A 57,181-nucleotide genomic window follows, 5' to 3' on the forward strand; every position below is an offset into this window, starting at 1 on the left:
TCAAACTTTTCCTTAGCCATGATGGCCTCCTTTAATCAAAAGGCGAAGCGCACGGAACTGCGCGCTTCGCTAATTTGTTGAAAACTTAGGCGAACTTCGCCTGAATTTCTTCCGAGATGTTGCTTGGAACTGGCTCGTAGTGACCGAACTGCATGGTGAAGTTCGCACGACCCGACGACATCGAACGCAGTGTGTTGATGTAGCCGAACATATTTGCCAGAGGCACAAACGCGTCAATAGCGATCGCGTTACCGCGAGGCTCTTGGCCCGATACCTGACCGCGACGTGATGTCAGATCGCCGATGATGCCGCCTGTATACTCTTCAGGTGTGATCACTTCGACTTTCATCACTGGCTCGAGCAGTTTCGCGCCAGCCATTCTCATGCCTTCACGCATACACATACGTGATGCGATTTCAAACGCGAGAACCGATGAGTCAACATCATGGTATTTGCCTTCGATCAAAGCAACTTTGAAGTCGATGACAGGGAAGCCAGCAAGTGGGCCGCTGTCCATAACTGACTTGATGCCTTTTTCAACGCCCGGGATGTATTCCTTCGGAACCGAACCACCCACAACGCGGCTCTCGAATGAGTAGCCTTCGCCTGGTTCTGTTGGCGAGATGATGAGTTTTACCTCACCAAACTGACCAGAACCACCCGACTGTTTCTTGTGGGTGTATGTGTGCTCGACTTCGTGGCCGATTGTCTCACGGTAAGCCACCTGTGGCGCACCGATGTTCGCTTCGACTTTGAACTCGCGCTTCATACGATCAACAAGAATATCGAGGTGAAGTTCGCCCATGCCTTTCATGATGGTCTGGCCTGATTCCAGGTCAGTTTCCACGCGGAAGGATGGATCTTCAGCTGACAAGCGTTGAAGGGCGATGCCCATCTTTTCTTGGTCGCCTTTGGTTTTTGGCTCAACCGCGATCTCGATCACAGGTTCCGGGAAGGTCATTGTTTCGAGAACGACTGGTTCGTTCACGGCGCAAAGCGTATCACCGGTTGTCGTGTCCTTCAGGCCGCCAAGCGCGATGATGTCACCCGAGAATGCCTCGGAGATTTCATCACGGTCGTTGGAGTGCATGATCATCATGCGGCCAACGCGCTCTTTTTTGCCTTTGGTCGAGTTCAGGAAGGTGTCGCCCTTTTCAAGCTTACCTGAATAGATCCGCGTGAATGTCAGCGAGCCAACAAACGGGTCATTCCAGATTTTGAACGCCAGAGCAGAGAATGCCATGTCGTCGTCAGCGCGGCGCGCAATGTTACGCGTCTCTGTTTCGTCGCCAGGCTTAAAGCCCATGTAATCAACAACGTCGAGCGGGCTCGGCAGGTAGTCGACAACAGCGTTGAGAAGCGGCTGAACACCTTTGTTTTTGAACGCAGAACCACCAAGCACTGGCACGAATGCCATGGCCAGAGTGCCCTTACGGATCAGCGCGCGCAGGGTCTTAACGTCAGGCTCTTCGCCTTCCAGATAAGCTTCCATTGCGTCATCGTCCATCTCGACAGCGGCTTCTACGAGCTTGTTGCGCCATTCGTCAGCCATGCCTTTCAGGCTGTCACGAATAGGAGCTTTCACCCATGATGCGCCAAGGTCTTCGCCTTCCCACAACCATTCTTCCATGGTCACGAGGTCAAGCAGACCTTCGAGTTCTGTTTCAGCACCGATCGGGATGCCAACAGGAACCGCAACCGCACCGGTGCGCTCTTCAATCATGTTCACACAGTTGAAGAAGTCAGCGCCGATTTTGTCCATTTTGTTGACAAAAACCATACGCGGAACTTTGTAGCGGTCGGCCTGACGCCATACTGTTTCGGTCTGTGGTTCAACACCGGCGTTTGCGTCAAGAACACAAACGGCACCATCGAGAACCGCAAGCGAGCGCTCTACTTCAATAGTGAAGTCAACGTGGCCAGGCGTGTCGATGATGTTCAAGCGGTGCTTTTCAGAGTCGGGCGTGGTGCCGTCTTCTGTGCGCTCCCAGAACGTGGTTGTCGCAGCGGAAGTAATTGTAATTCCGCGCTCTTGTTCCTGCTCCATGTGGTCCATGGTTGCAGCGCCGTCGTGAACTTCGCCGATGTTATGCTCTTTACCTGTGTAAAACAGGATACGTTCCGAGCATGTGGTTTTACCCGCATCAATGTGCGCCATAATGCCAAAGTTGCGGTAACGGTCGAGTGGATATTCGCGTGCCATATTGGTGCGCTCCTCTTACCAGCGGTAGTGGCTGAAGGCTTTGTTAGCCTCGGCCATTTTGTGAGTGTCTTCGCGTTTTTTAACGGCAGAACCGCGCGACTGAACAGCATCCATAAGTTCGCCGGCAAGGCGCTCTTCCATGGTGTTTTCGTTGCGGGCACGGCTCGCGTTGATCAGCCAACGGATGGCCAGAGCTTCGCGACGCTCGGGGCGCACCTCAACAGGAACCTGATACGTAGCACCACCCACACGACGTGAGCGAACTTCGACAGAAGGTTTGATGTTTTCGAGGGCTTCGTGGAAGATTTCCACAGGAGCGCGTTTGATTTTGCTCTCAACGCGGTCAAATGCGTTGTAAACGATCCGCTCAGCAACGGCTTTTTTGCCGTCGATCATCAGATTGTTCATGAATTTTGTCAGAACCCGATCACCAAACTTGGCGTCAGGAAGGACTTCGCGCTTCTCAGCGGCGTGACGACGTGACATGTGATCTCTTCCTTACTTAGGACGCTTGGCGCCATATTTCGAACGGCGCTGTTTACGGTCTTTAACGCCTTGCGTATCAAGAACACCGCGCAGGATGTGGTAGCGAACACCTGGAAGGTCTTTTACGCGGCCGCCACGAATCAGGACAACAGAGTGCTCCTGAAGGTTGTGGCTTTCGCCGCCGATGTAGCTGATCACTTCAAAGCCGTTTGTGAGGCGCACTTTGGCAACCTTACGCATCGCTGAGTTCGGTTTCTTTGGCGTCGTTGTATAAACGCGTGTGCAAACACCGCGCTTCTGAGGGTTGCCCTCAAGGTGAAGCGACTTTGAGCGTTTGACTTTCGGCTTCCGGGGCTTCCGGATAAGCTGTTGGATCGTTGGCATAGGGTTCTTTTCCCGTTTCTCAACACATTTATGCAAGGGTGTCCCCCCGCGGGTTCAGTCATACGTGCATGGCGCGTCCACAATGCACAAAAACCGCAGCGTTCCCATTCCGAGGTAAACGTCGCGGTGTGTTCCCAGAGGGCCTTCGCAGCATTAGCTTGGGCCTTGATAACTACAGTTCTGTAAACGGCTAAGGAAGTTACTCCGCACCGGATAGCGCGCGTATAGGCGGAGTCGGGGTGCTTGTCAACAAGGCTGCATGCTTGCTGCCCGCAGCTTACGAGTTCGCATGCAAAGCTCGCCATGCTGTCTCAAAACCCTGCAAGTCAACGCCAAAGTCTTCCTGCATCACGTCAGGGAGGTTTTCAAGATTGAAGCGAAAAGTCTCGACATTGCGGCGTTTGATTTCGCTATCGTTGCCCTCATGCGCCCCGCGCACAAACATCGGCTTTTTGTTGTGGCTTAGCACCGGCATTGCCCGCCATGTCCGCATATGCGGATAGTTAATCAGGCTACGTTTATGGCTTGGCGGCACGTATAGCGCTAAAGCAGGTGTCCAAAGGCGCGCTTCGACGGGTTCGTAGTTGATTTCGCCACTGTTCTCGCATCGCATCAGAAAGCCACGGCAAAAGTCGACAGCCACGCGCTTGTGCTCTTTATAGATCGGACGTAGCGCACCGAAAAGATCGCGCAATCGGGCGACAAAATCACTCGCCACCGCATCGTCATCGTCAAGCCGGAACTCCGCCACGACATCGGCGCTCTGGTCTCGCTCGGAGATCATCAGATTGCGGCAAGCCTCCATGTGGTTTTGCCCTTCGGGCAGAAACACCGGTTTCACCTGCGGGATATCTTTGATCAAGCGCAACAGCTTGCTACGCCACGGATCAGGTAGTTCGTCACCGATCATCAAAACCAGCTTGAAGTCGACATCGCTCTGCGCCCGAATGCTCGGCAACACAAGATGCTCCATAAAGAACAAGCGTCCCTCAAGGCGGCGAGCATTGTAAAGCTCCGCCCTCAGTGCCTCAAGGCTCTGGCCCTTGTTGTTAAATGCCCCGACTTGGCTTGGATAAGACCAGCGGCAAAGGCCCAGAACTTGTAGTTTCACGCGCTTCATACCTTACCTAGTTTTATTTGACGCTCTCGTAGCAGCATAAAGACACCAGAGCCTACAACGATAGACGCGCCGATAAGAGTTAGCGGCGCAGGCCAGTCACCAAAAACAAACCACCCTATGAGCAAAGCCCAGACAAGCGAAGTGTAACGAAACGTTGCGACAAAGCTGATTTCGCCAACGCGCATGACCATGATTGAACAGAGGTATCCGCCGATGATCATAAGCGCTGCACCGGTGATCATCAAAGCGGCAAAGCCGCTGACAGGCGCCCAACCCTGCGCGGGGGAACCTGCCGCAAAGAACAATGTGACACCGACTGCCGAGTAAAACGAAACAGCCATCGAGGGGGTGTCTTTGCTTAACCGTCTGGTCACCAAGTCGCGCAGCGTAACGAAGGCAACTGCGATCAGTGCGTAGAGCGAGTAGATAGTAAAGCCCTCGGTGCCGGGGCGGACGATGAGCCAAACGCCCAAAAATCCAATGAGAATTGCCGACATCCGCCGCCAACCGACGGCCTCACCGAAAAAGAACGCCGCCGCCAGCGTAACTGTCAAAGGCAGTGCCTGCAAAATCGCCGAGACATTGGCCAACGGCATATTAAACAACGCTGTGAGAAAGAAATACGCCGAGGTGATTTCGGCAATCACCCGGAGCAGAACCTTACCGCGATCATTCGCAGGAATGCCGAAGTCGGTCTTGCCACGCAAAAACATCATCGCTGCGATCAACGCAACCGTCAGTATGCCGCGCAGGGTCAGTATCTGGAACAAGGGCAGCTCGTCCGCTATGGCTTTCATGAAGGCGTCATTGAACGTGAACGCCGCCATTGATGCCATCATCAGCAGCGCCCCTTTGAAATTGTCATTCGCGGTATGGCTCATATGTCGCGCAGTGTCTTGATATCAAACCCGAAACGCGTACCGATCTCACTTTCAATTTTGTTCGGTTCCATCTTTCCAGTGATCCCGAGTTTTGCCGGGCTTGATTTGTTGTCAGAGTGGATCGTCCTGATAAAGCACGGCTCCGAAACATCGGAGTAGAGTGTGTAATGCTGCGCAATTGCGCGGTGGTTGTAGCGGTAAGGGTTGCGCCCGTAGGAAACCGGATGCAACAATGCCAACCCGACAGACAGCGGGGCGCGCTCGACAGTGTCGATCACCGAGTTGCCGCCCTCACCCGTCACTTCGACGTAAAAGCCACGGTTGAAAGCGATCATCGTTGGTGCATCAGGCTCAATCGCAAGCAGCGGCCCCGCCAGCCGTTTGCACCGGGCAACATAGTCGCGGGATACCGCGTCGTCGTCGTCAAGGCGGAAGCACAGCCGATGCGTATACCCTTCTTCAAATGCACTGGCATAGGCTTGCTTGCAAATCTGATAGTGGCGGGCCGGATCTGCCGCAAAAATGGTGATGTTGTCATGAGGCGCAATCAACGCATCAAGACGCTCTCGCGCTTCGGGCGGCAAATGCGTGGATGTCAAAACAACAACGTTAAAATCTTGATCAGCTTGTGCGACCAGCGAAGGCAAACAAAGCGTCTCAAACAGACGAAACCGCAATGCGAGGCGCTCGTCGTTGAACAAATGCGCTCCAATCGCTTCGACGCTGCCATGTGTCTCGGCATAGTAGTCTTCGGTCAGCACCGAGAACCGCACAACGCCGACGACTTGAACGGAATGGGGGTCATGTTGCATCTGTAGCGCTCCTCTTGCTCACAGATGACATCGAAACCACCCAAAAGAAAAGCCCCGCTGTTACGGCGGGGCTTTCTATTTTCTCTAGGTAAAGCGCAGCTTACTCGCGGCTTTCCTCTGGCGTATCAACGATGGTGCTTTCGCTCGCTTGTGCGGCAAAGACATCGTCCTCACTTGGCGCAGCCAAAGCAGCGGCGGCTTCAGCTTCTTCGCGACGCGCTTCGAGCACGACATTGTCACGATCCTGAGCAACACGGCGGATCTTCTGAGTTGCGCCGCCTGTGCCGGCCGGAATGAGACGGCCAACAATAACGTTTTCCTTGAGGCCAACCAGCTTGTCTTTCTTACCCTGCACAGAGGCTTCGGTAAGAACGCGCGTTGTCTCCTGGAATGACGCCGCCGAGATGAACGAACGTGTCTGCAAGCTCGCCTTGGTGATCCCGAGAAGGATCGGCTCGCCTTTGGCCGGACGCCCGCCGCGGGCTTCTGCCTTGGCGTTGGCTTCGTCAAACTCGGCTTTGTCCACGTTCTCGCCCTTAAGCAAGGTGGTTTCACCGCTGTCGAGGATCTCCCACTTCTGCAGCATCTGACGCACGATAACTTCGATGTGCTTATCGTTGATCTTCACACCTTGGAGGCGGTAAACATCTTGCACTTCGTCGATCATATAGTCAGCCAGCGCTTCGACACCCATGATTGAGAGGATGTCATGCGGCGCGGGGTTGCCGTCCATGATGTAGTCGCCCTTCTGGACAAAATCACCTTCCATAACGGGAATGTGCTTGCCCTTTGGCACCATGTATTCAACGGCTTCCATCGTGTCATCGGCTGGCTCGATGCTGATACGGCGCTTATTCTTATAGTCGCGACCGTAGCGAACATAACCGTCGATCTCTGCAATGATCGCGTGGTCTTTGGGGCGACGTGCCTCAAAGAGTTCCGCAACCCGTGGCAGACCACCGGTAATGTCTTTTGTTTTCGCGCCTTCACGAGGAATACGCGCAACAACGTCACCGGCTTTGATCTCCTGGCCGTCTTCGATCGACATGATCGCATCAACTGACATCGGGTAGGTCAGAGGATTGTCAGCCGAATTTCGGACAGGTTCGCCGTCTTTGTCGACAAGGATGATCTCGGGCTTGAGCTCGTTGCCTTTTGGCGCAGCACGCCAGTCGATCACGATCTTCTGGGTCATGCCTGTGGCTTCATCTGTCTCGTCGCGCACGGCAATGCCGCTTACGAGGTCAACAAACTTGGCCGTACCAGCTTTTTCGGCAATGATCGGAAGGGTGTATGGATCCCATTCGAACATCTTGTCGCCGCGAAGAATTTTTGCACCCTCTTTGACAAACAGTTTCGAGCCGTAAGACAGTTTGTGGCTTGCGCGTTCATCGTCATCTTCGCCCATAATGATGAGCTTCATGTTACGACCAACAACCAGCTGCTCGCCTGCTTCGTTCTCAAGCAATTGAGCGTTTTCAAAGACTACTTTACCTTCTTGGCTCGCTTCAAGGAACGACTGCTGACCACCCTGTGCAACACCGCCAATGTGGAATGTCCGCATCGTCAGCTGCGTGCCTGGTTCGCCGATCGACTGCGCGGCGATAATACCGACAGCTTCACCTTGGTTAACCATCGTGCCGCGCGCGAGGTCACGCCCGTAACACATGGCGCAAACGCCGTCTTCAGCTTCGCAAGTCAGCGGGCTGCGCATGCGTGTCGTGGCAACGCCAGCCGCGTCAATGGCATCAGCCATACGCTCGTCGATGATCGTGCCGGCAGTAACAAGAACTTCGTCAGTGCCCGGCTTGGTGATGTCATCGGCAGCCACACGACCAAGCAGACGCTCGGCAAGAGACGAGACAACTTCACCGTCGTTCACCGCAGCAACAGCTGTGATCGCGCGTTCGGTTCCGCAGTCGTGCTCACGCACAATGCAGTCTTGCGCCACGTCAACAAGACGACGTGTCAGGTAACCCGAGTTGGCTGTCTTCAGAGCGGTATCTGAAAGGCCTTTACGCGCCCCGTGTGTCGAGTTGAAGTATTCAAGAACCGTGAGGCCTTCTTTAAAGTTCGAGATGATCGGCGTCTCGATGATGTCGCCGTTCGGCTTGGCCATCAGGCCGCGCATCCCGCCGAGTTGTTTCATCTGCGTAACCGAACCACGCGCACCGGAGTGAGCCATCATGTAAACCGAGTTTGGCTCTGCTGTTGAGCCGTCTTCATCGGTTTGATCCGCCGAAATTGTGTTCATCATCGCTTCGGTGACTTGGTCGTTACATTTGCTCCAAGCATCGACAACTTTGTTGTATTTCTCGCCCTGAGTGATCAGGCCGTCGAGATACTGCTGTTCGAAGTCTTTCACTTGCTCGCGCGTGCCGTCGACGATGCCCCATTTGGTATCAGGGACAACCATGTCATCCTTACCAAACGAAATGCCGGCTTTGAAAGCTTCACGGAAGCCCATTGTCATGATCTGATCGCAGAAAATCACTGACTCTTTCTGACCACAGTAGCGGTAGACAGTGTCAATAATCTGCTGAACTTCACGCTTGCGAAGCAGACGGTTAACCAGTTCAAACGGCGCTTTGCTGTTCAAAGGCAACAGCGCACCAAGACGAACGCGGCCCGGTGTGGTTTCAAAGCGGGTCATCACTTCGTTGCCGACTTCATCAGCCTGAGGAATCCGGGCAATGATGTTGGCGTGGAGGTGAACTTCGCCTGAATCAAGAGCATGCTGAACTTCGTCAATCGAGCTGAAGACCATGCCTTCGCCCTTCATGCCAGCGCGCGCAATGGTCGTGTAATAAAGACCAAGGATCATATCCTGCGAAGGAACAATGATCGGTGCGCCGTTGGCTGGCGAAAGTACGTTGTTTGTTGACATCATCAAGACGCGGGCTTCAAGCTGAGCTTCAAGCGAAAGCGGCACGTGAACGGCCATTTGGTCGCCGTCGAAGTCGGCATTGAAAGCCGAGCAAACCAGCGGGTGAAGCTGGATAGCCTTACCTTCGATCAGCACGGGTTCAAACGCCTGAATGCCAAGGCGGTGAAGCGTCGGAGCACGGTTGAGCATAACGGGATGCTCGCGAATAACCTCGTCGAGGATATCCCAAACTTCGGGGCGCTCTTTTTCAACCAGCTTCTTGGCTTGCTTAACTGTTGCCGAGAGCCCTTTGGCTTCTAGACGCGAGTAGATAAACGGCTTGAACAGTTCGAGAGCCATCTTCTTGGGCAGGCCGCACTGGTGCAACTTCAGCTCTGGGCCTGTCACGATGACAGAACGACCCGAGAAGTCGACGCGTTTCCCCAAAAGGTTTTGGCGGAAGCGACCTTGCTTGCCTTTAAGCATGTCTGAAAGTGACTTGAGCGGGCGTTTGTTGGCGCCCGTGATCACGCGGCCACGGCGGCCGTTGTCAAACAAGGCGTCAACCGACTCTTGCAGCATCCGCTTTTCGTTGCGCACGATGATGTCAGGCGCGCGAAGTTCGATAAGACGCTTGAGGCGGTTGTTACGGTTGATAACACGGCGGTAAAGATCGTTGAGATCAGACGTCGCAAAGCGGCCACCATCGAGCGGCACCAGCGGGCGCAATTCTGGCGGGATCACAGGCACAACGGTCATGATCATCCACTCAGGGCGGTTGCCTGATTCAAGGAAGCTCTCGACAACTTTGAGGCGTTTGATGATCTTCTTGGGCTTGAGTTCGCCTGTGGCTTCGGCCAGATCGGCACGAAGCGTTTCAGCTTCTGCATCAAGATCAATCAGGCTCAGCATTTCGCGGATCGCTTCGGCGCCGATGTTGGCAGTGAAAGCGTCCATGCCGTAGTGATCTTGCGCGTCCATGTGCTCTTCTTCGGTGAGCATCTGGCCATATGTCAGGTCGGTCAGCCCCGGCTCGATGACCACGTAGTTTTCAAAATACAGAACGCGCTCAAGATCACGCAGTGTCATGTCCAGCATCAGGCCGATCCGTGATGGAAGCGACTTGAGGAACCAGATGTGCGCCACAGGTGAAGCAAGTTCGATGTGGCCCATGCGCTCGCGGCGCACTTTTTGAAGCGTAACTTCAACACCACATTTCTCGCAGACAACGCCGCGATACTTCATGCGCTTATATTTACCGCAGAGACATTCGTAGTCTTTTACCGGCCCGAAGATACGCGCACAGAAAAGACCGTCACGCTCAGGCTTGAACGTGCGGTAGTTGATGGTTTCGGGTTTTTTGATTTCCCCGAAAGACCACGACAGAATGCGCTCAGGAGAGGCTAGCGAGACTTTGATCTCGTCAAAAACCTTCTGTGGCGCAAGCGGGTTAAACGGGTTGTTTGTAAGTTCCTGGTTCATTTTGATATCCTCAAATTGGTTGCGGAAGGGAGGGAGAAGTTAAGGCCGAAGCCTTTATTCCTCATCCTCCGCATCCAGGAGTTCCATGTTCAGGCCAAGGCCGCGGACTTCTTTGACGAGAACGTTAAAGCTCTCTGGCACACCGGCCTCAAAGTTGTCTTCACCCTTAACAATGCTCTCGTAGACTTTCGTCCGCCCGGCTACGTCATCCGACTTCACAGTCAGCATTTCCTGTAGCGTATAGGCGGCGCCGTAAGCTTCGAGCGCCCAGACTTCCATCTCCCCAAAGCGCTGACCACCGAACTGGGCTTTACCGCCCAGAGGCTGCTGCGTGACGAGGCTGTAAGGCCCTGTCGAGCGCGCGTGGATTTTGTCGTCCACAAGGTGATGCAGTTTCAGCAGATACTTGATGCCGACCGTAACAGGGCGTGCAAACTGCTCGCCTGTGCGGCCGTCAAACAAGACCGACTGGCCTGAGGTGTCAAAGCCTGCACGGCTCAGAGCGTCGTTCACGTCAGCTTCCTTCGCACCGTCAAAAACCGGCGTTGCGATAGGAACACCGCGTGTGACGTTGCCAGCCGCTTCAAGCAGCAGCTTTTCGTCCATATCGGCAATGCCTTCGGCGTAAACTTCGTCGCCGTAAGCGTGCTTCATGGCGTCACGAACTGGCGTCAGATCACCAGAGCGGCGGAACTCACCAAGAGCGTCGTCGATCTGCAAGCCAAGGCCACGTGCGGCCCAACCCATGTGTGTTTCCAAAATCTGACCAACGTTCATACGTGACGGAACGCCGAGCGGGTTAAGACAGAAGTCGACAGGTGTGCCATCAGCCAAGAAAGGCATGTCTTCCATAGGAACAACCTTGGAAATAACACCTTTGTTGCCGTGACGGCCGGCCATTTTGTCACCTGGCTGAAGCTTGCGCTTCACCGCGATGAAGACTTTAACCATCTTCATCACACCTGGTGGCAGGTCGTCACCACGGCGGACTTTCTCGACTTTGTCCTCGAAGCGGGCGTCAAGCGTGCGCTTTTGCGCTTCGTATTGCTCGTTGAGTGCTTCGACAACCTGAGCTGACTTCTCGTCTTTCAGAGCAATCATCCACCAAGCAGACTGCGGGTAGGTTTCCAGCATATCGGCATCAACTTTTGAGCCGGCTTTCACACCTTTGGGGCCCTTGGCAACTTCTTTGCCGAGCAGCATGTCACCGAGTCGCGCGTAGATGTTGCGATCAAGGATCGCGAGTTCATCGTCGCGGTCACGTGCGAGGCGTTCAACTTCTTCACGCTCGATTTGCAGCGCGCGTTCGTCTTTTTCCACACCGTGGCGGTTAAAGACGCGCACTTCTACGACTGTGCCAAAGTCACCCGGCTTCACGCGCAGTGAGGTGTCACGCACATCAGAGGCTTTCTCACCAAAGATGGCACGCAGAAGCTTTTCTTCCGGCGTCATCGGGCTTTCGCCTTTTGGTGTGATTTTACCCACAAGAATGTCACCCGGCTCAACGTCGGCACCAATGTAAACAATGCCAGCCTCATCGAGGTTGCGCAGAGCTTCTTCACCGACGTTTGGAATGTCGCGGGTGATTTCTTCCGGGCCGAGTTTCGTGTCGCGTGCCGCCACTTCGAACTCTTCGATGTGGATGCTCGTGAACACGTCATCACGCGAGATGCGCTCTGAAATCAGGATACTATCTTCGTAGTTATAGCCGTTCCAAGGCATAAACGCGACGACCACGTTCTTACCAAGAGCAAGTTCACCGATGTCCGTAGACGGGCCGTCAGCAATGATCTCGGCTTTCTGAACCGTGTCACCAACCTTCACCAATGGGCGCTGGTTGATACATGTGTTCTGGTTGCTGCGTTGGAACTTGCGCATGCGATAGATATCAACACCCGCATCACCCAACTCAAGATCGTGTGTGGCGCGGATAACGATACGCTGGGCGTCGATCTGGTCAACGATACCTGCGCGCTTGGCCTGAATGGCAGCACCCGAGTCGATCGCGACTTTGCCCTCGATGCCAGTGCCAACCAAAGGCGCTTCGGCCTGCAGGAGTGGAACAGCCTGACGTTGCATGTTCGAGCCCATAAGAGCGCGGTTCGCATCGTCATTTTCAAGGAACGGGATAAGCGACGCAGCAACCGAGACGAGCTGCTTTGGCGACACGTCGATCAGATCAACGTGCTCGTTCGGCGCCAGCGTGTATTCACCGGCTTGGCGTGTTGATACCAAGTCGTTGGTGAACTTGCCGTTCTCGTCAAGCGAGGCGTTGGCCTGAGCAACAACGTGGCGCTGCTCTTCCGTCGCTGACATGTAGCTTACATCATCAGTCACCTGACCGTTTTCAACACGACGGTATGGTGTTTCGATGAAGCCATACTTGTTAACCCGCGCGAATGTCGCGAGCGAGTTGATCAAGCCGATGTTCGGGCCTTCCGGCGTTTCAATCGGACACATACGACCGTAGTGCGTTGGGTGAACGTCGCGCACTTCAAAGCCCGCACGCTCACGCGTAAGGCCGCCTGGCCCAAGCGCTGAAAGGCGACGCTTGTGCGTGACTTCCGAGAGCGGGTTGGTTTGGTCCATGAACTGTGACAGCTGGCTAGAGCCGAAGAATTCGCGAACCGCAGCTGCGGCTGGCTTGGCGTTGATCAGGTCTTGCGGCATCACTGTGTCGATTTCGACAGATGACATACGCTCCTTGATCGCACGTTCCATACGCAGAAGACCAACACGATACTGGTTTTCCATCAACTCACCAACCGAGCGAACGCGGCGGTTTCCGAGGTGGTCAATATCGTCGATGTCGCCCTTGCCGTCACGCAGCTCAACAAGTGCCTTGATGCAAGCAACAATGTCTTCGCGGCGCAGGGTGCGCAGGGTGTCTTCTGCTTCCAGAGCCAAACGCATGTTCATTTTCACGCGGCCAACAGCCGAGAGATCATAGCGCTCGCTGTCAAAGAACAATGTGTCAAACAGCGCCGAAGCTGCGTCAACTGTGGGCGGCTCGCCCGGGCGCATTACACGGTAGATATCCATGAGCGCGGTCTCGCGGTTCATGTTCTTGTCGACAGCAACGGTATTGCGGATGTAAGGGCCAACATTGACGTTGTCGATGTCGAGAACCGGAATGTCGGTGAAGCCCGCATCGAGCACTTCTTTCAAAGAACCGCCGATGATTTCACCGTCTTTGTCGCGCTCGTAAGTGAGCTCGTCACCCGCTTCGACATAAATCGCGCCAGTTTCTTCGTTGATCATATCTTTGGCGACAAACTTGCCTTCAATGTGCTCGAACGGAACCAACAAGTCTGTGACCTTGCCTTCGTCGATGATCTTCTTAACCGCGCGTGGCGTTACTTTTTTGCCAGCTTCTGCGATCACTTCACCGGTCTTGGCATCAACCAAGTCAAACGTCGGACGGGTGCCACGCACACGCTCGGGGAAGAACTTGGTGACCCAGCCCTTTTTATTCTTCAGTTTGAAATCAACGGTGTCGTAATAGGCATCCATGATCGCTTCTTGATCAAGGCCAAGCGCGTAAAGCAGCGTGGTAACCGGCAGCTTACGGCGACGGTCGATCCGCGCGAATACGATGTCTTTGGCGTCAAACTCAAAGTCGAGCCATGAGCCGCGGTATGGGATAATGCGGCAAGCAAACAGCAGCTTGCCCGAAGCATGCGTTTTGCCTTTGTCGTGATCAAAGAACACACCCGGCGAACGGTGCATCTGGGAAACGATCACGCGCTCGGTGCCATTAACAACAAAAGTGCCGTTCGGTGTCATCAAAGGCATGTCACCCATGAACACGTCTTGCTCTTTGATGTCTTTAACTGACTTGGCTCCAGTGTCTTCGTCGATATCAAACACGATGAGGCGCAGCTTCACTTTAAGTGGCGCGCTGTAGGTCATGTCGCGTTGCTGACATTCCTCGACATCGTATTTTGGCTCTTCAAGCTCATAGTCCACGAACTCAAGAATGCTGGTTTCGTGGAAATCCTTGATCGGGAAAACCGATTGGAAAACACCTTTGATGCCTTCGCCGTCTGTTGGCTGGGGCTGATCACCGGAGTTCAGGAATAGATCGTATGAAGACTTTTGAACCTCGATCAGGTTCGGCATCTCTAGAACTTCGCGGATTTTACCGAAGTATTTGCGGAGACGTTTCTGGCCAAGAAATGATTGCGCCATGTGCGATAACACCTTTTTATTTGTTCTCATCAAGAACAAGCACCGTCGGGCACCGGGCCTGCTCTTCTCGAGACAGCAACGCTTCTGGTCAATTCTAGGCTCTCATCCCAAGAGAGCCACCCGACCGTTGAACCGCGCCTTAGAAAACACCTCTCTTATGAGGCCCTTTCTAAGACAGGTTCGGCTGGGCAAGGTTTTCCCCTGCCCAGCCTAAATTTCCGCAAGACAAACAGCCCTGCGGGAAACCCAATTACTTGAGTTCGACTTCGGCGCCAGCTGCTTCGAGCTTGGCTTTGATGTCGTCTGCTTCGGCTTTGTCGACGCCTTCTTTGACAGCTTTGCCGCCAGCTTCAACAAGCTCTTTTGCTTCTTTCAGACCAAGGCCTGTGATGCCGCGAACTTCTTTGATCACGTTGATCTTTGAAGCGCCTGCAGAGATCAGAACTACGTTGAATTCTGTTTGCTCTTCAGCAGCTGCACCGCCGGCGTCGCCAGCTGGGCCCGCCATCATGACTGCGCCACCGGCTGCAGGCTCGATGCCGTATTCGTCTTTAAGGATGGTTTTCAGTTCTTGTGCTTCGAGAAGGGTAAGACCAACAATCTCTTCTGCGATTTTCTTCAGATCAGCCATTTTACTTGCTTTCCGTTTGATTAAATTGTGTTCCAACGTGTGAGGTATTCCGCACGCCAGTTATTCAGTTGCTTACGCCGCTTTTTCTTCGATAGTCGAAATAATCGAGGCGATGTTAGAAGCAGGTGCGCCAATCGCGCCAGCAATGTCAGAAGCAGGTGCGCCGATCATGCCCGCGATCTGAGCAAGAAGCTCTTCACGTGAAGGCAGTTTCGACACTGCTGTAACACCAGCACGGTCAAGGATGTCGCCGTCCATCGCGCCGCCGAGAATAACGAACTTGTCGTTTTCCTTGGCGTATCCCTCGGCAACCTTGGCCGCAGCCACAGGATCCTCGGAATATGTCAGAACGGTCATACCCGTCAGGAGGTTGCCCATCTCAGCGATAGGTTTTCCTTCAAGGGCGATCTTGGCGAGCCTGTTCTTGGCGACACGTACAGACCCACCGGCTTCGCTTGCGCGGGCCCGAAGATCTTGCATCTCAGCAACTGTAAGACCAGCGTAGTGTGACACCACAACAACGCCAGAGCTTTCGAAGATCTGGCCGAGCTCGTCGACCAATTTCTCTTTTTGGGCTCTATCCACAGTTTCACTCCAAATATGGGGGTTGCCCCCCGGCTCAGTTCTGCCAACCCTTTCTTAGGGGTCGACACTCATGTCCGACTACGGGGCAATGCCAAGATAACCCGAGGAATAACCTCAAATAATCCGGTTTTTCCCGTCTCAGGCAGGAGATTAAGAGAGGCCAAACCGCCTCTCACCCACCGTCTTGGACGAAACAAAACAGCGCACGACGAATCGCACGCTGATTTGCAAGTGTGGATTTAGTGTGAATTAGCTGTGATTACAAGGGCTGATAAACGCGTTGATGCTGCACCTGCATCTCAGTCTGCCAACATCCGGTCTTCGCGTAGCACGCGCCCCTCCCCCATCGCCGCGCGTCCGTAAGCGTGCCCTGCGTAGATTGCCGCAGCAATCAAGCCCGGTGCGTGACAGTCACCAAGCGTCTTCACGTTCTCGATCCCTGCTGCGGCCCAAGCGCTCTCGCGTGCTTTTAACGCCTGCCAGAGCGCCTCGTTCGGGCTTCTGGAGGTAACAGAAACCAGCGTGTCACAGGCCAGCTTTCGCAGGGCGCCCGAGTATACGCATTCAACGCCCAGTTGCCTTTCCGCATAGCCTGCGAGGTTGTGCAGAGGGACGATCTCGACACCAAGTCTGATAAGCCGCTGCTGGATACGCCCCTGCTCAAGCGTATGGTCAGACCACGGTGCAACCACGGCAGCAGGCGTCACAAACGTCACCTTGTTGCCCTGCGCAGCGGCCACTTCAGCCACGACGCTGGCCATGTAGAAACGGTCGTCGTCAAACACAACAATCGGCCCCTCGCGGCCGGCGAGCTTGCCGTGCATCACGTCGTCGGGTGTCAGCACGGGCGCATCGGCCAGAAAGCCCAGCGGCCTCCGGTGCGCGCGCCCCGTGCCGTCAGAACGCCATGTCGCCCCCGTTGCCAACGCTACATTGGCGATGCCGTATTCCAGAATGTCGTCAGCAGTTAAGTGGCTCTCCAGATACATCTCGACGTTTGGCATGCTCTGCAGTTGTCCCAACCGCCAGTCGCGCACGCGTGCCCATTCAGCCAGCCCTGGCAAACGGCTCTCGAGGCTTACCCGCCCGCCCCATTCGGGGCTCGCTTCGGCAATGATCACCTCTTGGCCTGCCTTGGCTAAAACGAGCGCTGCCTCAAGCCCCGCAGGGCCGCCGCCAACAACCAAATGCTGCTCGGGCTTGACCGATTTGGTGAACACCTCAGGGTGCCAACCACGCCGCCACTCTTCCGCTGTCGTCGGGTTCTGGGTGCAACGCATCGGCACGCTGGTGTTGTCGCCTGACACGCAGATATTGCAGCCGATGCATTCGCGAATGTCGTCAACCCGCCCCTCATTGATCTTGTTGGGCAGGAAAGGGTCCGCGATCGAAGGCCTTGCCGCGCCGATGAGATCCAAGTGCCCCTGCTTCACCAGCCGCACCATCGTGTCAGGCGAGGTGTAGCGCCCTACGCCGACCACGGGCTTGCGGGTGACAGACTTTACAAAGCGGGTGTAATCTTCCTGATAACCCTCCTTGGCGAAGCGCGATGTCTGGCTGTCGTTTGACCAATCAGAGAGGTTCACATCCCACATGTCAGGCTCGTCGGCCAAGGCAGTGATAATGTCGTGGGCCTCGACGTCGTGGCGCAGGCCCTCGGCGCCGAGCAGCTCGTCAACCGCCAGTCGCACAGCCACGGCACAGCTGTCACCGACCGCCTCTTTGGTGTCGGCCAGCACCTCGCGAAACAGCCTCAAACGGTTTTCAAAGCTGCCACCGTATTCGTCTGTCCGTTGGTTGTGTCGCTCAAGCAAAAAGTGCTGCAACAGCGTCATATCATGACCCGCGTAGACATAGATAATGTCAAAGCCTGCCTGCTTTGCTCGTTTGGCGGCGTCTACGTGCCAGCGGCGAAAGGCTTTGATGTCGGCCTTGTCCATCGCCCGCGCTTGCACGGGATCGTCGCTGTCAACCACGGCGGCACTGGGGGCAAAAGGCGTGTGTCGCGTGTAGCGGTTGGCGACGTGCAAGCCGTTGTGGGCCAGCTGAATCGCAGCGAGGCTTCCGTGCCTGTGCACGGCCTCTGTCACCAGTTTGAGCGCCGGAATGTCCTTTGCATCCCACAGGCGTGCCTCATTGGCGGGGGTGAGATCAGAGCTTGGGTGAATTTCGGTTTCCTGCGTTGAGACAACGCCCCAACCACCCTCGGCCTTGATACCGCGGTGCGCCGCTTCCGAGCGCGGATACCGGTGCCCCATACCCGTGCAATGCGGCACTTGATAGAAACGGTTGCGGGTTTGCACGGGGCCGATCTGCACCGGCTCAAACAGGATGTCATAACTCGCGTCGCGCATGGGGTTGCCTCAAAAATTATCCGTGCAACTTTGCCAAAAACCGGCAGTTCTGCAAACGAAAAAGGGCGCCCCACTACGGAGCGCCCTTCTCAATTCTAGGTCTGATGCTTACTCAGCGTTGGCACTGTCGATGTCGAGGTTCACGCCTGGGCCCATTGTCGAGCTCAGGGTGATCTTCTTCATGTAAGCACCTTTTGAGCCGGCAGGCTTGGCTTTTGCCACGGCGCTCACGAAGGCGCGCACGTTTTCAACCAGCTTGGCTTCGTCAAACGAGGCTTTACCGATACCGGCGTGAATAACGCCAGCTTTTTCAACGCGGAACTGAACTTCGCCGCCTTTGGCCGCTTTCACCGCGTCAGCCACGTCCATAGTAACCGTGCCAACCTTTGGGTTTGGCATCAGGTTGCGTGGGCCGAGAACCTTACCGAGACGGCCAACCACTGGCATCATGTCAGGTGTCGCGATGCAACGATCAAAGTCGATCGTGCCGCCCTGAACGATTTCCATCAGGTCTTCTGCGCCGACAACGTCTGCACCAGCTTCTTTTGCTTCGTCAGCTTTTGGGCCACGGGCAAAAACAGCAACGCGCACTGACTTGCCAGTGCCGTTAGGAAGGCCAACAACGCCGCGAACCATTTGGTCAGCGTGGCGTGGATCAACCCCGAGGTTCATGGCGATTTCAAGTGTTTCGTCGAACTTCGCTGTTGCGTTTGCCTTGATCAAAGTCACAGCTTCTTCAACTGTTACCATGTTCTTGTCGGCAAAAGCCGCGCGTGCAGCTGTGCTGCGTTTTCCGAGTTTTGCCATCTTACTTAACCTCGATGCCCATTGAACGTGCGCTGCCCATGATAATTTTCATGCCAGCTTCGACGTCGTTTGCGTTGAGGTCTTTCCACTTTGCCTCGGCGATTTCACGAACCTGCTTGGCCGTGATCGAGCCTGCTGTGTCGCGGCCCGGTGTGCTTGAACCAGACTTCAGCTTGGCTGCTTTCTTGATGAAATACGACGCAGGAGGCGTCTTGATGTCCATCGTGAACGACTTGTCCTGGTAGTATGTGATCACGGTCGGGCACGGTGCACCGGGCTCCATGTCCTGTGTCTTGGCGTTGAACGCCTTACAGAATTCCATGATGTTGATACCGCGTTGACCGAGTGCAGGGCCGACGGGTGGGGATGGGTTGGCTTGACCTGCAGGAACCTGCAGTTTCATCGTGCCAGCGAGTTTCTTCGCCATGAGGCGTCTCCTTTTCCAACAGCATCGGGGCGCGCCCTTTTGCTATCCATGTTGTGTGGTTCGGTCCGGGTACCGCGGCACCCTCGCCTCCCACGCGAGTCGCTGAAATTACTCAGCAAGCTGGGCAAATACACCCATTATTCCGGCTTGGCAAGCCGCGTTTAGCTCTGCTTGGAAACCTGCGTAAACTCAAGTTCTACAGGGGTTTCGCGGCCGAAGATTGACACTGTAACCTTGAGGCGTTGGTTCTCGTCGTCGACTTCTTCGACCATGCCGTCAAAGTCTTCAAACGGGCCGTCGCTGACTTTGACTTTCTCACCGATGTCAAAGCTGATCATCAGTTTCGGAGCATCTTCACCCTCCTGAACACGGCCAAGGATGGTTTGCACTTCGGCGTCGCGCATGGGCATGGGGCGGCCTTGCGGGCCGAGAAAGCCTGTGACGCGGTTGAGCGAGGTGATCAGGTGATAGCCCTGATCCGACATCTCCATGTGCACGAGCACGTAGCCCGGCATAAAGCGGCGCTCGGCGGTGACTTTTTTACCGCGCCGCACTTCGATGATTTCTTCAGTCGGAACAAGCACTTCGTCGATTTGATCAGACAATCCCTGCTCTTCGGCTTGCTGCTCGATTTGTTCTTTGATCTTCTTCTCGAAGTTGCTGAGCACACTTACCGAATACCAACGTTTTGCCATTTTGTGCGTTCCTCTGACGGCCCATTCGGGCGGTTATCCAAAATCCTGATACACTTCGCTTGGGGTAAAACTCTAAGCTCGTGATGTCAGGGATTGGAGGCGGCATAACGCGCTCTGGCGCGGCTTTCAAGCCCTGTTTGGCGCCTTAAGGCTTTGGTCACACCCGTTAACAGAAATTAATTTTTAACATCAAAAACCGGTTGAAACGTCTGAAAGACGCAAGCGGCGGGGTGATTACGGCGCTTGGCTGGCATATCTTGCGGCGCACCGATGCCGCCAAAACCGCCGCATAGGGGCAAAACAGGAGCAAAAAATGCTTTGATAGCAGCAAGATAGCACATAACCCGAAAGGCCGCCCTACCCCAGCGCACCTTGTGGTTAACGCCGCAAAGGCCATAGGCCATGCCCCGAAACCGCTGTGCAGATAGCAGTGCATACCACAGTGCAGACCGCAGTATGCACAGTTTTGCAGCCATGTGTTAACGCGGATTAACTTAACGTGGCGCGCTTAAGGTTAACCCTTCTTGCGCTTTCGCTTCGGCTTGCTTGCGAGCGGCGGTAGAGCTTGCCAACGGCCTTATCAAGCGCAGTGTGGGCGCGGGCGCGCACTTCTTGTCAGCTTAGTCTGCTTAGTCTCATGGGGTGACTATGGCAGTATCATTTGCGGAGGGGGAAAGCGCGTTTAGCCGAAGATATTGAGGACAGCTTCGAGGCCGCCGCGAATGAGGATATCGACCAGCGCGAAGAAGATTGCTGTGAGGGTGGCCATGATGAAGACCATCACGGTTGTCAGCAGCACTTCGCGGCGGGTTGGCCACACAACTTTAGAAACCTCGGCGCGGGTTTGCTGAATAAACTGGAGCGGGTTTGTGCGGGCCATGTGTTCTTCTTTCCTAGCGACTTAGAGGTCACATACGCAGGTCGCCGCGCGATTTCAAGGCTGTTTACTCAGCCGGATTGGTTTGGCTGCGCAATTTGTCGAATGGGTCATCTTTGAGGACATAGGGCTCGCCTTCCTCGAGGGCGCGTTCGGAGCGGCCCAGATCGGGCGAGTAGATGCCATCTGTCCAGCGTTCTGGCAGGCGTGCAAGCAACCCGTCGAGCCTGTCGGCGGCGCGTTGGCATGTCTGCAACAAAGCCTCTGCTTTGGCGGGGCGTTTTTTCTGGTAGTAGGCCCAAACACGATCGGCAAAGTCGCTCACACGGGTGCTGCCCATTAGCAAAAATCCGATCAGCGCCAGCCACAGAACCATGAACGCAAACAGCGCTATGAGCCAGGGTTTGAAGTAGATCAGGGCGGCGATGGCCAGAAAGGTGGCAATTCTCAGGTAGGTTTTGCGTCTGGCGACATCGGCCTCACTTAAGACAGCAACCTTGTGGCTTTCACGGCTCGCGTCGGGCGTGTGCAGTTGCTCGGGCGTGCTGGCGTTTGTTTTACGCAAACGTGGCAAAACGGAGGGCAGCCTGAAAGCCGGCAGCTTCAGGCGTGGGCGCGGCAGCTTCAGGCGCGGGCGCGGCAGGCCCAACCGGCTTGGTCGCAGGTCTTCAACTTCCGGACGAGGCTCGGCTTCGGTCTGGGGGTGTTCTGGTGCGTCTCGCTGCTTGCGGCGCGTCGATCCGGCCGGATTGCGGCATGGAACTGCGGGTGCGAGCGTGGCTTCAGCCGGAGCATTCGCAGCGGTTTCGGCCTCTGCGGGCGCGGTTTGTGCGGCCTTTTTCGACAGGTAGCTGGCGCCCTCAGTGCTTTCTGGACGTGTTTCAAGACGGCGGTTTTCTGTCTCGATGAGCAAGCGCACAATATCCAGCGTTGCATCCTCTTCCGAGGCTGCAATATCGCTGTTTTGCTTAAGATCTTTTCCGGAATCCATGCCGTTTCCACTCTTTCACACCCACTCATCCTAGGGTTGGATGCTGGCCGTCTTGGGGCAGAACTAAGGCAAATAGTAGAAATTCACGGCTTGTTAATGCGTTTGAGCATTTGCCGTTCGTAAAAGTCGGGCCAAATGCGTATCGCCCATGCAGACAGGCGTGCAACCCGCCCTATCGGTGTCATTTTGCGGCGCTTCTTGTAGCCGGAAATTATGGCAACTGCTGCCTCTTTCGGGCTCATATAGTCGATACCGTCTGATGCCGAACCGGGCCTTGTCAGACCGTTTTCCGAGGCCTCGGCCGCGCCGATATTGGTCGCGACAAAGCTTGGGGCTGCAATCAATACGTGTACTCCGTGGGCTGCTTCCTCGCCTCGGAGCGACTTGAAAAAACCCTCTAGCGCGTGCTTGCTTGCGGCATAGGCCGTGCGCCGCACAAGCGGTGCAAACCCCGCAACCGAGCTGATTGCAAGGTGTGTGCCCTGTGCGGCGCGAACCGCCAGAAACACATTCCGCGCCAAAGCGACCGATGCGAAGTAGTTCACTTCAAAGACCCGCCGGTGCTGGCGCTCGTTATCATCTTCAAAGGCAGCCAAACTCGTAACGCCTTGCGCGTAGATCACCAGATCAATCGCGGGATGGGCTTTGGTGATGCCTTCACAAGCCTCCCTCAAAGCCGCAGCGTCGGTCATGTCACAGCCGACTGTTTCGCACCCCTCAAGGCCGGCGAGCGCGGCAGAGGGCAAGTCAAGCGCGACCACATGAAAGCCCTCGTTCAGCAACTCGGCAGTCAGCGCACGGCCAAGCCCCCCCGCGCCACCAGCGATAAGTGCAACGCGGCTCACAAGCCCTCTCCTTTGCACCATAAGTCAAACACCTCGGCGCTTGTCAGCTCGGGGGTGTATCCGAAACCGGCCTTCAGGGCGCGGTTGTCAAGCATCGGGCGATACTGCAAAAACCTGACTTGCTCGGGCCCGTAGCGGCTTAGGCCCAAGGGTTTGGCAACCGCGAGTGCAGCTTTGAGCGCCCAAGCCGGAAGAGTGCGCAGCGGCTTGTTCATGCGTTTGGCCAGGGCCTGCATGCTAACCTGCCCGTCACCGGCAACATTATAGATACCTGCGGGCCCGGCCGCTGCCGCACGCGCGACGACCTGCGCCAAGTCCTTTGCCCAAATGAACACGAAGCCCCCTGTCGCGCCTGAAACTGTCAGCAGTTTTGGCCGCCGAAACAGCGCGGTGATCTGGTTGTCGGTGCCGACATCAAGCACCGTGCCGACGCGCAACACCACTTGCTCAAGATCAGGGTGTTCTGCGCGGGCCTTTTCCAAACGCTCTTCCACCAGTCGTTTGTGATGCGCATAGGCAAAGGCCTCGTTGCCTTCCAGCGGCGAGTCTTCGAGCAGAAAGGCTTTGTTGCGCGGGTGATAGCCATAGGCCGCCCCCGAAGATGTTACGACCAGCCGCCGCACAGAATGCGTGAGACAGGCCTGCAAGACGTTTTCACTGCCTTGCACGTCAACGCTGTATTCAAACTCGCGTGTTGAGCCTTTGGAAGGTGTGACGATCGAGGCCAGATGAATGACCACATCAGGTTTGATGCGCCCGATCACGGCCTCTGCGTCTGTGCCTGTCACATCAAGGCGCTCGAACACAGCATTTTCCGGCATGCCCTCGTAGGGCTGCAAATCTGTCAAGATCAGCTCATGATCAGAGCTGTCGAGCACAGACGCAACGGCCCGCCCGACAAGCCCTGAGGCGCCGGTGATCAGCACACGGCTCATGTTTTGGGCGCTCTGTTGATCAGCATTGCCATTGTGATGCCCGATATCGCATGCCAGATACCCCAAAACGCTGCGACGATGGCCATGCCGCCGAGCCCGTTAAAGAACCCGAAAATCAGCACCAGCCCGAGGCCGGAATTTTGAATGCCGGTTTCGATCATCAGGGCGCGTTTATCGGGGCTATCCAGCCTGAAGGCAGCGCCCGTCAGCCAGCCCGTCCCCAGCGCCAGACCGTTGTGCAAGAACACCAGCCCCGCAACGATCCATGCATAGCCGAGGAAGAACGCCCAGTTCGCGGCCAGCGCGAGAATGATGAACGCCACAAAGATGCTCATCGACAGAATTTGCATCGGACGGCGCAGCTTTCGTGCCAGCTCTTCGCGCGTGCTATTCAGCCAAATGCCAAGGCACAAAGGCAACACGAGCATGAACGCCACCGTGACAGCAACCTGCAACGGGCTGATCTCGGTTGCTTGCAGCAAGGCACGGCTGGGCGCATAAAGGTTGCCCCAGAAGGCAATGTTTACCGGCGTGAGAACAATTGCCCCTAGCGTTGCAATGCCTGTGAGTGTCACCGATAGCGCGGTGTTTCCGCCTGCGCGATGAGTGATAAAGTTCGAGATATTGCCGCCCGGGCAAGCCGCGACCAGGATCAGCCCCAAAGCGATAGACGCGCTCGGCTGCATCACCAGCACCAAGATGAAGGTGACAAGGGGCAGCAACAGAAACTGCGAGAGCACGCCCGCGATAACGGGGCGCGGTGCTTTCAGAATGCGTAGGAAATCATCCACACGCAGATCAAGTGCTATCGAGAACATGACAATCGCGAGGATGCCGTTCAGCAGCGTCAGCGAGCCGGGGCTGAAATTGAGCATGATTTCATCAATGCCGTTCATTTCGCCCCCCTTAATGCTTTGATTTCACTGTGCAACTTTGCAAGGTAGGTGCGCTTGTCGACGTAGTAGGCCATGCGCGGCAGATCAATATAACCCATTCCGCCAGTTGCGCGTTCAAAGCCTGCTTGCTTGCGCTGGCGCAACGCGGAAGCGCCTGAGCTTTGCAAATCAGCGAGGTAGAGCGCCACCATCTCGGCTTGATCAGCCCTGCCCTGCCAGCCAAGGCCCGAAGCCTCGACCATACCAAGCACAAACAGATCGTCGCGCTCGGGATGCATGCAGTTGAGGTAAAGATGCGGCGCATCACGCTGCCAGTTGAGCAGCCCTTTGTCCAAATACGGGTAGTGCAATTTGTAGCCAGTGGCACAGAGCACCATGTCATAATCGCCGTTGCTGCCGTCCTTGAACCACACGGTGTCGCCTTCAAAGCGGTCAACATCTTTGCGAACGGTGATGTCGCCGTGGCCCGCGTGAAACAGGATCATCGAATTCACGATCGGGTGGCTTTCATACAGTTTGTAATCAGGCTTCGGAAAGCCGTAGCGCTGAGGATCACCGACAAACCAGCTGAGCAACCATTTGTCGATCGGCCGCTTGAGCCACATCGGGAGTTTGATCGCACCACCAACAGTGTCGGCGGGCTTTCCAAACACATATTTGGGCACAAAATAATACCCGCGCCGCAGCGATATATCGCAGTTTTTGCCATGATGGATCGCGTCGACTGCGATGTCACAGCCCGAGTTCCCTGCGCCGATGATCAAAACCCGTTTGTCCGCAAACTGCCTTGGATCGCGATACTCGGAGGCATGGATCAGCTCGCCTGAAAACTTGCCTTCAAAGGCAGGCATGTTCGGCTCGGAGAGGGTTCCGTTCGCGGCCAGGATGCCTTTGAACAGCGCATTCTTTTCTTCGCCGCCTTCGCGCCAAGTAACGCGCCAGGCCTCGCCTTCGGGCACGGCGCTGAGCACTTCAGCGCCAAAGCGGTAATGCTGGTAGAGCTCGAAATGACGGGCAAAGTCACGGAAATACGCGAGCACATCCCGGTGTGACGGATACTCCGCAACCTCGTCTTTCATCGGGAATTCATCAAACTCGGTCATCGTTTTGGACGAAATAAGATGCGCGGTTTCATACATTGTCGAGCGCGGCCCGTCGATGTCCCACAAGCCGCCGACGTCGGAGTTCAGCTCAAAGCCCTGAAAGGGCACTGCATGTTTGCTCAGCGCACGCGCCGCGGCCAGCCCCATCGGGCCCGCACCAATAAGGGCATATTTCTCTGCATAATCCATACCTCATGCGAGCGTAGCTTGCGCATAAAAGCAAGCAAAAGCTGGCGGTGTCCTAACGTAAACTTGAGAGGAAACTAGCTGCGGCGGCGTTCTTGCGGCGCATCCGGCTTGGCGTTGGCGGGTGTTTTGCTCGCTGCGATGGCGCCGATGCCTGCCTCTCTCATGTTCTTGGAGAAAAATCTGTGCTGCGCGCGGCCTGCATTTTTTGAGGCGTATAAGGCCAAGTCGGCATCTGCCAGTATTTCGGCGGCGCTCGGGTGCTCATAGCCGACAGAGAGCACTGTGCCGCAGCTCGCGGAGATATGACAGAGATGTTCTCCAAACGGCATCGGCTCTTCAAGTTTTTTGATGATACGCTCGGCGACTTTTGCCAGCATTTTCCGATCGGTCAGTTCGTCGAAGATAATGACAAACTCGTCGCCGCCAACCCGGGCAACGGTGTCTTCCTTGCGGGTTTCCTCAACCATCACGCGCGCGACGTTTTGCAAAACATGGTCGCCCGCCGCATGGCCCAAGGTGTCATTCACCGCTTTAAAATAGTCGAGATCAAGGTGCATCAAGGCAAATGTGCGCTCGGATCCTGTCAGCCGTTCGAGCACATGGTCCATAGCACGCCGGTTTTTCAGGCCGGTGAGCGTGTCGGTAAAGGCCTGTTCTTCTGCGGCAATTTTTGCGCCCTGCAAACGCAAGTTCAAGGTGCGCGAGGCCTCCATCGCGGCTGACTTTGCCTCAACCAGATAGAGCATCTCGATCGCAAGATCGGTCACGGCAAAGTCTGTGCTGGTCAGGGCGTAGTCGCGCACCGCGTCCATCAAGGAGATGCCGAATGACAGGTTGACGACAGCCCCCTGCCCGTCAGGCAGCGGCGCAAGAACGCCTTTCAAGTCGGTTTGGGGGGCATCGCGAAACCGCATATGCAGTTTGACTTTGGCACTTTCCAAGAGCTGGGACATTGACGTAACAGCGCGCGGTCTGCGCAGCTCGAACAACTCCATGAACCGGCGACCGACGAGCACAGAGTCTGGACGCAGCTTTTGTAAAACCGGGCCAACATGTGTGATGTGACCTGTCTCATCAAGTTGCAAGTGCATCGGACAGAACAGGTCAAACAACTCTGCCAGATCTTTTTGCCGCATACTGCTCATCCGGTTCGCACCCCGAGCTCAAAACCGCGACCGGCGGCAAATGCTGTTTCGATCACTCTGATTTCGATAATTTCGACACCGCTACGGCTTGCCAGACGTTCAAGAAAAACCAAGGCGCCATAGTCATCGGCCATCGCCCGCAGAACGCCCATCAAGACAGCAGCAAACCCTCGCACGCGGCCTTCAACGGAGACGCTAAACTGCTCGATCGAATGCTCTCGCAGCTCAAGCTTTGGCAGCTCCAATTCGGCAACTGCAAGTCGGGTTCTGTCAGGCAAGTCGTCAAGCGAATGCAAAAATTCGATGAAGTCAACACCACCGAAGCGCAGCAACCGGCGAACAGCCTCGCAGTTTTTGTGAGTGACGAGATAGGTTCCGATATCTTCCAGAATGACTTCCGAAGGCGTTCCAACCTCGTCAGACAGGGCCTTCAGGACAGCAAGTGTTGTGCTGTCATCATAGGCGAGCATTGCCTCGAATTCTGTCGTTTTCAGCCCCGCAGCCGCAACCGCGGCGCCCCAGACTGAAGCATCGTAAGTGTCCTGTGCGAAACACTGAATTGTGCGATTTATCAGCCCGTGCATCAGCCTCTTTCCTTTTAAGAGCACCCTGCATCAAAGAAGTTAACATGCCGTCAATACTTTCAATTGTTCGGAACAAGCAGCACATCGCCAAAGCTGAGAAATTCCTGCGTCACGGGTTTGACGGTGAACTCGCCAGCCATGGCCTTTTCAAAGAGATCGTTCGGCAAACCGACAACTTCAGTGCCCTTGCGGAAACGAACACTGCCCTGGATCACATATTTATCAGTCTGGAACACGAGGTTCATCGGGTAGCGTGACTTCTGCGAGATCAACACCGCGCGGGTTTGTGACATGGCGTTTTCGGGAAGCATGAGGATCACACAGCTTGGTTCTGTCGCTTTCGGGCAATTGTTCTCAAATGATCTGAGCGCATAGTCCGGCATGCCGTCTAGAATGTCTGACAACGCCGCGGTTTGTGGCCGCATGGCGATGCGCGGGGCAAGGGCCTCGCGGCGGTTTTGCAGGCTCACGGTGTCCTGTTCACGGCGAAACGACCAAATGCTCTGTGCTTTGCGCGCGTCGGCAATTTTCTCTTTGAGCGCGTCGTTGTCGCTGGTTTCCAGTGCCGCAAGCGTGGCCTCACCGGGCTTGCCCCAGTCATGCGCGAGCTCATAGAGCGGCAGGTCTTTCACTTCGGTTTCGCCGGCTTCAAAACGCGCCAGCTGGCTTTTGGCCGAGAGGCGCTCGGCGTTGATCAACGGGGTAAGCCACAAGACCGCGCCTGCACAGGTCGCGAGGGCCATATAAAGGTTGCCCTGCCGCAGCTTTTGTTGCCAGTCGCCGCCTTTGAGGGCCGCATAGGCATAGTAAAGCGCATAGGCGCTGAGAAAGAGCGCAGCATATGCGGCGATAACCCGCGACGGTGTCCAGCCATATGCAGCAACCCGCAGCCACACCGCGTAGACAGCCAAGCCGACCAGCGCGGGCAAAAGCACCGCCAGTGCGCGCGACGAGAACACCATAAACCGTGTCGTGGCGGCGTTTTCATCGTCGCGGTCGATCAGCGTGGTGATCAGGGTGATCGCGCCGAAGGCAACGCTCATCAGAACGGTCGCGGTAGACAGCTTGCCAAACAGCCCCGTCAGCCCGCGCAGCGGCAATGCGCCGAGGAATATGACCACGACCACCAGCACCAGCGGCACCAGCATCCGCAACAAGCGGTGCACCAGCACCGGCGAGACGTAGTCGCGCAGCTCGTAAACCGTCGCAATTCCGAGCCCGAAGACCGCCCCCCAAAGGGTGAAGACAACGATTTCTTTGCTGAGCAGATCACCGATGAAGCGCACGCCAACCAGCGTTAGAAGTTCGTCAGACAGGAAGAGCACCAGAAAGATCAGCCCGACAAAAACCGAGCCGGCAAGAAAGCGGATGAAGACGCCCCAGTAGCCATCAAACAGCCTTTGATAATTGCGCCAGCCGCCTTTTTCCTGAAGGTTTGACGCCGCAAAGGGGATAGAGATCACAACGATTGCGATCAGCGCAATGACGGTGTGACCAGCCGAGAAAAACTCCTGTGATGTGGTAAACCGCAGCCCGCCCATCCAGGTGAGCAGCGTGACAACAACAGCGATTGCAGCGGAAGGAAGAAGCGCCCGCTCGGGCCGCTCGGGCCCGACAAGCGCCAGCACCGAAAAACAAAAGACCGTCGCAAAAATTGCGGCGCAATGTAACGCCCAACCTGTGGAAACAAGGTCTGGAAGATAGTCAATGAACACCCATAACAGCAGGCCCGAAAACCCGCCTATCAGTGTCAGTTCCAACCGCTTTATCATTGTAAAATGCTCCTGAATTTGGGGCCACTATAGGCACGATTATCAAAGCATTCACGCAGATATTGCGCAGTGTTTCAGCAGAATTGTTGCAGCTGTGACAAGTGAACGCGCCGGGCTTCAAGTTTCAAGCGCAGCGAAGGGCGGGTTTGAGCCTCGTTACCAGATTTCTGCAATCCAGCTAATGTCAGCTATCAGGCGAGAGTCAAAAACACTCAGCAACTGCTTGAGTTTTGAGCTGTTACTTCAAATACGAACCTTCTCACATGTCTTTATCCGGTCGAAAGAAATAACGTCTGGATCAGTTTCTGTCATTCGTGGCTGGAAGGTGCCCACATATCGAAGCAAGCTATACCCAAGTGCATCTTTCGCCTTTGCAAAGACGATGGCCTTCCGGTTTGGATCCTCGCGAATGGCCCGTCTTTGCTTTGTGATCGACACCCTTCCTGCTGAGTTGATCGCCCGCTCATGGATTACCTTCCCATCTTCCGAAAGTTCATTCCGCCACATGCCGTGCTCGAACAACCTTGGGAACCACAGATAATAGTCGCTATCGGGAATTCCCCATGCTCCTCTTTGCCAGCCCTTTCCCTTGAAGCCGAAACACCGCATCGCGTCGATCTGCTTCCGAAACACAACGTTGTCCGCAATTCTCACAAACCCACGCTCGATCACTGGCTCAGGCGAGTATCGCGTTTCGAAATTCCAGGGCAAAAAATCAAATTTCCTCGCTTTTTGAATGCGTATTCTCTTAACGAATTCATCCACTTCTCTTCTGACTTCAGATAAGGATTTAAGCGTCTTGTCATCGTTCTGAGTCTTCAGTCTCTCGATTGTATGTCCCGTCGCCAAAACGATGTCTCGTGTCCGAAGCGTATCCTTCTCTTTTGCAACCTCCTGCTCGTGGTGCGGCTCATCAATTTCAAGATGAAGATCAAACTGTGGAAAATATAGGTCAGTCAGCGCGTATGCACCGCTTTTCTTTCGTACATATTGTTGCGTTACAAACTCGATCTCGTCGTCGTCCAGCGCATGGATAATCCGCGAGACAATAAAAAATTCCCATTTCTTGTTTCGGATCTTCTGGAGGCTGCGCAGGATATAGTCGGTTTTCGCGGACATTTTGGAGTTCCTCTGGGTGCTATTGGGTCATTTATTGAATGAAATTGACCAAATTACATCAACCGAAATTTGATTGAACGGGCACCCAAGAAACACCATTTCTTAAACATTCGCCGAAGCCGACATCGAAGAGCCAACAGCGAACGTCAGCTAAGTCCGCACAGCAGTCATTCACTCTGCCTTTTATCAAAGCCTGTGCTCTGTCAGTAGTCCGTCAGTAATCTGTTGGTGCGCCGCCTTCTTCTTTGCGTTTGGCGACGAAGGCGGCGAGTTCTTCGCGGATGCTCTCATCCATTGGTGGGGCCTCGAAGCTACTGATGATCTCTTTGTAGATGTGGTGCGCACGCTCGGGTGTCCAGACGGCGCCTGCGGCGTCCCATGCTTCAAAGTTGCGCCAGTCGCTGAGGTAGGGCTGATAGAAGGCCGTTGTGTAGCGGTCTTGGGTGTGTTGCAGCCCGAAGAAGTGCCCCTGCTGGCCGACTTCGGCGATCGCATCGATGGCGATGTCGTCGGGGGTTGTCGCAAATGTGGCCGGCTCCAGATAGCGCTGGATCTGCTGCAATATCTCGCAATCCATGATGAACTTTTCGGGGCTTGCTATCAGCCCGCCTTCAAGCCAGCCCGCCGCGTGGTAGACGAGGTTGGTGCCTGATTGCACGGCCGCCCAGAGGCTGTTGGAGGTTTCCCACATTGCCTGCCCGTCGGGCACATTGGCCGCGCAAACGCCTGAAGAGCGCATCGGCAAGCCGTAAAAGCGCGCGAGCTGGCCTGTCATTTGTGTGGCGCGCATGTATTCGGGTGTGCCAAAAGCGGGTGCGCCTGATTTCATGTCAACATTGCTGGTGAATGTGCCGATCGCGCAAGCCGCGCCAGGGCGGATGTATTGCGCCAGGGCCACGGCGATCAGCCCCTCGGCGATCGACTGCGCCACAGCGCCCGCCATTGTCACGGGGGCCATCGCACCGGCCAGTGTGAAAGGCGTGATGATCAGCCCTTGATTGCGCCGTGCAAGACGCATCCAGCCATCAAGCATCGGCTCGTCGTGTTTGAGCGGTGAGGTCGAGTTGATGTTGGTATACATCTTCGGGCCTTCGTCAAACTCTTCGTGGGAATGCCCGCCCGCAATGCGCACCATCTCCATGCAGTCTTCGACCCGCTCCTTACCGAGCGAATAGGTGTGCACGACCTTGTCGGTGAGCGTCAGCTTGTCGTAGAGCACGTCAAGGTGACGGATGCTGGCGTGAATATCCTGAGGCTCAACCGGATAGCCGCCGCAGAAGTGAATGCAGTTGAAATACTGGCTGAGCTTGATCAGATCGGCGCACATTTCACGGGTGCCGGTCATTTTGCGGCCTGTTTCCATTGTCCAGTAGGAGGGCGGTGAAGAGACGTTGCCAAACAGGATATGCCCGTCGCCGACGATCAGTTCACGCTCTTTGTTGCGCGGGGTCATTTTCCAGCTGGAGGGCGCTTTGCCGATCAGCTCCATAACCATATCACGGCCCATGCGCACGTTTTCGCCCTTAATGGTTGCGCCCATTTCACGAAAGATTTCAAGGGCTTCGGCGTTGAGTATCTCGATGCCGATCTCTTCCAAGATGCGCATGGCGCCGTTGTGAATGGCCTGCACGCCCTCTTCATCGAGGGGCTCTGTGGGTCTGTCGATGTTCTTGGGCAAGCGCCATGGCATTTGCTCGATAACATCTGCGCCGCGCCGTTCGGCTGCGCCTGCGCGTCCGCCACTGCGACCCCGATTTCCCCCACTCCTGCGTGTTCCTCGTGCCATGTCAATCACTCCCGTTGCTTGGCATGATGGTCGCGCGCAAGGGGCGGCTGCGCCTGTCGGTTGGCGACACATCCTGTCGGAAACAGAACATGCTGTGCGGCTAGAAAAGCGAGCCTTGGTCGGTTGGCTTGGTAGGTTTGGGTTTTGGTTTGGCTTTCGCAGCTGCTTCGCCGCCCTCACCCAACGCCATGAGGCCATCGGCGAACTCGATCTCGAGCGCCCCTGCTTTGGCGGCGGCTTTTTTGGTGGTCACAACACCGCTCTCACCGCGCACTACGGCATAACCGCGCCCGAGAGTGGCTTTGTAGCTCAGGGTTTCGCGCAGGCGGTCGGTCGCTTCCAGCCGCTCGGTGAGGCTACGCAGCTGCGCGCGGCCCGTGTCGGAAATGCGCTTGGTGAGGCGCGTGAGGTCGGTTTGTTTGCGCTGCATGTCAGCTTGAAGGGCTTGCAAGTTCATCCGTGCGCTCAGGCCTGTGAGGCGTTGGCGCTCGCCACTCACCGCTCGGGTAAGTATTGAGGGCCGCAAGGAGCCTGTGACTTCCGAGAGGGTCACTTGCCGCGTTTGCACGCCGTGGCGCAGGGCGGCTGGCAGGCGCTCGGCGGCGCGGTCCATGCGTTGTCGCGCAGGTTCAACAAGGCTTTCGGGGCGCGGAATGGCGCGGGCAAGGTCGCGCAGACGCTGGCCGCGACGCTCGACATTACCGGTGAGGGCCGTGCTCATCCGTGCGCCCTGTTCGTTGACCCAAGCCATCAGCTCAAGCCGCACCGGCACCGCGAGCTCGGCGGCAGCTGTGGGTGTGGGCGCGCGTTTATCCGAGACAAAGTCGATCAGCGTGGTGTCTGTTTCGTGGCCGACCGCCGAGATCAGCGGGATATCTGACGCGGCCACGGCACGGGCGACAATTTCCTCGTTGAAGCTCCACAAGTCTTCAACCGAGCCACCGCCGCGGGCGACGATCAAGAGATCGGGCCGCGGCATGGCCCCACCCTGGCTCATCGCGTTGAAGCCTTCGATGGCGCGCGCCACCTCGCCTGCGGATTTGTCGCCCTGCACGGCCACCGGCCAGACCAGAACCTTGCGCGGGAAGCGATCGCGCAGGCGGTGCAGGATATCGCGGATGACCGCACCGGAGGGCGACGTGACCACGCCGATGATCTGCGGCAAATAGGGGATCGGCTTTTTCAGCTCGGGGGCAAAAAGCCCTTCAGCTGCCAGCATCTGCTTGCGTTTTTCGAGCATCGCCATGAGCGCGCCGACACCTGCGGGGCGGATCTCCTCGATGATGATCTGATATCGCGACTGTCCGGCGAAGGTTGTCAGGCGGCCGACGGCGACAACTTCCATGCCCTCCTCGGGCTGCACCTGAAGGCGGCTTGCGACGCCCTTCCAGATGATGCCGTTGATGACGGCTTTGTCATCCTTGAGATCAAGATACAGATGCCCCGAGCGCGGGCGCGACACGCGGCCAACCTCGCCGCGAATGCGGACATGGGCGAACTCGCCCTCGATGAGGCGTTTGATCGCGCCCGAAATGTCGGAAACCGAAAACTCGGGGGCATTTGCGCCTTCTTCGGGGTCATCTATCAGGTCTGACATCAGGCCACTCTCTTGTTTCTTGCTGGCTGCCAGCTTAGAACGCGCGCAAGCGAAGGCCAAGCAGGAGTTGCGGCATGAACATCCTTATTCTCGGAAGCGGCGGACGTGAGCACGCGCTGGCATGGGCCACGGCGCAGAACCCCAAGTGTGACAAGCTTTTTGTCGCGCCGGGGAACGCGGGCACAGCCGATGTGGCAAGCAACGTTGCGCTCGACATCGAGAACGGGGCTGCTGTTGTTGATTGGGCCAAGGCCAATGACATCAAATTTGTGATCGTCGGGCCGGAAGCGCCTTTGGCCGCTGGTGTTGCGGACGACTTGCGCGCAGCCGGGATCACCACGTTCGGGCCGTCAAAAGCAGCGGCCCAGCTTGAAGCGTCAAAGTCGTTCACCAAGGCTGTTTGTGACGCGGCGCATGCGCCGACAGCAGCTTACGGACATTTCACCGACAAGGCCGAAGCGGTTGCATATGTGAAGGCGCAGGGTGCGCCGATTGTAATCAAAGCTGACGGCTTGGCCGCGGGCAAAGGCGTTGTTGTTGCTATGGACATGCCCGAGGCACTGGCGGCGCTTGACGACATGTTCGGCGGTGCGCACGGCGCGGCGGGGGCGGAAGTCGTTGTGGAAGAGTTCATGGAGGGTGAAGAGGCGAGCTTCTTTGTGCTCTGTGACGGGCTTGAGGCACTGCCCTTTGGCACCGCACAAGACCACAAGCGCGTCGGCGAGGGCGACACGGGGCCGAACACCGGCGGCATGGGCGCCTACTCACCAGCACCGGTGATGAGCGAGGCTGTCGTTGCCAAGACGATGAGCGAGATCGTGATGCCGACGCTTGTTGAGATGGACAAGCGCGGCACGCCGTTTCAAGGGGTGCTGTTTGTCGGGCTGATGGTCAAAGACGGGCAACCAAGGCTGGTTGAATACAACGTGCGCTTTGGGGACCCAGAGTGCCAGGTGTTGATGATGCGCCTAGGCGCGCAGGCGTTTGACCATATTCAGGCAGCGGCCGAGGGGCGGTTGGCCGAGAGCCAAGTGCACTGGGCCGATGACCATACTTTGACGGTTGTGATGGCGGCGAACGGCTACCCCGGGAGCTATGAAAAAGGCTCGCGCATTGGTGGCTTGGCGGGCTTGCCCGAGGATAGCACGCATATGTGTTTTCACGCTGGCACGGCTGAAGTTGACGGCGCGATTGCGGCGGTTGGCGGCCGCGTCTTAACCGTGACAGCGCGCGGTGAGAGCTTGCGCGTGGCGCGGGATGCGGCTTACGGGATGGTTGAACGCATTGACTGGCCCGAGGGCTTCTTTCGCGGCGATATTGGCTGGCGGGCGCTTTAGGGCTTTCGAATTTTGCTTGCTGAACACCGGAGCGTGCTTGTTACGCGGGGGTGTTTGCAAAATCCGGCTGATCGAGGGGCCAGCCCCTCGAGCTCCCCGGGATATTTAGACCAAGAAAAAGCAGGGCTTCCGTTCGGGAAGCGTTGAGGCGAATCGTCTGTGTGGCTTAGCTTTGGTTCAAACGGATATTGGAGAGAGATATGAAGTGGTTGAAGCGCGGGATTTATACGGTTCTGGGGCTGGCTGTTCTGGGGCTGATCGGGTTTTGGACCTTTGCGCCGGGGATTGTTGGCAAGCAGAGCAATGCGGTTGCCGAGCATGACCCCTACCCTGTTTCTGACGCCGCGCAGGCCTTGCATGACCGGCTGGTTGTCGGGGATTTGCACGCTGATCCGCTGTTGTGGAAGCGTGACCTGACCAAGCGCGGGACTTGGGGGCAGGTTGATGTGCCGCGGCTGATTGAAGGCGGGGTTGCGATGCAGGTGTTTACCGCTGTGACCAAGAGCCCTGCCGGGCAAAACTACGAAGAAAACTCAACTGATGCGTTTGATAACATTACGCTTTTGGCCTTCGGGCAGCTTTGGCCTATGCGCACTTGGGGCTCGATTTATGAGCGTGCGATCTATCAGGCGGAGAAGTTGCACCGGTTTGAGGAGCGCTCGGAAGGGCGCTTGAAGGTGATCAAAACGCGGGCGGATTTGGACGCTGTTTTGGCGGCGCGGGCCAAGGGCACCGAAGTTGTTGGCGGGATTTTGGGGGTTGAGGGGTTGCACCCGCTTGAAGGCGATATCAGTAACCTCAAGGGGTTGTTTGATGCTGGGCACCGGGTGTTTGGCTTGCAGCATTTCTTTGACAACGCGCTTGGCGGCTCTTTGCACGGGCAAGGCGACCACGGGCTGACTGATTTTGGCAAAGAAGTTGTCGCGGAACTGGCGAAGATGCCTGTTGTGGTCGATGTGGCGCATTCAAGTGCGCAGAGTGCGCGGGATGCTTTGGCGATTGTGGACGGGCCTATTTTGGTGTCGCATTCGGGCATTCACTCTTATTGCGAGGTGAAGCGCAACTTCCCCGATAAACTGATGCGCGAGATCGCGGCCAAGGGCGGTATCATCGGCATGGGCTATTGGGCGGATGTGACTTGCGGCGACATCACTCCTGACGGGATTGCGGATATGATCCTGGCTGGCATAAAGGCGGTTGGCGAGGATCACATCTCGCTGGGCTCTGACTTTGACGGCTCGGTGGCGACGGCGTTCGATACGTCGGAATTGCCTGCGCTCACCGACGCGTTGTTGCGCAAAGGCTTGAGCGAGGCGCAGATAGCCAAGGTGATGGGCGGCAACATGTTGCGGGTGTTTCAGGCGCGCTTGAAGTAGCAAAAAGCCCCGCGCAGTATGATCTGTCGCGGGGCTTTTTGACTTTCGGGAAGGCTTAGTCGGCAGCCAGCAGGCCTTTGTCTTTTGCCAACTCACGCATGCGCAGTTGCAGCTTTTCAAAAGCGCGCACTTCGATCTGACGGATGCGCTCGCGGCTGACGTCAAACTGGCCAGAGAGCTCTTCCAGCGTCACGGCCTTCTCGCTCAGGCGACGTTGGGTGAGAATGTCACGCTCGCGTTCGTTGAGCACATCCATCGCTTCGGCAAGCATCTCGCGGCGGGTGTCGAGCTCATCCTTGGCTTCATAGTCGCCAGCCTGATCGGCGTCTTCGTCCTCAAGCCAGTCTTGCCACTGCATAGTGCCTTCGCCCTCGGAGCCGACTGTGGCGTTGAGCGAAGCGTCGCCGCCAGACATACGGCCGTTCATCGAGATCACTTCTTCCTCGGTGACGCCGAGATCATGGGCGATGCGCTTAACATTCTCCGGGCGCAAGTCGCCCTCTTCAAAGGCACCGATGCGGGCTTTGGCTTTGCGCAGGTTGAAGAACAGCTTCTTTTGCGCCGAGGTGGTGCCGAGTTTCACAAGGCTCCACGAGCGCAGCACATATTCCTGAATGCTGGCGCGGATCCACCACATCGCATAGGTCGCGAGACGGAAGCCCTTTTCGGGGTCAAACCGCTTGACCGCTTGCATAAGGCCAACATTTGCCTCGGAGATAACTTCGGCTTGCGGCAAGCCATAGCCACGGTAGCCCATAGCAATTTTGGCCGCGAGGCGCAGGTGTGACGTGACCATCTTATGCGCGGCTTCGGTGTCTTCTTTTTCGACCCAAGCCTTGGCAAGCATGTATTCTTCTTCCGGCTCAAGCAGCGGAAACTTGCGGATTTCTTGCATATAGCGGTTCAAGCCGCCTTCTGGTGTTGGTGCTGGTAGGTTTGCGTAATTGCCCATGATACTGGCCCCCTGTTCAATTTCCGCCATGTAAAGCGGCTTAACATTCACTTATGCAGCCGAAACCGCCCTTTCAAGAGGCATCGCCCACAATTCTTAACAAACAGATAATCCCCGTAGGTGGCTTTGCTAGGGCTGTTACAACCACCTCACGGCATTGCGATATGCGTTACAAAATGAAGCAGCAAAGCCCGCTCACTCAAGCAGATGCCCGATGCGCAGCAGGTTGCCGTCGTGATCAACGATAACCAGCTCGCAAACGCCCCAAGGTTTGTCTTCGGCAGCGACAAACCGCGGGATGCCGCCCCTGACAGGAGGGTTAGCCCGTTTGGCCGGTAAAGTAGTAGTCACTGCTGAAGTTGAGCGCCACAGAGCACGCGCAACCGCTGGGCAGGTAGCTTTGCAACAGAGCTGTCAGATCATCGAGCAGAGCGTTCATGAAGGCTGCGTCACGGTGGGGCTTGCGCAATACGGCAACCTCAAGCAGCGCGTGGCTGTGGTGAAACGCTTTGGAGGGATAGGCCCGCCCCTTGCAGGCCCCTGCCCCGTCATCATGGCGCAAAATCAAGGCTTCCACTTCGGCCAGCAGTTGTGGCGCATCAAGCTCAAGATCGTTTGAATACTTCAAATCGGCATGGGGCATTCACGGCTCTCCGGCTTAACGTGCCATGGCTTTTATGCCCTCTTCAGCCAAAACACCGTTTGCATAGGCGCGGGGCAAATCAAGCGCTTTGGCCAGCTCATGCAACTCACTCTCTTCGCTCTCGTCGACATGCCCGTCGGCCTTTGCAACCGCGATCGCCGAGCGTAGCACGAGCTCTTTGCCGGTGTCATTGAGGCTGCCAGCGACATCCTCAAGGTAGTCCCCGATAGGGCGCGTGTCGTCGCGCGCGGCTTCAAGCTCGGCGGCGATATCCTCGGGCGAAATCTCGCGCTTGGCGATATTGGCAAATGCCTGGGTGATCTGGGCGATCTCGCCTTCGTCAATTTCGCCGTCGGCCAGCGCCATTTTGAACATCACCCGCTTGGACGCGATGGCAAAGGAGGCTTCGAACTTCTCTTGAGCGCCTTTCGGGTCAAACTGCAACACACCTTCATTGAAGGTGCCTTGGCAGCTGCCGCATTCGACAAATTCGCCGAGCTCTTTGGTTTTGAACAGCGGGATCCAATACAGGGTGAACCAGCGTGTGACGGCGATCAGCCGATAGCCGCGGTAGTCTCCGCAATCGGGGCAGTAAAACTCGCCATTGCCGATCTCTTTCTGGCGTCCGCGCCAACCCCAAACAATGAAAAACATAATCAATTTCCTTTCTGTGCGGCGCGATAATCTTCGGCCTTATGAGCACTCTATTCAAAAAGGATAGCGGGTGAAGCGCATCTGGCAAAGCTCTTTAGCGCATCACTCAGAGGTGAGGCCGCTGATCAACTCCACGAAATCCGGCGGCAATCCTGCCTCAAAGCGCAGAAACTCTTTGCTGACGGGGTGCTCAAAACCAAGAGTGGCAGCATGCAGCGCTTGACGCTCAAACGCCTTAACGGCTGCAACAGCCCCCGCGCCAAAGGCCTTTTCGCTGAGCTTACGCCGCCCGCCGTAGGTTTGGTCGCCGACAAGCCCATGCCCCGCGTGGGCCATATGCACCCTGATCTGATGTGTGCGGCCGGTTTCAAGCCAGCAATCGACCAGCGAAATGCACTCGGGCGTGCCAAACGAGCGCACAACGCGGGCGCGGGTGATCGCGTGGCGGCCGCCGGTAAAGAACACGGCTTGTTTTTGGCGGTCGTGTTTGTGACGCGCGAGTTGGGTGGTGATCTTCATCACCCCACCCTGCTCGAAACTCACCCCCTTGACGCCGCGCAGGCGCGGGTCAGACGCATCGGGCACGCCGTAAACCAGCGCTTTATAGTGCCGCTCGACAGTGTGGGCCTCAAACTGTTTGGCCAAACCGTGATGGGCCTCATCAGTTTTGGCAACCACGAGCAAGCCGCTGGTGTCTTTGTCGATGCGGTGCACGATACCGGGCCGTGCGACACCGCCAACTCCGCTGAGGCTGTCGCCGCAGTGATGCATCAGAGCATTCACAAGCGTGCCGTCAGGTGTGCCGGGCGCGGGATGAACCACCATTCCGACAGGCTTGTTGACGACGATGAGCGCGTCATCTTCATAGACAACATCCAGCGCGATATCTTGTGGCAGAATGTGGCTCTCTTGAGCCTGTGCAACCGTCACGCGCACGATATCGCCCTCGGCAACCTTGGCCTTGGCGTTGGTCACAACCACACCGTTAACGCTGATGTCACCCGCCTCAAGCATCTTGGCCATGCGCGAGCGGCTGAGGTTCGCATCCTCTGGCACATCACGCGAAAGGGCCTTATCAAGGCGCGACGGAGGATCGGCGTTGATCCTGAATTCAAATGAGGCGTCTGCCATGAATGATACCCCTGAAGGACTGGACGAAGCGGTTGATCCGAGCCTCGTGCGCTTTCTCAAAATCCTCGTCAGCACCCTTGCAGGTGTGATGATTGTCGGGCTTGTAGCGGTGATTTACCTGCTTGTCATCCGCTTGAATGCCGATGTGCCCGAGCTGCCCGCAAGGATCGTGCTGCCTGAGGGCGTCAAGGCGCAGGCCTTCACACAGGGCGAGGGCTGGTTTGCCGTGGTGACGGAAGACGGGCGGATTTTGATATTCGGGCGTGACGGGGCAACGATACTGCAAGACATCGCGATTACAGCGAAAGACTAGCGAACGCCCTTAGCTCTCGCGCAATTGCTCTAATTTTTCGGTTTCCGATATAGGCTTTGCGGGACATAGCGGTTGTTCGCTAGGCGCGGTTCAATCTCCGCTGCAAGTGTTGGTGTACTTCATCTTGAAATTCAAAGATTTGATCTGTTGGTGCTAGCCGGTGCCGCACACTAACTGTTACATCGCGGTTTCTATCGCGATATTCGCCATTGGTATCCGCGACCAAGCCAGGGTCGCAAACCGGTTCTTCGCAATATCAACATACATGGAAGCACTTCAGAGAAAGCGAGCCAGGAAGTTGATTTGGTTTTCTGCACCTCTGCTAAAGAAGCGAGGGGCTTTCTGGTTTTTGAGGATGCCAAACCATATTGCCCGCCGTACAATGCACCCATGCGCATCGGAGAATTCAGTGATATTGTTTTTCGCCTGACCAATTCAGCAATTGAGGCCCGCCCTGGCGAGCATCAAAGGGCGCAGATCGAGATACTGCGGGATGCGATCAAATTTGATGCTGCATGGTGGGGATGGTCCAACCTCAGCGGTGGGCGCAACAGACTGATTAACACCGGCACCCTTGGATTGCCCCAGAGCTTTGAAAGTGCTGTGCGCGCCGTGTTGCATTTGGATCCGTTGGTTAAGCATGGGCGCAATCTCGCGGTTTTTGGTAGGACCGTCGATGTTGAAAACGACGACTTGCCTGAAGATTACAAGCATTGCCTTGAGGCTTTTCAGATTGGTTCGATTCTGAACGGCCACTGTAGGCTTCAAGGCGAAACACAGTTCAATTTTTTCCTTTCGCTATATACTCGCTCAGGCGGCCAGAAACTCTCTAATGACGACACTAGAGATTTTCGTCTGATCCTGCGCCACATTGAACAAAACCTATCGTTGTCACTGCGTGCAGAGCTGCGCAGCCTAGCGCCAGAAAACGGTGAAGCGGCGTTTGTGAGTGTGGGCGGAGCGATTGTCAGATCCACACGGGGTTTTTTGAACCAGCTTGAACAAAACGGACTGAACCGATCTCAGATTTCCGAAATTCTGGCAGATCTGTCCTTTGGGCAACGCCGGTGGCGTGGAGACAAACTACTGCTAGATGCTCGCGCTTATCGGCGAGATCTGATTCTCGTCCGACTTGCCCCACACGATGTATTAGCCCAGCTTTCAAAAGAAGAGCGCAATGTGGCCGACCTTTTGGCTTTGGGCCATACAATGCGCGAAATTGCTCAAAAAAGAGAGGTCTCTCACAACACCGTTCGCAACCAGGTTGCCTCTATCTATCGAAAAACAGGGGTAAAAAACCGAACTATGCTACTCTCGCAGACCCGGTTGGGGCAAAAATGATTTCATAGTGCATTTGCACTATCCTCCTGTGATGCATCCTTTGCGACTGTTTTAGTTAACAACGCAATTGCAACAGGGAAATAAACCATGCTTACAAAGTCCTCGCTGACAAGACGGTCTGTTCTGGCAAGCTCTGCAGCCTCGCTCGGATTGCTATCTGCCCCTTCTATCGTTCGTGCGGCGTCGCGCGATATCCGCATCGGGTACATCACGGCGCTCAGCGGTGCGCGGGCCGAGTTTGGTGAAAGCGATCCATGGATGCTGGAGCAGGTGAAAAAGATCACAGACAGTGGTCTGAACATCGGTGGTCATAACTACTCTGTGGAATTTGTTGTCAAGGACAACCAGTCCAACGCCAACCGCTCGGCTGCCGTTGGTAACGAATTGATCCAGCGTGAAGGCGTGGACCTGTTGTTGGTACAGGATCTGGATGCCTCGGTCGCAACTGGTGAGATGTCGGATATTGCGGGTATCCCGTCTATCTCGACAATGGGTCCGTGGCAGGCATGGATGTTTGGACGCGGCTCGAACCCGGCGCAGGGTTTCCCTTATTCGTTCACCTTCTTCTGGGGTGTCGAAATGGCGATGCAGACCTTCACGAACCTCTGGAATCAGATCGACACCAACAAAGTTGTTGGAGACTTTTATTTCGACAATCCAGCAGGTCAGGCCTTTGCCAACCCCGAGCTGGGTCTGCCGGCTGTGATGGGCGATGCGGGCTACAGCCGCGTTGATGGCGGCATGTTCCAGTTCGACACACAGGATTTCTCGGCGCAGGTGTCCAAGTTCAAGGAAGGAAACGCACAGATCGTAACTGGTTTTGGCTTCCCCCCGAACTGGGCCACATTCTGGGCGCAGGCCGGCCAGATGGGCTTTACGCCTGAGGCCGCGACCTTTGCTGCCGCCTTCTTGTTCCCATCCGCCATCGAGTCGCTGGGCGATCGCGGCAACGGCATGTCGACCGAGGTTTGGTGGACGCCCAACATGCCTTGGACCTCTTCGCTAACAGGTCAGTCTGCCGCGCAACTGGCCGCAGATTGGGAAGCCGCCTCGGGCAAACAATGGGCTCAGACTCTGGGCTACAGCCACGCGCTGTTTGAAACTGGTATCGCGGCACTGAAGAATTCAGGTGATCCCAAGAATCCCGATGCCGTACGTGATGCCATTGCGGGGCTGAACCTCAACACCATGGTAGGGCCAGTCAACTGGGCTGACACTCCGATCAAGAACGTCGCGGTAACCGAAGTTGCCGGGGGTCAGTGGCGCAAGACAGATGGGGGCAAGCATGCCTTTGATCTGGTGATCAATGACAATGGCTTCGCCCCGTCGGTTGATGTGCAGGACCAACTGATCCCGCTTTCAAAGCTCGGGTAAGCAGACATGCTGGAAGTCACGGGTCTTAAAAAAGCCTTCGGTAAACTCACCGTCGTCGATGATGTGTCGACGACGGTAGCCGGAGGCGAAGCAATGGGCATCATGGGGCCGAACGGTGCGGGAAAGAGCACCTTTTTCGACCTTCTTGCCGGGGCGACCCGTGCAGATGCAGGAACGGTTCGCCTTGCAGGTCAGGATATCTCGACCTTGCCAACCGAAGCCCGTGTTGAACAGGGCCTGGCCCGTGCCTTTCAAATCCCCAAACCATTTGCCTCCCTGTCGGTCCGCGAGCATCTCGAGCTTGCTGCGGTCGCGGGCGCGGGCCTCGGTTCTAACGAGGCCCGCCTCGAGGCAGAAACAGTGATGGATCGCACTGGCCTTGCCGACCTCGCCAACGAGACAGGCAACGGGCTGCGCCTGCTGGATCGCAAACGTCTGGAGTTGGCCAAGGCACTGGCAACACGACCCAGGGTTATCCTGCTTGACGAAATCTCGGGCGGCCTGACCGAACACGAGGTGCATGAGTTGATCGCGCTGGTGTTGGACCTCAAAACGCCGGACCTCGCGATCCTTTGGATCGAACACATTGCCCATGCTCTGAAAGAGGCCTGCGACAAGATTATGATGTTGCATCTTGGAGCCAAGATCATTGAAGACACCCCAGACGCTGTGACCTCCGACTCGCGTGTACGCGAACTTTACCTTGGAGCAGCAAACCATGCTTGAAGTTGAAGGTCTTGATGCGTTCTACGGTGACTTTCAGGCGCTGTTTGATATCGGCTTCACCCAGAAATCCGGCGAAACACTGGCCCTGATTGGCGCAAATGGCGCAGGCAAAAGCTCTTTGCTGCATTCGATTTGCGGCTTGACCAGTGAAACCGGAACAATCCGGCTAAATGGCGCCGAAATCGGCAAACTTCCACCAAAGGTGCGGGCCGAACTGGGGGTTTCTCTGTCACCTGAAGGGCGGCGCATGTTCAGCTCGCTTACGGTACGCGAGAACCTGCAAATCGGCGCAAACACAGGTCGGCCAGGCCCGTGGTCTCTGGATCGAGTGACCGAACTGTTTCCCATTCTCGAGGAATTTGCCAACCGACCTGCAAGTCTTTTGTCGGGTGGTCAACAGCAGATGGTGGCGATTGGACGAGCCTTGATGGCGAACCCCGACCTGCTTTTGCTGGATGAGGTTTCACTGGGGTTGGCTCCGGTCGTGGCTGAAGAGGTCATGGCCGCACTCGCCTCTATCCGAGGTGAAAGCCAGATGATGACCATTCTTGTTGAACAGGATGTATCGCGCGCCATTGCGGCCTCGGACTGCTTTGTGTGCTTGCTTGAAGGTCGCGTCGTGCTGGATGGCGTAAGCGAAGGTGCCGATCTGGGCGCCATCGGACACGCATACTTTGGAGAGGATGACGCATGATCTGGATTGAAACCCTCATCAATGGCTTGCTGCTGGGGGGGCTCTACGCGCTCTTTGGCCTTGGCCTGTCCCTGATTTTCGGGGTCATGAAGATCGCCAACATCGCTCACGGAGAAATGGCCATTGGCGGAGCATTTTTGGCGATCGCCACCGCTAACTTTATCGGGCTACCGTTGGTTTTGACAGTTCCCATCATTTTGCTGATGGCATGGGGGTTTGGCTTTGCGCTTCAGATGGCGGTCATCAACCGGGTACTGGGGTCAGACCCAATGCCGCCCCTGTTGATGACCTTTGGCCTGTCTATTGTGGTCCAGAACCTGCTGGTCGAGATGTTTGGCGCTGATAACCGATCACTGGACATCGGCGCATTGGGAACGGCGAGTATTCAGATCGGCAACACGTCGTTGGGCGTGTTCCCTCTTTTGATGTTTGCAATCGCGCTGGCCCTGTTCGGCGCCCTTCACTGGTCACTCCACCACACCCGTTGGGGCCGCAATCTGCGTGCCACCTCAGATGACCCTGAGATTGTCGGCATGATGGGCATCGACCGGCGCCGGGTGTTTGCCATGGTTATGGGGCTATCCGCAGCGCTCGCAGCGCTGTCCGGAATGATGCTGGCCATGCGCGGTTCGATCACACCCTTCTCGGGGGGCGAGCGTCTTCTGATCGCGTTCGAAGTGATCGTCATCGGCGGACTCGGTTCAATTTGGGGCAGCCTCATCGGAGGCCTGGTCCTGGGGATAGTGCATGTCATCGGGCTGCGCCTTGATCCGGCGTCCGGCCCACTTTATGGGCACCTCCTGCTTCTTGTTATTCTATTGGCGAAACCCGAAGGGCTCGCTGGAAAGGCGCGAAGCCGATGACACGTATTCTGGCCATAGGCGCGGTTTTGATCCTCGCGTCGCTCCCTTTTTGGGCCGATCGCGGCGTGATCTTCCTAGGGATGGAAATCCTGGTGGTCGTGGCCTTGGCTCAGGCCTGGAACCTGCCTGCTGGTTACGGCGGCCTTTTATCGCTGGGTCACCATGGCTTTGTCGGGCTTGGCGGCTATGCGCTTTATGTGCTCAGTCGCGATCTGGGCATGCATGTGCTGGTTGCAATACCCCTTGCAGGCGTGGTCACTGCGATTTTTGCGCTGTTCATTGCGCCGATCCTGTTCCGCCTGAGGGAAGTCTATTTCGCTGTGGGCATGTGGGTGGCCGCCGAAATACTGCGCATCCTCGTCAGCCGTTCAGACTGGCTTGGGGGCGCTTCCGGTCTGCCGCTCTCGGGTGCCCGTGATTTACCCCGTGCCTGGATGGGACCAAGCGCCTATTGGATGGCATTGACCGCCGCTGTTGGAACAACCCTGCTGGTTTGGGCTCTCATGCGGTCAAGCTTTGGTCTGCGCCTGCGGGCCTTGCGTGACGACGAGGCGGCGGCCCGGGCGATTGGTGTAAAACCCCACCGCGTGCGCCTGATTGTCTTTGTCTTGTCCGCTGGAGCCACCGGTATGGCCGGCGCAACGATGTTCTTCTCGTCTTTGTTTATCTCACCTCTTGCCGCGTTTGATATGGGCTGGATCGTTACAATCGTCTTTGTCACCCTGATCGGAGGACTTGGCCGTTTGTCCGGCCCGTTCCTCGGCGCGGCGTTTTACTTTCTCCTGCGCGAAGGGCTTGCCGACTATGGCAACTGGTATCTCATTGCACTCGGCGCTGCGGCCATGGCGATCATGCTCGTTCTGCCTGGTGGCCTCGCCAGCCTCTCTGATCGTTTCACCCCCTCATTCACCAAAACCAAGGAGCAGCCATGACAACCGCCTTTTACTTTGATGAACGCTGCCTATGGCACACCACGGGCGAACATGCCCTGATCCTGCCGGTAGGTGGCTATGTGCAACCCCCTGCCGGAGGCGGACACGCGGAAAGCCCAGAAAGCAAACGACGCCTTAAGAATCTTATGGATGTCTCGGGGCTGACGGCTCAGTTGGACGTCCAGACCGCAGACCCCGTTACGCGTGAAGACATGGAACGCGTGCATCCGGCTTCCTATCTGGATCGCTTCAAGGAAATGTCTGATGCAGGCGGCGGTAACGCAGGCATCTACTCCCCTTTCGGTTCCGGTAGTTTCGAAATTGCTGCGCTTTCTGCGGGTCTGGCCAAGACTGCGATCTCACGGGTCATGACGGGGGGCGCTCAAAACGCATATGCGCTGTCACGCCCGCCAGGGCATCATTGCCTACCAGAACAATCCATGGGTTTCTGCCTGTTGGCCAACATACCCATCGCAATAGAAGCCGCGCGCGCCAATCATGGGTTGGGCAAGGTGGCCATTCTGGATTGGGACGTTCACCACGGAAACGGAACGCAGGCAGTCTATTATGATCGGGCAGACACGCTGACGATTTCAATACATCAGGAAGGATGCTTCCCCCCGGGTCAGGGAACAGCCGAGGAAACCGGCGCAGGTGCCGGTGAAGGCGCTAACCTGAACATCCCGCTTTTGCCAGGCGGTGGACATCAGGCTTACCTTGATGCGATGGAGCTGCTTGTTCTTCCAGCTATCCGCGACTTTGCCCCTGATCTGATAGTGGTGGCCTCAGGACTGGATGCAAATGCTTTTGATCCTTTGTCCCGTATGCAAGCCCACTCAGGGACGTTCCGTGAACTGACCCGAATGACCATGGAGCTGGCTAAGGAGGTATGCGCCGGTCGTGTCGTCGCGGTACATGAAGGCGGGTATGCAGAGGTCGTGGTGCCCTTTTGCGGGCTTGCCGTCTTAGAAGAGCTCTCCGGGATAAAAACAAATGTTGTAGACCCGTTCGAAGAGATCACTGAAGGTCAACAACCCGCAGAGGATTTTGTCAGATTTCAGCGTGAGAGACTCAGGCAGCAGGCCGCAAGTTGATTTGGGAGGAAATCCAAGATCAGGTTAATTGGTGTATGCGAACAAAAGGTGTCGCAGGTTTTGCCTTGTCTGCGATTGGATCCTGGCAACAAGCCTCACTCTGATTTCGAAAGCTCTGGGATTTCGAAAGCTCTGGGAAAACATAGATAAACCGGCCATCGAGACACATCGCAGCATCAAATGCTGAGCCGTGAAATCTCTGTTCACCATTTCTGGAACCAGAACCGCGATCTGTTTGAAAATGCCTAGTCGGAATGGCAGGCGGAGAACGAGGCCAAGCTGCCTCAGCTCGACAGCTCCATTTTCGATCCGAAACTGCGTGCGGCCGTGGAACAGGCCTGGGCAGATCCAACAGCCGAAGGTGCAGTTGAAGACCTGTGGGAAGAAGTATTCCCCGGCGTCTATCGCGCACAATTCTTCAACGTGGAACGCTTGGCCGCCCTGCGTGACTACCTCAACGGCGTTGCCGATGCGGATATCCCATTGCGTCCCCCACGCGTCCGAGCCCATCACCGAAGGCGAACGCTATAACTTTGTTCTTTGGCTCTATGGTCAGCACGGGCAGATCCCGCATGGTGGCTCGCAGCATCAGACCACGCCCAAAGAAAGGTGGACCGTTCCAGCAGCAAAACCAGATGGCTTCGCGCCGTTCTGATATCCTCTGGATGGACAAGATGAATGCGAGCCCGGGCTGTTGAAAAATGATCCTGTGCCAATAAAGCCGCTGACTTGTTCTTGTCCGGCGACAAGGTTATTTTTCATGGTCGAATGGCGGGTATTTCTGCCGCAAAGTAACACCGTTGATCGAGCACGTGCAGAGGCTTTTTTGCTGCGAGCGCGCGCTGCGAAAAAATGCCATGACTGCCATGGGCTCAAAGCCGCCGTTCGGCCAAACGCGCCGCTAGCTTCATGTTGCTGGGGGTAAGTGGTACCACCTCTTGGTCTCGAACCAAGGACCTCCTGATCCACAATCAGGCGCTCTAACCAACTGAGCTAAGGCGGCACTGAGGGCGATTTAGCCTCGCGTGCGGGCAAATGCAAGAGGGTTACAGCGCAATTTGCCAGCTTTGTTCGACTAAATCGACACCAAAGGAGTGCACGGGTTTGGACGAGACAAGCTGCCAACCGGTTTTGACGTAGAGCGCGCAAGCGGCTTCGTGGCTTTCGTGGGTCCAAAGCTGCATGCGGGTGTAGCCTTTGGCTTTGGCGTAGCGCATGCACTCGGCCAGCAAGCGTTGTCCAAGCTTTTTGCCGCGCGCCGCAGGGGTGAGCAAAAACAGGCGCAGCTTGGCGGTTTGCTCATCAAGACGCACGCAAAAGATCGAACCGAGGCGCTGACCGTCCTCCCACGCGATCCAAGCGCGCTCGCAGCTGTTGTCGTGGTTGCGGATGTAGTCGGCGAGGATCTCGGCAACAAGCGCTTCAAAGCTGGCATCAAACCCCTCGTCGCGGGCGTAAAGCTCGCCGTGTTGCTGTATCAGCCAGCCCGCATCGCCGATCTGCAAATTGCGTAGGGTTATCTCTGTCATTGAGGCAGCCTGCCCCTGCCCCGCTTGCATCACAAGTAAAAACGCTCTAGCTCACTGTGACCATCTCACTGTGACCTTCTCACTGTGACTATCAAGGAGACACGCCATGGGCATCAACACTGAACGCGACATTGAAGCCAACATGCAAATCGGCCCGACCGACCAAGGCATGGTGCGTATTTTCATTGAGGCAGGTGGCGTCGAAATTCCGATGGATTTCACCGCCGAAGAGGCCGAAGAAATCGCTGAAGAAATTCGCGCAGCAGCGGCGGCCGTTAAAGCATAAGCGCTTTGAGCGCCTGTCTTTGCGTCTCGCCGATTGGCTCGGGGCGGCGGCTTTGACGGTTCACATTCACATGCACGAAATGCCCTTCGCCGCTGGCGGTGTCGTCATCATTGCGAAACAGCCCGACTTCGTAGCGCACCGAGGATGTGCCCAGTTTTGACACCCGCAAGCCTGCATGAATGACATCGGGGAAGGCCATTTCGCCGAAGTATTTGCAGCCTGTATCAACCACCAGAAACACGGTTTTACCAGCGCGCAGATCTAGCAGGTTGTTGTCGATCAGATGCCCGTTCACCGCCGTGTCAAACAGCTGATAATGGATCGCGTTGTTCATGTGCCCGTAGGCGTCATTGTCAAGCCAGCGGGTCTGGATGCTGCGGAACACCACATAGTCTGCGCGCTTGCCTACCTCCGGTTTGCTCATAACGCAGCCTCATAGATTGCTGTTGCATCCGCCAGCGTGACCTCGCGGGGGTTGTTCACCAAGAGCCGCGTTTGGTTCATCGCGTCGCGGGCCAGCAGCGGGATGTCATCTGCGTTAATGCCAACGCCTTTCAGCCCGTCTGGCAGCCCACAGCGCTGTGACAGGCCAGCCAGTTCATCAGCAAAGGCGGCGGCGGCTTCTTGCGGGCCGAGGCCTGCAAGCTTGGGAAAGGTGATTGGCGCAAGCTCGGCGTAGGCCTTGGGCGCGGTAACCGCGTTGAAGCGCAAAACATGCGGCAAGACCAAAGCGTTTGACAGCCCGTGCGGCACTTTGAAGTGCCCCCCTATCGGGTAGGCCAGCGCATGCACCGCCGCGACAGGCGAGTTGGCAAAAGCCTGCCCAGCAAGCAGCGAGCCGAGCAGCATGTCGCCGCGCGCGTTCATGTCGTGTGGTTCCTTCACCGCTTGCTCCAAAGCGCCGCCCATCAGCCGCAGCGCCTCGCAGGCCAGCGCACGGCTGACAGGGTTGTTGTTGGCGCTCGCCGAGGCATAGGCTTCAATAGCGTGCACCATCGCGTCAATGCCGGTTGCCGCTGTCACATGTGCGGGCAAGTCGCGGGTGAGCTCGGGGGCAAGCAGCGCCACATCGGGGATGATCAGCGGGCTGACAACACCCATCTTCTCGCTCGCGCCAGTGGTCACAATCGAGATCGGAGTGACTTCAGAGCCAGTGCCTGCGGTTGTCGGCACGGCGATCAGTGGCAAGCGCGGCCCTTTGGCGAGGTTAACACCGTAAGCCTCGGCCAGCGTGCCGCCATTGCTGGCCAAAAGCGCTGCCAGCTTGGCCACATCAATCGAGGAACCACCGCCAAGGCCGATAACGCCGCCCTGCCCTTTGGCCGCATCAACGGCCGCCATCACAACCGCTTCGGGCGGGTCGGCTTTCACGTCAGAGAACACCTCGGCCACAACGCCAGCCGCCTTAAGCGAAGCCAGGGCACGCTCGACGATGCCTGTTGCCAGCATCCCCGGGTCGGTGACCAAAAGCACCGAGTTGCCGCAAAGATCCGCTGTTATCGCGCCGAGCTCATCAAGCAACCCCGCGCCCATCCGGACGCTCGGCGTGGTGTTAAAGGTGAATGTGCTCATGGCGTGCGGCTCCCTTGGCTTTGCTCAAACAACTATGCGGGGGCTTGGCCAAACATAAAAGCCCAAAGCTTACACTCGCGGGTCACGTAGGGTTTGCAACCTCAATGCGACATCACGGGCAAACTTGAGGGTGATCTTCTTGCGCCGCGCAGGGGCGAGTTTGCTTTCGGGCGCCATGCGGATCACCTCTGCGCCATAAGCATCAGCGATGATCAGCCCTGTGTCGTCGGGCAACAGCTCAAGCGGGAAGTGCTCATCGACCGCCCAGAAATAGCGATCGCACCACTCAAGATAGCCCTGCCATTTGCTGTCAGACATGAAGTCTTCGCGGCTTGACTTGCACTCAATCACCCAAACCTCGCCCTTGGGGCCAAGCGCCAAAACGTCAACCCGCTTGCCACGCTCGGGCACGAACTCTTCCAGCGCGGCGAAGTTGAGGCTGCGTAAGTACCGGCACACACCCCGCGCGAGCAGTTGTCCGGCTTGTTTTTCACTAAGGTCACTGTCTGTCATCGGCAGATTATGAACAAAGCATGAACATTAAGCAAGTCCTTGACGTGATACCGTATGGTGCCCTAAAAGAGATACCTTACGGTATCACAAATAGGAGTGCCTCATGTCTAACCAAACCGCATTTCGCGCCCTCGCCGACCCGACGCGGCGTGACATTCTGACGGCTCTTTCAGACGGCGAAATGACCGTTAAGCAACTCACCGAGCGCTTTCCGATGACACGCGCCGCAGTGAAAAAGCACCTTGTTATTCTGGAGGTAGGCGGCTTGCTAACCTCGCGCAAGCAGGGCCGCGAAACCCTTAACAAACTTAACCCCGAGGGGCTGAAACCTGTCACCGACTGGCTCGCATACTTCGATCAGTTCTGGGACACGCATCTCACCAATCTGCAATCTGTTTTCGACAAAAAGGACTAACCCATGTCAAATTCAACGATCAAGAAATCGGTTTTCCTTACCGCCTCTCAAGCCGATGTCTGGGCGCATCTTACCAAGGCCGATTTGCTCGGAAAGTGGTTTCACCCGGCAAAAGAAGACCTCTCGCTCGGCAAGGACTTTACGCTGGTGTCTGCCAAGGACGGCGAGAGAATGTGCTTTGGCTCGGTTCAAGAAGAGACCCCAATGAGCTACCTCAAGTGGGCTTTCTCGGTTGGGCCGCTCAACGGCGCTATGACAACGGTTGAGTGGAATCTGGAAGAAACGACAGGAGGCACACGCCTGAGCCTGACGCACACCGGCCTTCCTGACACGGCTGAAGGCTACGGGCTGTTGCATGCGCTCGACAAGGGCTGGCACGGTTTCTTGGCAAACTTGTTAAACCTCTAACAATGACTTGTAAGAAGCCGCGACAACGCCTACCTAAGTCAGTGGCGGCTTCTGCCCTTTTCGTTTTACGGTTGCATTCCAGTGGCCTTAAGCAATTCCAAGGGAGCTGGCTCTGTCACGGCCCTGGCTGTGTTATCTGGCGCCCACCTGTACATACAGGTCCCCGGGAATGAGAAAACCCGACGACTGCGGCGGTTCCGCCACCTACTTTCCGCAGATATTACAGGTGTTTGAGGTGCTTATGAGCGGCGCTTACCAGCAGTCACCCGCACTGGGATTGGCTCAGCCAGATGCACATGCACATGTGAGCGCGTGCCACCGCGGGGCTCGTCGTCGTCATCATCTTTCATACCCATAACCGCAATCGCAAACTGCACGCCTGCAAAGATCACCCCGTTGGCGATCCAGAGCGCGAGCAATGCGATCCAGCCTTTGTCAGATGTGCTGATAAGGTGCTGCAAGTTTCCGATATTGAACCACAACAGCAGGCCGACAAACACGGCCGCTACGCCAAACCCGATGGCGACATTGACGATGTAGAGTTTGATCAGCTTAGGCATGATTGGAGCCCTCCAAAGCCAATGCTACGCCTCTCAGATCTGGTTGCAAGCCCTAGGGTTGAGTATCAGGAAACGCGCGGTTTTTGGCTTATGCGAGCCAAACAGGCTGCACCCACCAGTCACGGTGCTGCGCCATGAGCAAGAGCGCCGCAGCTTCGGCGGCCTCTATGCTTGCGAACAGCGCAAAACACGTCGCACCCGAGCCGGACATGCGCACAAACCGCGCGCCCATTTGGGCGGCAAGCTGGTCAAGCACCTCAGCGATCTTGGGGGCATAGGCAATCGCAGGTGCTTCAAGGTCATTTCGGGTGTGGGCGCTCAAAAAGCCTGCCACATCCTCGACAGAGCGCAGAGTTGGCACCTCGTCAGGCAGTGCAGCGCCGTTTTTGTCGCTGAGTCGTTGGAAAACTTCAGCTGTTCCGACGTCAATTCCCGGATTGACCAAAACCGCCGGCAAGCCGGGCAAGCCGCGCCAAGGCTCTATCACCTCGCCAATGCCCGACATCCGGCAAGCGCGGCCAAAGTAGCAGGCAGGCACATCTGCACCCAGCGCCTCAAGGCCAGTGTCGTAGGTTTTACCGCTCAAGGCAGTCAATGCCCGCAATGTCGCTGCCGCGTCAGATGATCCGCCGCCAATTCCGGCTGCTGCGGGCAGGTTTTTCTCAAGTTGGAAGCGCGCAGTCACACCGGCCCTAAGCGCCGCTTTAAGCACAAGGTTGCGGGCGTCATCTGGCACACCTTCGGCCATCGGCCCCACGATCCTCAGGCTATTGTCGTCAGCCAGCTCGGCCTCTAACCGATCGCCGAAGTTTGCGAAAACGACCAAGCTGTCGAGAAGATGATAGCCGTCAGGCCTCTGGCCGGTGACATGTAGCGCGAGGTTGATCTTCGCCGGGGCAAAGGCCTCAACCTTCGTCATTGGCGACATTTAGGGGCTCTTCGCCTTCTTCGCTCAGAACAGCATCTAGCCCGACATCAAGCTTGCGGCGAATGCGCTCTGGATCGGCTTCTTGTGACGTATCGCCCTGATCAACAAACGACAGGGCCCGCTTCCACTGAAACTCGGCTTCAAGCTTGCGGCCAACGGCCCAGTAAACATCGCCCAAGTGGTCGTTCACAACAGGGTCGATCGACATCAGCTCGGCGGCGCGTTCCATGTGCGGCACGGCGTCATCAAAGCGGCCAAGCCGGAACATAGCCCAGCCAAGGCTGTCGATGATATAGCCGCTGTTCGGGCTCGCTGCCGCAGCGCGTTCGATCATTTCGAGCGCCTCATCAAGCTTGCGGTTTTTCTCGACCAGTGAATAGCCGAGATAGTTCAGCACGTTCGGCTGTTCGGGGCTGATCTCGAGCGCGCGCCTAAAGTCGGCTTCAGAAGCTTCCCAATCTCCCAGGCGCTCGTAGGCGATGCCGCGGGTGTAATAGATAAACCAATCACCGCTCGCCGCCTCGGCGCGCAGATCAAGGGCTTTGTCGTAAGAGGCAATCGCTTCATCAAACCGCTCAAGCAGGCGCATCAAGTCGCCGTGCGCGGTGTGTACCACTGGCAGGTCAGGGTGGGTTTTTGTCAGCTGTTCCAGCACTTCGATAGCCGCATCATCTTTGCCGACTGCACGCAGCGTGTCAGCGCGGCCAAGCTCGGCGACATGAAACGCGGGGCTGTCTTGGGGGACTGTGCGGTAAGCGTCGCTCGCGGCCTCATGCTGGCCCATCTTTTCCAGAATTTGCGCCACCAACAGCGCCGCGTCTACATGCTCGGGCCGCAGGAATTGTGCCACACGCGCAAACATGAGTGTGTCCGAACTCGGCGCATCGCTCAGCAGCGCGCCAGCTATGGTGAAATACACCTCGGCGACGCCCTCTGACGGGCTGCCGACTATGTCAAAATTCAAACTGCCCGAGCCTTCAAGCGTTTGGCGCATGGCGCGTATCTCGGGATCGGAACTGCTTGCAAAGCGATCATTGATCACCGCGAGGGCTTTGTCGTTGCGGCCCATCTGGCTAAGCACCTGAACATGGGCAATAACGCCGCGACGTGTTTGCACCAGAGAGCCGGGTGCCGGATCAGCGAATATCGCTTCTGCGGCTTCCAGATCACCGACATGTGCCAGCGCCAAAGCTTTATGGTAAAGGCCGAAAGCACGGCTGCCGTTGCCTTCTATCGAAGCATCAAAAGCTGCCAGCGCGGCACTCATATCGCCTGCTCCAAGCGCGGCCCAGCCACGAACGAGCTGGTCGATCAACTCTCCCATGTGCTTTTCATCGTCGATCCGTTTGATCAAAGCGGCAAAGTCACCGTCACGGGCCTGCACGCTTGCCAGCGCCATCTGCGCAACCTGGCTTGTGTGCCCGTCGGCCTCAAGCTTCGCCGCGACAACAGCGGCCGTCTCGATACGGCCAAGCGAGACGTTGGCCATGATCACATCTTCGATGATTTCGGCGTTGGAAGGATCATGGGCGAGCGCCTGCGTATAGTAGCCTGCCGCCGTTTCAAAGTCGCGATCATAGATCGCTTGGCGCCCCGCGAGGTAAGCGCCCGAGAACCCGTCAGCCGAGGCTTGTGGCGCTGCGAACGTTGCGGCCAAGGCCGCAGCCAATGTCAGCAGATGGGGTGTGGTTCTGGTCTTGGTTTTTGGTCTAAAGTTCACGCTTTCGCCTCGCTGGTCGTGCTTTACCCCCAACCTAACCATGAACCTCGTAAAAGCAAGCGCTTGCGGTTTACTAGCCCAATCTCACTGACTCCTGATCAGCCCCTGTTCATACCGGGTGTGGCCGATGAAAACCCTCGCCTGTTCCGATCTTCACCGCGACACTGCTGCCGCCCGCATGATCGTTGAAGCCGGCTCTCGGGCTGACAGTTGACTGGTTTGAGCTTTAGCTAAACAAAAAGGGCGGGGTGATTCCCCGCCCAGATTTAGACCTACATATTCGGATAGTTCGGCCCGTCGCCGCCCTGAGGCGTGACCCAGTTGATGTTCTGGCTCGGGTCTTTGATATCACAGGTTTTGCAGTGAACACAGTTCTGGAAGTTGATGACAAACTCTTCCTTACCGTCCTTCTCGACGATCTCGTAAACCCCCGCGGGGCAGTAGCGCTGCGCCGGTTCTGCGTATTTCGGCAGGTTCACCGACAGCGGCACACTTGGGTCTTTCAGGTGCAAGTGCGCAGGCTGGCTTTCCTCGTGGTTGGTCATTGAGAAGCTCACATTGGTGAGGCGATCAAAGCTTAGCTTGCCGTCGGGCTTGGGGTAGTCGATGGGTTTGTGCTTATCCGCAGGCTCGGTTGCCTCGGCGTCGTTTTTGCCGTGCTTCATGGTGCCAAACAGCGAGAACCCGAAGGTGTTTGTCCACATGTCCAAACCACCGGCAATAAGCGACGGGACAAGCCCCCACTTTGACCACATCGGCTTGACGTTGCGCACTTTTTTAAGGTCTTTCCCGATGGCACCTGTGCGCACTTCTGTCTCGTAATCGGTCAGCTCGTCGCCCATGCGCCCAGCTTTGATAGCCGCATTCGCCGCCTCGGCCGCCGCGATCCCCGAGAGCATAGCGTTGTGGTTGCCTTTAATGCGCGGCACGTTGACCATACCCACAGAGCAACCCAAAAGCGCAACACCGGGTGCGACCATTTTAGGCATCGACTGAAAGCCGCCCTCGCTGATTGCCCGTGCGCCGTAGGCCACGCGTTTGCCGCCTTCCAGAAGCTCGGCAACCATCGGGTGGTGCTTGAAGCGCTGGAATTCCATGTAAGGGAAGAGATGCGGGTTTTTGTAGTTGAGGTGCACAACGAAACCGACATAAACCTGATTGTTCTCAAGGTGGTAGATGAATGATCCACCGCCGGCATTGCCGCCCAGAGGCCAGCCCATCGTGTGCGTAACCGTGCCTTCTTTGTGCTTGGCCGGGTCGATCTCCCAGATCTCTTTCATGCCAAGGCCGAACTTCTGCGGCTCATGACCCTGCGCAAGGTCGTATTTTGCGATCACCTCTTTTGAGAGACTGCCGCGCACGCCTTCACTCAGGAACACATACTTGCCGTGCAGCTCCATTCCCGGCTCGGTGTTTTCACCAATGCTGCCGTCGGCCTCAAGGCCGAACACACCAGCAACAACGCCCTTCACGCGGTCGCCGTCAAACACCAGCTCGCTACAGGCCATACCGGGGAAAATCTCGACGCCAAGCTCTTCGGCTTGCTCGGCCATCCAGCGGCAAACATTGCCCATCGAAACGATGTAGTTACCGTGGTTGTTCATCAGCGGCGGCATCGGGAAATTGGGAATACGGACTTGGCCAGCTTCGCCCATCATGTAAAAGTTATCATGTTTCACTGGCGTGTTAAGCGGCGCACCTTTGGCTTTCCAATCAGGAATGAGCGCATCAAGGCCGCACGGGTCAAGCACCGCGCCGGAAAGGATATGCGCGCCAACTTCCGAGCCCTTTTCGAGCACCACAACCTCAAGGTCAGCATCTAGCTGCTTGAGCTTGATCGCCGCAGACAGCCCCGCAGGCCCCGCTCCGACGATAACCACATCATATTCCATCGTTTCGCGTTCGATATCGGCCATGTTGTCTTCCCCTTCATGCGCAGGTGGGTAATTTTATTTCGCGCCAGATTTACAGGGGTTGCGCAACAAAGGTCAATCGCGCTGCAACGTTAAATTCCGATTTGACGCAAGAGGCGGCATATAAACCGCCTCTTTCGGTGC

52 protein-coding genes and 1 tRNA gene are annotated in these 57,181 nt (G+C 56.6%); 13 read left to right on the top strand and 40 right to left on the bottom strand.

Annotated elements, in window-relative coordinates:
- Positions 1 to 85: 85 nt before the first annotated feature.
- The 26 genes from fusA to xseA all read right to left on the bottom strand — a co-directional run bounded on the left by fusA (position 86) and on the right by xseA (position 33,763).
- Entirely contained in the window at positions 86 to 2,203 is a 2,118-nt protein-coding gene (gene fusA / locus KO498_RS08280; protein WP_215959441.1) for an elongation factor G, read from the bottom strand.
- A gap of 15 nt (positions 2,204 to 2,218) precedes the next feature.
- Positions 2,219 to 2,689, bottom strand: coding sequence for a 30S ribosomal protein S7 (rpsG, locus tag KO498_RS08285; protein ID WP_215959442.1), 471 nt, complete (start codon positions 2,687 to 2,689; stop codon positions 2,219 to 2,221).
- Between the two features lie 12 nt (positions 2,690 to 2,701).
- Positions 2,702 to 3,073: a 30S ribosomal protein S12 gene (gene rpsL, locus KO498_RS08290; RefSeq protein WP_215959443.1), complete on the bottom strand. Its 372-nt coding sequence runs from the start codon at positions 3,071 to 3,073 to the stop codon at positions 2,702 to 2,704.
- A gap of 277 nt (positions 3,074 to 3,350) precedes the next feature.
- Positions 3,351 to 4,184, bottom strand: coding sequence for a glycosyltransferase (locus tag KO498_RS08295; protein ID WP_215959444.1), 834 nt, complete (start codon positions 4,182 to 4,184; stop codon positions 3,351 to 3,353).
- A 5-nt stretch (positions 4,185 to 4,189) separates the two neighbouring features.
- The gene (locus tag KO498_RS08300; protein WP_215959445.1) at positions 4,190 to 5,074 is read right to left on the bottom strand and encodes a DMT family transporter; all 885 of its coding nucleotides are present in this window, start codon (positions 5,072 to 5,074) and stop codon (positions 4,190 to 4,192) included.
- Entirely contained in the window at positions 5,071 to 5,886 is an 816-nt protein-coding gene (locus KO498_RS08305) for a glycosyltransferase (protein WP_215959446.1), read from the bottom strand. The genes KO498_RS08300 and KO498_RS08305 overlap by 4 nt, the downstream gene beginning before the upstream one ends.
- Positions 5,887 to 5,986: 100 nt before the next feature.
- A complete protein-coding gene (gene rpoC / locus KO498_RS08310) occupies positions 5,987 to 10,234 on the bottom strand; it encodes a DNA-directed RNA polymerase subunit beta' (RefSeq protein WP_215959447.1) in 4,248 nt (1,415 codons plus the stop codon).
- Between the two features lie 54 nt (positions 10,235 to 10,288).
- On the bottom strand, positions 10,289 to 14,425 hold the full coding sequence (gene rpoB / locus KO498_RS08315; RefSeq protein ID WP_215959448.1) for a DNA-directed RNA polymerase subunit beta: 4,137 nt from the start codon (positions 14,423 to 14,425) through the stop codon (positions 10,289 to 10,291).
- 250 nt (positions 14,426 to 14,675) lie between these two features.
- On the bottom strand, positions 14,676 to 15,056 hold the full coding sequence (rplL, locus tag KO498_RS08320; protein WP_215959449.1) for a 50S ribosomal protein L7/L12: 381 nt from the start codon (positions 15,054 to 15,056) through the stop codon (positions 14,676 to 14,678).
- 72 nt (positions 15,057 to 15,128) lie between these two features.
- On the bottom strand, positions 15,129 to 15,641 hold the full coding sequence (gene rplJ / locus KO498_RS08325; protein WP_215959450.1) for a 50S ribosomal protein L10: 513 nt from the start codon (positions 15,639 to 15,641) through the stop codon (positions 15,129 to 15,131).
- Between the two features lie 299 nt (positions 15,642 to 15,940).
- Positions 15,941 to 17,995, bottom strand: a complete 2,055-nt coding sequence (locus KO498_RS08330) for an FAD-dependent oxidoreductase (RefSeq protein ID WP_215959451.1) — start codon at positions 17,993 to 17,995, stop codon at positions 15,941 to 15,943.
- Between the two features lie 108 nt (positions 17,996 to 18,103).
- Positions 18,104 to 18,802 (bottom strand): 50S ribosomal protein L1, encoded by a 699-nt coding sequence (gene rplA, locus KO498_RS08335; protein WP_215959452.1) that lies wholly within the window; start codon positions 18,800 to 18,802, stop codon positions 18,104 to 18,106.
- Position 18,803: 1 nt separating this feature from the next.
- A complete protein-coding gene (gene rplK, locus KO498_RS08340; RefSeq protein WP_215959453.1) occupies positions 18,804 to 19,229 on the bottom strand; it encodes a 50S ribosomal protein L11 in 426 nt (141 codons plus the stop codon).
- A 161-nt stretch (positions 19,230 to 19,390) separates the two neighbouring features.
- Positions 19,391 to 19,924 (bottom strand): transcription termination/antitermination protein NusG, encoded by a 534-nt coding sequence (gene nusG, locus KO498_RS08345; RefSeq protein ID WP_215959454.1) that lies wholly within the window; start codon positions 19,922 to 19,924, stop codon positions 19,391 to 19,393.
- Positions 19,925 to 20,606: 682 nt separating this feature from the next.
- Positions 20,607 to 20,804: a preprotein translocase subunit SecE gene (gene secE / locus KO498_RS08350; protein WP_215959455.1), complete on the bottom strand. Its 198-nt coding sequence runs from the start codon at positions 20,802 to 20,804 to the stop codon at positions 20,607 to 20,609.
- A 64-nt stretch (positions 20,805 to 20,868) separates the two neighbouring features.
- Positions 20,869 to 21,792: a hypothetical protein gene (locus KO498_RS08355; protein ID WP_215959456.1), complete on the bottom strand. Its 924-nt coding sequence runs from the start codon at positions 21,790 to 21,792 to the stop codon at positions 20,869 to 20,871.
- 83 nt (positions 21,793 to 21,875) lie between these two features.
- A complete protein-coding gene (locus KO498_RS08360; RefSeq protein ID WP_354667636.1) occupies positions 21,876 to 22,637 on the bottom strand; it encodes an SDR family NAD(P)-dependent oxidoreductase in 762 nt (253 codons plus the stop codon).
- A complete protein-coding gene (locus KO498_RS08365) occupies positions 22,634 to 23,572 on the bottom strand; it encodes an NAD-dependent epimerase/dehydratase family protein (RefSeq protein WP_215959458.1) in 939 nt (312 codons plus the stop codon). Before KO498_RS08365 ends, KO498_RS08360 begins: the two co-directional genes overlap by 4 nt.
- Entirely contained in the window at positions 23,569 to 24,468 is a 900-nt protein-coding gene (locus KO498_RS08370) for a bile acid:sodium symporter family protein (protein ID WP_215959459.1), read from the bottom strand. The genes KO498_RS08365 and KO498_RS08370 overlap by 4 nt, the downstream gene beginning before the upstream one ends.
- The gene (locus KO498_RS08375; RefSeq protein ID WP_215959460.1) at positions 24,465 to 25,760 is read right to left on the bottom strand and encodes a flavin-containing monooxygenase; all 1,296 of its coding nucleotides are present in this window, start codon (positions 25,758 to 25,760) and stop codon (positions 24,465 to 24,467) included. The genes KO498_RS08370 and KO498_RS08375 overlap by 4 nt, the downstream gene beginning before the upstream one ends.
- 74 nt (positions 25,761 to 25,834) lie before the next feature.
- Positions 25,835 to 26,905 carry a GGDEF domain-containing protein gene (locus tag KO498_RS08380; protein WP_215959461.1) on the bottom strand — a complete coding sequence of 357 codons (1,071 nt, stop codon included), beginning with the start codon at positions 26,903 to 26,905 and terminating at the stop codon, positions 25,835 to 25,837.
- Positions 26,902 to 27,489, bottom strand: a complete 588-nt coding sequence (locus KO498_RS08385) for a heme NO-binding domain-containing protein (RefSeq protein WP_215959462.1) — start codon at positions 27,487 to 27,489, stop codon at positions 26,902 to 26,904. The genes KO498_RS08380 and KO498_RS08385 overlap by 4 nt, the downstream gene beginning before the upstream one ends.
- A 59-nt stretch (positions 27,490 to 27,548) precedes the next feature.
- Positions 27,549 to 29,261 carry a DUF4153 domain-containing protein gene (locus KO498_RS08390; RefSeq protein ID WP_215959463.1) on the bottom strand — a complete coding sequence of 571 codons (1,713 nt, stop codon included), beginning with the start codon at positions 29,259 to 29,261 and terminating at the stop codon, positions 27,549 to 27,551.
- A 243-nt stretch (positions 29,262 to 29,504) separates the two neighbouring features.
- Entirely contained in the window at positions 29,505 to 30,380 is an 876-nt protein-coding gene (locus KO498_RS08395) for an AbaSI family restriction endonuclease (protein WP_215959464.1), read from the bottom strand.
- Positions 30,381 to 30,594: 214 nt separating this feature from the next.
- Positions 30,595 to 32,166 carry a trimethylamine methyltransferase family protein gene (locus KO498_RS08400; RefSeq protein WP_215959465.1) on the bottom strand — a complete coding sequence of 524 codons (1,572 nt, stop codon included), beginning with the start codon at positions 32,164 to 32,166 and terminating at the stop codon, positions 30,595 to 30,597.
- Between the two features lie 100 nt (positions 32,167 to 32,266).
- On the bottom strand, positions 32,267 to 33,763 hold the full coding sequence (gene xseA / locus KO498_RS08405; RefSeq protein WP_215959466.1) for an exodeoxyribonuclease VII large subunit: 1,497 nt from the start codon (positions 33,761 to 33,763) through the stop codon (positions 32,267 to 32,269).
- Between the two features lie 74 nt (positions 33,764 to 33,837).
- Here xseA and purD point away from each other — a divergent pair, with 74 nt between their 5' ends.
- Positions 33,838 to 35,100, top strand: coding sequence for a phosphoribosylamine--glycine ligase (gene purD / locus KO498_RS08410; RefSeq protein WP_215959467.1), 1,263 nt, complete (start codon positions 33,838 to 33,840; stop codon positions 35,098 to 35,100).
- 200 nt (positions 35,101 to 35,300) lie between these two features.
- On the top strand, positions 35,301 to 36,476 hold the full coding sequence (locus KO498_RS08415) for a dipeptidase (protein ID WP_215959468.1): 1,176 nt from the start codon (positions 35,301 to 35,303) through the stop codon (positions 36,474 to 36,476).
- Positions 36,477 to 36,531: 55 nt separating this feature from the next.
- Here KO498_RS08415 and rpoH read toward each other — a convergent pair whose 3' ends face one another.
- The 5 genes from rpoH to KO498_RS08440 all read right to left on the bottom strand — a co-directional run bounded on the left by rpoH (position 36,532) and on the right by KO498_RS08440 (position 39,856).
- Positions 36,532 to 37,428: an RNA polymerase sigma factor RpoH gene (gene rpoH / locus KO498_RS08420; protein ID WP_215959626.1), complete on the bottom strand. Its 897-nt coding sequence runs from the start codon at positions 37,426 to 37,428 to the stop codon at positions 36,532 to 36,534.
- 195 nt (positions 37,429 to 37,623) lie between these two features.
- Positions 37,624 to 37,779: a hypothetical protein gene (locus tag KO498_RS08425; protein ID WP_215959469.1), complete on the bottom strand. Its 156-nt coding sequence runs from the start codon at positions 37,777 to 37,779 to the stop codon at positions 37,624 to 37,626.
- Positions 37,748 to 38,071, bottom strand: a complete 324-nt coding sequence (locus KO498_RS08430; protein ID WP_215959470.1) for a hypothetical protein — start codon at positions 38,069 to 38,071, stop codon at positions 37,748 to 37,750. The genes KO498_RS08425 and KO498_RS08430 overlap by 32 nt, the downstream gene beginning before the upstream one ends.
- A 15-nt stretch (positions 38,072 to 38,086) precedes the next feature.
- On the bottom strand, positions 38,087 to 38,725 hold the full coding sequence (locus tag KO498_RS08435) for a TerB family tellurite resistance protein (RefSeq protein ID WP_215959471.1): 639 nt from the start codon (positions 38,723 to 38,725) through the stop codon (positions 38,087 to 38,089).
- Positions 38,726 to 38,827: 102 nt separating this feature from the next.
- A complete protein-coding gene (locus KO498_RS08440) occupies positions 38,828 to 39,856 on the bottom strand; it encodes an RluA family pseudouridine synthase (RefSeq protein ID WP_215959472.1) in 1,029 nt (342 codons plus the stop codon).
- On the opposite strand from KO498_RS08440, the gene KO498_RS08445 reads away from it, so the two are divergent.
- The 8 genes from KO498_RS08445 (at position 39,855) to KO498_RS08480 (ending at position 47,193) form a co-directional block, all read left to right on the top strand.
- Positions 39,855 to 40,169, top strand: coding sequence for a DUF6476 family protein (locus KO498_RS08445; RefSeq protein WP_215959473.1), 315 nt, complete (start codon positions 39,855 to 39,857; stop codon positions 40,167 to 40,169). The genes KO498_RS08440 and KO498_RS08445 overlap by 2 nt on opposite strands.
- Before the next feature lie 303 nt (positions 40,170 to 40,472).
- Positions 40,473 to 41,510, top strand: coding sequence for a helix-turn-helix transcriptional regulator (locus KO498_RS08450; RefSeq protein ID WP_215959474.1), 1,038 nt, complete (start codon positions 40,473 to 40,475; stop codon positions 41,508 to 41,510).
- Between the two features lie 87 nt (positions 41,511 to 41,597).
- Complete coding sequence (locus tag KO498_RS08455; protein ID WP_215959475.1) at positions 41,598 to 42,884, top strand: ABC transporter substrate-binding protein; 1,287 nt, start codon at positions 41,598 to 41,600, stop codon at positions 42,882 to 42,884.
- Between the two features lie 6 nt (positions 42,885 to 42,890).
- Positions 42,891 to 43,610: an ABC transporter ATP-binding protein gene (locus KO498_RS08460; protein ID WP_215959476.1), complete on the top strand. Its 720-nt coding sequence runs from the start codon at positions 42,891 to 42,893 to the stop codon at positions 43,608 to 43,610.
- A complete protein-coding gene (locus tag KO498_RS08465; RefSeq protein ID WP_215959477.1) occupies positions 43,603 to 44,304 on the top strand; it encodes an ABC transporter ATP-binding protein in 702 nt (233 codons plus the stop codon). The genes KO498_RS08460 and KO498_RS08465 overlap by 8 nt, the downstream gene beginning before the upstream one ends.
- Positions 44,301 to 45,167 carry a branched-chain amino acid ABC transporter permease gene (locus tag KO498_RS08470; RefSeq protein WP_215959478.1) on the top strand — a complete coding sequence of 289 codons (867 nt, stop codon included), beginning with the start codon at positions 44,301 to 44,303 and terminating at the stop codon, positions 45,165 to 45,167. The genes KO498_RS08465 and KO498_RS08470 overlap by 4 nt, the downstream gene beginning before the upstream one ends.
- A complete protein-coding gene (locus KO498_RS08475; protein ID WP_215959479.1) occupies positions 45,164 to 46,099 on the top strand; it encodes a branched-chain amino acid ABC transporter permease in 936 nt (311 codons plus the stop codon). The genes KO498_RS08470 and KO498_RS08475 overlap by 4 nt, the downstream gene beginning before the upstream one ends.
- The gene (locus KO498_RS08480) at positions 46,096 to 47,193 is read left to right on the top strand and encodes a class II histone deacetylase (protein WP_215959480.1); all 1,098 of its coding nucleotides are present in this window, start codon (positions 46,096 to 46,098) and stop codon (positions 47,191 to 47,193) included. Before KO498_RS08475 ends, KO498_RS08480 begins: the two co-directional genes overlap by 4 nt.
- 926 nt (positions 47,194 to 48,119) lie before the next feature.
- On the opposite strand, the gene KO498_RS08485 is transcribed toward KO498_RS08480, so the two are convergent.
- A tRNA-His gene (locus KO498_RS08485) sits at positions 48,120 to 48,196 on the bottom strand.
- Between the two features lie 43 nt (positions 48,197 to 48,239).
- Entirely contained in the window at positions 48,240 to 48,722 is a 483-nt protein-coding gene (locus KO498_RS08490) for a GNAT family N-acetyltransferase (RefSeq protein ID WP_215959481.1), read from the bottom strand.
- A gap of 106 nt (positions 48,723 to 48,828) precedes the next feature.
- On the opposite strand from KO498_RS08490, the gene KO498_RS08495 reads away from it, so the two are divergent.
- Positions 48,829 to 49,008 carry a DUF6324 family protein gene (locus KO498_RS08495; protein ID WP_215959482.1) on the top strand — a complete coding sequence of 60 codons (180 nt, stop codon included), beginning with the start codon at positions 48,829 to 48,831 and terminating at the stop codon, positions 49,006 to 49,008.
- Here KO498_RS08495 and KO498_RS08500 read toward each other — a convergent pair.
- The 3 genes from KO498_RS08500 to KO498_RS08510 form a co-directional block, all read right to left on the bottom strand.
- Positions 48,998 to 49,432, bottom strand: a complete 435-nt coding sequence (locus KO498_RS08500) for an acyl-CoA thioesterase (protein WP_215959483.1) — start codon at positions 49,430 to 49,432, stop codon at positions 48,998 to 49,000. The two genes, KO498_RS08495 and KO498_RS08500, sit on opposite strands and share 11 nt — an antisense overlap.
- Positions 49,429 to 50,580: an iron-containing alcohol dehydrogenase gene (locus KO498_RS08505; RefSeq protein ID WP_215959484.1), complete on the bottom strand. Its 1,152-nt coding sequence runs from the start codon at positions 50,578 to 50,580 to the stop codon at positions 49,429 to 49,431. Before KO498_RS08505 ends, KO498_RS08500 begins: the two co-directional genes overlap by 4 nt.
- 69 nt (positions 50,581 to 50,649) lie before the next feature.
- Positions 50,650 to 51,093: an MmcB family DNA repair protein gene (locus KO498_RS08510; RefSeq protein WP_215959485.1), complete on the bottom strand. Its 444-nt coding sequence runs from the start codon at positions 51,091 to 51,093 to the stop codon at positions 50,650 to 50,652.
- Positions 51,094 to 51,196: 103 nt separating this feature from the next.
- Between KO498_RS08510 and KO498_RS08515 the strand changes: the two genes are divergently transcribed.
- Positions 51,197 to 51,508: an ArsR/SmtB family transcription factor gene (locus tag KO498_RS08515; protein WP_215959486.1), complete on the top strand. Its 312-nt coding sequence runs from the start codon at positions 51,197 to 51,199 to the stop codon at positions 51,506 to 51,508.
- Positions 51,509 to 51,511: 3 nt separating this feature from the next.
- Positions 51,512 to 51,916, top strand: a complete 405-nt coding sequence (locus tag KO498_RS08520; protein ID WP_215959487.1) for an SRPBCC family protein — start codon at positions 51,512 to 51,514, stop codon at positions 51,914 to 51,916.
- A gap of 239 nt (positions 51,917 to 52,155) precedes the next feature.
- On the opposite strand, the gene KO498_RS08525 is transcribed toward KO498_RS08520, so the two are convergent.
- The 4 genes from KO498_RS08525 to KO498_RS08540 form a co-directional block, all read right to left on the bottom strand.
- Positions 52,156 to 52,476 (bottom strand): hypothetical protein, encoded by a 321-nt coding sequence (locus KO498_RS08525; RefSeq protein ID WP_215959488.1) that lies wholly within the window; start codon positions 52,474 to 52,476, stop codon positions 52,156 to 52,158.
- 88 nt (positions 52,477 to 52,564) lie between these two features.
- On the bottom strand, positions 52,565 to 53,404 hold the full coding sequence (locus KO498_RS08530) for a 4-(cytidine 5'-diphospho)-2-C-methyl-D-erythritol kinase (RefSeq protein WP_354667640.1): 840 nt from the start codon (positions 53,402 to 53,404) through the stop codon (positions 52,565 to 52,567).
- Positions 53,382 to 55,124, bottom strand: a complete 1,743-nt coding sequence (locus tag KO498_RS08535) for a tetratricopeptide repeat protein (protein ID WP_354667641.1) — start codon at positions 55,122 to 55,124, stop codon at positions 53,382 to 53,384. The genes KO498_RS08530 and KO498_RS08535 overlap by 23 nt, the downstream gene beginning before the upstream one ends.
- A 272-nt stretch (positions 55,125 to 55,396) precedes the next feature.
- On the bottom strand, positions 55,397 to 57,040 hold the full coding sequence (locus KO498_RS08540) for an electron transfer flavoprotein-ubiquinone oxidoreductase (RefSeq protein ID WP_215959490.1): 1,644 nt from the start codon (positions 57,038 to 57,040) through the stop codon (positions 55,397 to 55,399).
- Between the last annotated feature and the right edge of the window lie 141 nt (positions 57,041 to 57,181).

Source organism: Lentibacter algarum (assembly GCF_018860975.1).
In the GTDB taxonomy this organism is placed as follows: domain Bacteria; phylum Pseudomonadota; class Alphaproteobacteria; order Rhodobacterales; family Rhodobacteraceae; genus Lentibacter; species Lentibacter algarum_A.

What these genes read in the sequence shown, in the direction of transcription:
- KO498_RS08515 (WP_215959486.1), top strand. Translation starts at nt 51,197, where the DNA reads ATGTCTAACCAAACCGCATTTCGCGCCCTCGCCGACCCGACGCGGCGT.
- rpsL (WP_215959443.1), bottom strand. Translation starts at nt 3,073, where the DNA reads ATGCCAACGATCCAACAGCTTATCCGGAAGCCCCGGAAGCCGAAAGTC.
- rpsG (WP_215959442.1), bottom strand. Translation starts at nt 2,689, where the DNA reads ATGTCACGTCGTCACGCCGCTGAGAAGCGCGAAGTCCTTCCTGACGCC.
- KO498_RS08445 (WP_215959473.1), top strand. Translation starts at nt 39,855, where the DNA reads ATGAATGATACCCCTGAAGGACTGGACGAAGCGGTTGATCCGAGCCTC.
- KO498_RS08510 (WP_215959485.1), bottom strand. Translation starts at nt 51,093, where the DNA reads ATGACAGACAGTGACCTTAGTGAAAAACAAGCCGGACAACTGCTCGCG.
- KO498_RS08365 (WP_215959458.1), bottom strand. Translation starts at nt 23,572, where the DNA reads ATGAGCCGTGTGCTGATCACCGGCGCCTCAGGGCTTGTCGGGCGGGCC.
- KO498_RS08385 (WP_215959462.1), bottom strand. Translation starts at nt 27,489, where the DNA reads ATGCACGGGCTGATAAATCGCACAATTCAGTGTTTCGCACAGGACACT.
- rpoC (WP_215959447.1), bottom strand. Translation starts at nt 10,234, where the DNA reads ATGAACCAGGAACTTACAAACAACCCGTTTAACCCGCTTGCGCCACAG.
- KO498_RS08435 (WP_215959471.1), bottom strand. Translation starts at nt 38,725, where the DNA reads ATGTTTTTCATTGTTTGGGGTTGGCGCGGACGCCAGAAAGAGATCGGC.
- rpoH (WP_215959626.1), bottom strand. Translation starts at nt 37,428, where the DNA reads ATGGGCAATTACGCAAACCTACCAGCACCAACACCAGAAGGCGGCTTG.
- KO498_RS08355 (WP_215959456.1), bottom strand. Translation starts at nt 21,792, where the DNA reads ATGGATTCCGGAAAAGATCTTAAGCAAAACAGCGATATTGCAGCCTCG.
- KO498_RS08520 (WP_215959487.1), top strand. Translation starts at nt 51,512, where the DNA reads ATGTCAAATTCAACGATCAAGAAATCGGTTTTCCTTACCGCCTCTCAA.
- KO498_RS08380 (WP_215959461.1), bottom strand. Translation starts at nt 26,905, where the DNA reads ATGAGCAGTATGCGGCAAAAAGATCTGGCAGAGTTGTTTGACCTGTTC.
- rpoB (WP_215959448.1), bottom strand. Translation starts at nt 14,425, where the DNA reads ATGGCGCAATCATTTCTTGGCCAGAAACGTCTCCGCAAATACTTCGGT.
- nusG (WP_215959454.1), bottom strand. Translation starts at nt 19,924, where the DNA reads ATGGCAAAACGTTGGTATTCGGTAAGTGTGCTCAGCAACTTCGAGAAG.
- fusA (WP_215959441.1), bottom strand. Translation starts at nt 2,203, where the DNA reads ATGGCACGCGAATATCCACTCGACCGTTACCGCAACTTTGGCATTATG.
- KO498_RS08430 (WP_215959470.1), bottom strand. Translation starts at nt 38,071, where the DNA reads ATGCCCCATGCCGATTTGAAGTATTCAAACGATCTTGAGCTTGATGCG.
- rplA (WP_215959452.1), bottom strand. Translation starts at nt 18,802, where the DNA reads ATGGCAAAACTCGGAAAACGCAGCACAGCTGCACGCGCGGCTTTTGCC.
- KO498_RS08465 (WP_215959477.1), top strand. Translation starts at nt 43,603, where the DNA reads ATGCTTGAAGTTGAAGGTCTTGATGCGTTCTACGGTGACTTTCAGGCG.
- xseA (WP_215959466.1), bottom strand. Translation starts at nt 33,763, where the DNA reads ATGTCAGACCTGATAGATGACCCCGAAGAAGGCGCAAATGCCCCCGAG.
- KO498_RS08395 (WP_215959464.1), bottom strand. Translation starts at nt 30,380, where the DNA reads ATGTCCGCGAAAACCGACTATATCCTGCGCAGCCTCCAGAAGATCCGA.
- KO498_RS08460 (WP_215959476.1), top strand. Translation starts at nt 42,891, where the DNA reads ATGCTGGAAGTCACGGGTCTTAAAAAAGCCTTCGGTAAACTCACCGTC.
- KO498_RS08330 (WP_215959451.1), bottom strand. Translation starts at nt 17,995, where the DNA reads ATGCGCGACGCGAGTTATGACATCCTGTTTGAGCCGGTGCAGATCGGC.
- KO498_RS08375 (WP_215959460.1), bottom strand. Translation starts at nt 25,760, where the DNA reads ATGGATTATGCAGAGAAATATGCCCTTATTGGTGCGGGCCCGATGGGG.
- KO498_RS08470 (WP_215959478.1), top strand. Translation starts at nt 44,301, where the DNA reads ATGATCTGGATTGAAACCCTCATCAATGGCTTGCTGCTGGGGGGGCTC.
- KO498_RS08505 (WP_215959484.1), bottom strand. Translation starts at nt 50,580, where the DNA reads ATGAGCACATTCACCTTTAACACCACGCCGAGCGTCCGGATGGGCGCG.
- KO498_RS08390 (WP_215959463.1), bottom strand. Translation starts at nt 29,261, where the DNA reads ATGATAAAGCGGTTGGAACTGACACTGATAGGCGGGTTTTCGGGCCTG.
- KO498_RS08490 (WP_215959481.1), bottom strand. Translation starts at nt 48,722, where the DNA reads ATGACAGAGATAACCCTACGCAATTTGCAGATCGGCGATGCGGGCTGG.
- KO498_RS08300 (WP_215959445.1), bottom strand. Translation starts at nt 5,074, where the DNA reads ATGAGCCATACCGCGAATGACAATTTCAAAGGGGCGCTGCTGATGATG.
- KO498_RS08495 (WP_215959482.1), top strand. Translation starts at nt 48,829, where the DNA reads ATGGGCATCAACACTGAACGCGACATTGAAGCCAACATGCAAATCGGC.
- KO498_RS08305 (WP_215959446.1), bottom strand. Translation starts at nt 5,886, where the DNA reads ATGCAACATGACCCCCATTCCGTTCAAGTCGTCGGCGTTGTGCGGTTC.
- rplK (WP_215959453.1), bottom strand. Translation starts at nt 19,229, where the DNA reads ATGGCGAAGAAACTCGCTGGCACGATGAAACTGCAGGTTCCTGCAGGT.
- KO498_RS08400 (WP_215959465.1), bottom strand. Translation starts at nt 32,166, where the DNA reads ATGGCACGAGGAACACGCAGGAGTGGGGGAAATCGGGGTCGCAGTGGC.
- KO498_RS08480 (WP_215959480.1), top strand. Translation starts at nt 46,096, where the DNA reads ATGACAACCGCCTTTTACTTTGATGAACGCTGCCTATGGCACACCACG.
- KO498_RS08440 (WP_215959472.1), bottom strand. Translation starts at nt 39,856, where the DNA reads ATGGCAGACGCCTCATTTGAATTCAGGATCAACGCCGATCCTCCGTCG.
- KO498_RS08475 (WP_215959479.1), top strand. Translation starts at nt 45,164, where the DNA reads ATGACACGTATTCTGGCCATAGGCGCGGTTTTGATCCTCGCGTCGCTC.
- KO498_RS08525 (WP_215959488.1), bottom strand. Translation starts at nt 52,476, where the DNA reads ATGCCTAAGCTGATCAAACTCTACATCGTCAATGTCGCCATCGGGTTT.
- KO498_RS08370 (WP_215959459.1), bottom strand. Translation starts at nt 24,468, where the DNA reads ATGAACGGCATTGATGAAATCATGCTCAATTTCAGCCCCGGCTCGCTG.
- KO498_RS08530 (WP_354667640.1), bottom strand. Translation starts at nt 53,404, where the DNA reads ATGTCGCCAATGACGAAGGTTGAGGCCTTTGCCCCGGCGAAGATCAAC.
- KO498_RS08540 (WP_215959490.1), bottom strand. Translation starts at nt 57,040, where the DNA reads ATGGCCGATATCGAACGCGAAACGATGGAATATGATGTGGTTATCGTC.
- KO498_RS08455 (WP_215959475.1), top strand. Translation starts at nt 41,598, where the DNA reads ATGCTTACAAAGTCCTCGCTGACAAGACGGTCTGTTCTGGCAAGCTCT.
- KO498_RS08500 (WP_215959483.1), bottom strand. Translation starts at nt 49,432, where the DNA reads ATGAGCAAACCGGAGGTAGGCAAGCGCGCAGACTATGTGGTGTTCCGC.
- rplL (WP_215959449.1), bottom strand. Translation starts at nt 15,056, where the DNA reads ATGGCTGATCTGAAGAAAATCGCAGAAGAGATTGTTGGTCTTACCCTT.
- purD (WP_215959467.1), top strand. Translation starts at nt 33,838, where the DNA reads ATGAACATCCTTATTCTCGGAAGCGGCGGACGTGAGCACGCGCTGGCA.
- KO498_RS08415 (WP_215959468.1), top strand. Translation starts at nt 35,301, where the DNA reads ATGAAGTGGTTGAAGCGCGGGATTTATACGGTTCTGGGGCTGGCTGTT.
- secE (WP_215959455.1), bottom strand. Translation starts at nt 20,804, where the DNA reads ATGGCCCGCACAAACCCGCTCCAGTTTATTCAGCAAACCCGCGCCGAG.